The 56,017-nt window shown below is 72.8% G+C and carries 50 protein-coding genes, 2 tRNA genes and 2 pseudogenes (2 of these 54 only partly in view); 31 read left to right on the top strand and 23 right to left on the bottom strand.

Going from position 1 to position 56,017, the window contains the following annotated elements; genetic code table 11:
* From dnaK to AC0B61_RS03400, 5 genes are all read left to right on the top strand, one after another.
* Positions 1-945 carry the 3' portion of a molecular chaperone DnaK gene (gene dnaK, locus AC0B61_RS03420; protein WP_471738936.1) on the top strand. 897 nt of this gene lie to the left of the window's left edge, so only the last 945 of its 1,842 coding nucleotides appear in the window; its start codon lies beyond the left edge, outside the window; the stop codon is at positions 943-945.
* Positions 942-1,565, top strand: coding sequence for a nucleotide exchange factor GrpE (grpE, locus tag AC0B61_RS03415; protein WP_471738935.1), 624 nt, complete (start codon positions 942-944; stop codon positions 1,563-1,565). Before dnaK ends, grpE begins: the two co-directional genes overlap by 4 nt.
* Before the next feature lie 240 nt (positions 1,566-1,805).
* Positions 1,806-2,969, top strand: coding sequence for a molecular chaperone DnaJ (gene dnaJ, locus AC0B61_RS03410; RefSeq protein WP_471738934.1), 1,164 nt, complete (start codon positions 1,806-1,808; stop codon positions 2,967-2,969).
* 7 nt (positions 2,970-2,976) lie between these two features.
* Positions 2,977-3,507 carry a heat shock protein transcriptional repressor HspR gene (locus AC0B61_RS03405; protein ID WP_471738933.1) on the top strand — a complete coding sequence of 177 codons (531 nt, stop codon included), beginning with the start codon at positions 2,977-2,979 and terminating at the stop codon, positions 3,505-3,507.
* 183 nt (positions 3,508-3,690) lie between these two features.
* Entirely contained in the window at positions 3,691-4,680 is a 990-nt protein-coding gene (locus tag AC0B61_RS03400) for a hypothetical protein (RefSeq protein ID WP_471738932.1), read from the top strand.
* Between the two features lie 75 nt (positions 4,681-4,755).
* Here the strand turns inward: AC0B61_RS03400 and AC0B61_RS03395 are convergent, their stop codons facing one another.
* On the bottom strand, positions 4,756-4,914 hold the full coding sequence (locus AC0B61_RS03395; protein WP_471738931.1) for a hypothetical protein: 159 nt from the start codon (positions 4,912-4,914) through the stop codon (positions 4,756-4,758).
* 353 nt (positions 4,915-5,267) lie between these two features.
* On the opposite strand from AC0B61_RS03395, the gene AC0B61_RS03390 reads away from it, so the two are divergent.
* Positions 5,268-5,885, top strand: a complete 618-nt coding sequence (locus AC0B61_RS03390) for a TIR domain-containing protein (protein WP_051709310.1) — start codon at positions 5,268-5,270, stop codon at positions 5,883-5,885.
* A 301-nt stretch (positions 5,886-6,186) separates the two neighbouring features.
* Here the strand turns inward: AC0B61_RS03390 and AC0B61_RS03385 are convergent, their stop codons facing one another.
* Together AC0B61_RS03385 and AC0B61_RS03380 are read right to left on the bottom strand one after the other, a co-directional pair.
* Complete coding sequence (locus AC0B61_RS03385) at positions 6,187-7,179, bottom strand: LuxR C-terminal-related transcriptional regulator (RefSeq protein ID WP_471738930.1); 993 nt, start codon at positions 7,177-7,179, stop codon at positions 6,187-6,189.
* A gap of 697 nt (positions 7,180-7,876) precedes the next feature.
* Positions 7,877-8,992 (bottom strand): TDT family transporter, encoded by a 1,116-nt coding sequence (locus AC0B61_RS03380; RefSeq protein WP_471738929.1) that lies wholly within the window; start codon positions 8,990-8,992, stop codon positions 7,877-7,879.
* Positions 8,993-9,063: 71 nt separating this feature from the next.
* Between AC0B61_RS03380 and AC0B61_RS03375 the strand changes: the two genes are divergently transcribed.
* Together AC0B61_RS03375 and clpB are read left to right on the top strand one after the other, a co-directional pair.
* The gene (locus AC0B61_RS03375) at positions 9,064-10,017 is read left to right on the top strand and encodes a LysR family transcriptional regulator (RefSeq protein ID WP_471738928.1); all 954 of its coding nucleotides are present in this window, start codon (positions 9,064-9,066) and stop codon (positions 10,015-10,017) included.
* A gap of 161 nt (positions 10,018-10,178) precedes the next feature.
* Positions 10,179-12,800 (top strand): ATP-dependent chaperone ClpB, encoded by a 2,622-nt coding sequence (gene clpB, locus AC0B61_RS03370; protein ID WP_471738927.1) that lies wholly within the window; start codon positions 10,179-10,181, stop codon positions 12,798-12,800.
* 157 nt (positions 12,801-12,957) lie between these two features.
* On the opposite strand, the gene AC0B61_RS03365 is transcribed toward clpB, so the two are convergent.
* Positions 12,958-13,287, bottom strand: a complete 330-nt coding sequence (locus AC0B61_RS03365; RefSeq protein ID WP_471738926.1) for a helix-turn-helix domain-containing protein — start codon at positions 13,285-13,287, stop codon at positions 12,958-12,960.
* Positions 13,288-13,642: 355 nt separating this feature from the next.
* Here AC0B61_RS03365 and AC0B61_RS03360 point away from each other — a divergent pair, with 355 nt between their 5' ends.
* A complete protein-coding gene (locus AC0B61_RS03360) occupies positions 13,643-14,206 on the top strand; it encodes a type III secretion system chaperone family protein (protein ID WP_471738925.1) in 564 nt (187 codons plus the stop codon).
* 117 nt (positions 14,207-14,323) lie between these two features.
* On the opposite strand, the pseudogene AC0B61_RS03355 reads toward AC0B61_RS03360, so the two are convergent.
* Positions 14,324-14,485 (bottom strand): annotated as a pseudogene (locus AC0B61_RS03355) (aminotransferase); the annotation flags it as partial.
* Positions 14,486-14,518: 33 nt separating this feature from the next.
* Between AC0B61_RS03355 and AC0B61_RS03350 the strand changes: the two are divergent.
* The 5 genes and pseudogenes from AC0B61_RS03350 to AC0B61_RS03330 all read left to right on the top strand — a co-directional run.
* Positions 14,519-14,824: pseudogene (locus tag AC0B61_RS03350) on the top strand (aminotransferase class I/II-fold pyridoxal phosphate-dependent enzyme); the annotation flags it as partial.
* A gap of 225 nt (positions 14,825-15,049) precedes the next feature.
* Positions 15,050-15,451: a hypothetical protein gene (locus tag AC0B61_RS03345; protein WP_471738924.1), complete on the top strand. Its 402-nt coding sequence runs from the start codon at positions 15,050-15,052 to the stop codon at positions 15,449-15,451.
* 4 nt (positions 15,452-15,455) lie between these two features.
* Positions 15,456-17,210 carry an alpha/beta hydrolase gene (locus AC0B61_RS03340; RefSeq protein ID WP_471738923.1) on the top strand — a complete coding sequence of 585 codons (1,755 nt, stop codon included), beginning with the start codon at positions 15,456-15,458 and terminating at the stop codon, positions 17,208-17,210.
* A 17-nt stretch (positions 17,211-17,227) separates the two neighbouring features.
* Positions 17,228-17,773, top strand: coding sequence for a hypothetical protein (locus AC0B61_RS03335; RefSeq protein ID WP_471738922.1), 546 nt, complete (start codon positions 17,228-17,230; stop codon positions 17,771-17,773).
* Between the two features lie 383 nt (positions 17,774-18,156).
* On the top strand, positions 18,157-19,317 hold the full coding sequence (locus AC0B61_RS03330) for a pyridoxal phosphate-dependent aminotransferase (RefSeq protein ID WP_471738921.1): 1,161 nt from the start codon (positions 18,157-18,159) through the stop codon (positions 19,315-19,317).
* A gap of 93 nt (positions 19,318-19,410) precedes the next feature.
* Here the strand turns inward: AC0B61_RS03330 and AC0B61_RS03325 are convergent, their stop codons facing one another.
* Genes AC0B61_RS03325 through AC0B61_RS03315 form a run of 3 tightly spaced genes read right to left on the bottom strand, consistent with a single transcriptional unit; the run spans position 19,411 to position 21,795 of the window.
* Positions 19,411-20,079 (bottom strand): response regulator, encoded by a 669-nt coding sequence (locus tag AC0B61_RS03325; protein WP_471738920.1) that lies wholly within the window; start codon positions 20,077-20,079, stop codon positions 19,411-19,413.
* On the bottom strand, positions 20,076-21,242 hold the full coding sequence (locus tag AC0B61_RS03320; protein ID WP_471738919.1) for a sensor histidine kinase: 1,167 nt from the start codon (positions 21,240-21,242) through the stop codon (positions 20,076-20,078). Before AC0B61_RS03320 ends, AC0B61_RS03325 begins: the two co-directional genes overlap by 4 nt.
* A 25-nt stretch (positions 21,243-21,267) precedes the next feature.
* Positions 21,268-21,795, bottom strand: a complete 528-nt coding sequence (locus AC0B61_RS03315; protein ID WP_471738918.1) for a hypothetical protein — start codon at positions 21,793-21,795, stop codon at positions 21,268-21,270.
* 242 nt (positions 21,796-22,037) lie between these two features.
* Between AC0B61_RS03315 and AC0B61_RS03310 the strand changes: the two genes are divergently transcribed.
* The 5 genes from AC0B61_RS03310 (at position 22,038) to pyrE (ending at position 27,698) form a co-directional block, all read left to right on the top strand.
* Positions 22,038-22,817 (top strand): MBL fold metallo-hydrolase, encoded by a 780-nt coding sequence (locus AC0B61_RS03310; protein ID WP_471738917.1) that lies wholly within the window; start codon positions 22,038-22,040, stop codon positions 22,815-22,817.
* A gap of 644 nt (positions 22,818-23,461) precedes the next feature.
* Positions 23,462-23,992: a DUF2617 family protein gene (locus AC0B61_RS03305; RefSeq protein WP_471738916.1), complete on the top strand. Its 531-nt coding sequence runs from the start codon at positions 23,462-23,464 to the stop codon at positions 23,990-23,992.
* A 161-nt stretch (positions 23,993-24,153) separates the two neighbouring features.
* The gene (locus tag AC0B61_RS03300) at positions 24,154-25,851 is read left to right on the top strand and encodes a polyamine aminopropyltransferase (RefSeq protein WP_471738915.1); all 1,698 of its coding nucleotides are present in this window, start codon (positions 24,154-24,156) and stop codon (positions 25,849-25,851) included.
* Between the two features lie 193 nt (positions 25,852-26,044).
* Positions 26,045-27,118, top strand: a complete 1,074-nt coding sequence (locus AC0B61_RS03295; RefSeq protein ID WP_471738914.1) for an SRPBCC family protein — start codon at positions 26,045-26,047, stop codon at positions 27,116-27,118.
* Positions 27,119-27,161: 43 nt separating this feature from the next.
* A complete protein-coding gene (gene pyrE / locus AC0B61_RS03290) occupies positions 27,162-27,698 on the top strand; it encodes an orotate phosphoribosyltransferase (RefSeq protein ID WP_471738913.1) in 537 nt (178 codons plus the stop codon).
* 104 nt (positions 27,699-27,802) lie between these two features.
* Here pyrE and AC0B61_RS03285 read toward each other — a convergent pair whose 3' ends face one another.
* Positions 27,803-28,522, bottom strand: coding sequence for a DedA family protein (locus AC0B61_RS03285; protein ID WP_471738912.1), 720 nt, complete (start codon positions 28,520-28,522; stop codon positions 27,803-27,805).
* Between the two features lie 299 nt (positions 28,523-28,821).
* Here AC0B61_RS03285 and fbaA point away from each other — a divergent pair, with 299 nt between their 5' ends.
* Complete coding sequence (gene fbaA, locus AC0B61_RS03280) at positions 28,822-29,844, top strand: class II fructose-bisphosphate aldolase (RefSeq protein WP_471738911.1); 1,023 nt, start codon at positions 28,822-28,824, stop codon at positions 29,842-29,844.
* Positions 29,845-30,087: 243 nt separating this feature from the next.
* Positions 30,088-31,338, top strand: coding sequence for an IS30 family transposase (locus AC0B61_RS03275; RefSeq protein ID WP_471739365.1), 1,251 nt, complete (start codon positions 30,088-30,090; stop codon positions 31,336-31,338).
* Positions 31,339-31,407: 69 nt separating this feature from the next.
* On the opposite strand, the gene AC0B61_RS03270 is transcribed toward AC0B61_RS03275, so the two are convergent.
* Positions 31,408-31,827 carry a DUF3151 domain-containing protein gene (locus AC0B61_RS03270; RefSeq protein ID WP_471738910.1) on the bottom strand — a complete coding sequence of 140 codons (420 nt, stop codon included), beginning with the start codon at positions 31,825-31,827 and terminating at the stop codon, positions 31,408-31,410.
* 228 nt (positions 31,828-32,055) lie between these two features.
* Here AC0B61_RS03270 and AC0B61_RS03265 point away from each other — a divergent pair, with 228 nt between their 5' ends.
* Positions 32,056-32,859, top strand: coding sequence for a DUF3152 domain-containing protein (locus tag AC0B61_RS03265; protein ID WP_471738909.1), 804 nt, complete (start codon positions 32,056-32,058; stop codon positions 32,857-32,859).
* A gap of 38 nt (positions 32,860-32,897) precedes the next feature.
* Here the strand turns inward: AC0B61_RS03265 and AC0B61_RS03260 are convergent, their stop codons facing one another.
* The 4 genes from AC0B61_RS03260 to purS form a co-directional block, all read right to left on the bottom strand.
* On the bottom strand, positions 32,898-33,710 hold the full coding sequence (locus AC0B61_RS03260; protein ID WP_471738908.1) for a sterol carrier family protein: 813 nt from the start codon (positions 33,708-33,710) through the stop codon (positions 32,898-32,900).
* A gap of 74 nt (positions 33,711-33,784) precedes the next feature.
* Positions 33,785-36,040, bottom strand: coding sequence for a phosphoribosylformylglycinamidine synthase subunit PurL (purL, locus tag AC0B61_RS03255; RefSeq protein ID WP_471738907.1), 2,256 nt, complete (start codon positions 36,038-36,040; stop codon positions 33,785-33,787).
* A complete protein-coding gene (gene purQ, locus AC0B61_RS03250; RefSeq protein ID WP_471738906.1) occupies positions 36,040-36,741 on the bottom strand; it encodes a phosphoribosylformylglycinamidine synthase subunit PurQ in 702 nt (233 codons plus the stop codon). The genes purL and purQ overlap by 1 nt, the downstream gene beginning before the upstream one ends.
* The gene (gene purS / locus AC0B61_RS03245) at positions 36,738-36,992 is read right to left on the bottom strand and encodes a phosphoribosylformylglycinamidine synthase subunit PurS (RefSeq protein ID WP_045692676.1); all 255 of its coding nucleotides are present in this window, start codon (positions 36,990-36,992) and stop codon (positions 36,738-36,740) included. The genes purQ and purS overlap by 4 nt, the downstream gene beginning before the upstream one ends.
* A 464-nt stretch (positions 36,993-37,456) precedes the next feature.
* Here purS and AC0B61_RS03240 point away from each other — a divergent pair, with 464 nt between their 5' ends.
* The 7 genes from AC0B61_RS03240 to AC0B61_RS03210 all read left to right on the top strand — a co-directional run bounded on the left by AC0B61_RS03240 (position 37,457) and on the right by AC0B61_RS03210 (position 42,129).
* Positions 37,457-37,774 (top strand): histone-like nucleoid-structuring protein Lsr2, encoded by a 318-nt coding sequence (locus AC0B61_RS03240; RefSeq protein WP_471738905.1) that lies wholly within the window; start codon positions 37,457-37,459, stop codon positions 37,772-37,774.
* Between the two features lie 159 nt (positions 37,775-37,933).
* Positions 37,934-38,006 (top strand) — tRNA-Gly (locus tag AC0B61_RS03235).
* A gap of 39 nt (positions 38,007-38,045) precedes the next feature.
* Positions 38,046-38,118: transfer RNA gene (locus tag AC0B61_RS03230), tRNA-Gly, on the top strand.
* A gap of 155 nt (positions 38,119-38,273) precedes the next feature.
* A complete protein-coding gene (locus tag AC0B61_RS03225) occupies positions 38,274-39,278 on the top strand; it encodes an ABC transporter ATP-binding protein (RefSeq protein ID WP_471738904.1) in 1,005 nt (334 codons plus the stop codon).
* A complete protein-coding gene (locus AC0B61_RS03220; RefSeq protein WP_471738903.1) occupies positions 39,275-40,129 on the top strand; it encodes an ABC transporter permease in 855 nt (284 codons plus the stop codon). The genes AC0B61_RS03225 and AC0B61_RS03220 overlap by 4 nt, the downstream gene beginning before the upstream one ends.
* Before the next feature lie 157 nt (positions 40,130-40,286).
* Positions 40,287-41,480 carry a sensor histidine kinase gene (locus AC0B61_RS03215; protein ID WP_471738902.1) on the top strand — a complete coding sequence of 398 codons (1,194 nt, stop codon included), beginning with the start codon at positions 40,287-40,289 and terminating at the stop codon, positions 41,478-41,480.
* 28 nt (positions 41,481-41,508) lie between these two features.
* On the top strand, positions 41,509-42,129 hold the full coding sequence (locus AC0B61_RS03210) for a response regulator (protein ID WP_471738901.1): 621 nt from the start codon (positions 41,509-41,511) through the stop codon (positions 42,127-42,129).
* Positions 42,130-42,166: 37 nt separating this feature from the next.
* Here the strand turns inward: AC0B61_RS03210 and AC0B61_RS03205 are convergent, their stop codons facing one another.
* The 4 genes from AC0B61_RS03205 to purD form a co-directional block, all read right to left on the bottom strand.
* On the bottom strand, positions 42,167-43,066 hold the full coding sequence (locus AC0B61_RS03205; RefSeq protein ID WP_471738900.1) for a phosphoribosylaminoimidazolesuccinocarboxamide synthase: 900 nt from the start codon (positions 43,064-43,066) through the stop codon (positions 42,167-42,169).
* 113 nt (positions 43,067-43,179) lie between these two features.
* Positions 43,180-44,718 (bottom strand): N,N-dimethylformamidase beta subunit family domain-containing protein, encoded by a 1,539-nt coding sequence (locus tag AC0B61_RS03200; protein WP_471738899.1) that lies wholly within the window; start codon positions 44,716-44,718, stop codon positions 43,180-43,182.
* Between the two features lie 318 nt (positions 44,719-45,036).
* Positions 45,037-46,620 (bottom strand): hypothetical protein, encoded by a 1,584-nt coding sequence (locus AC0B61_RS03195; RefSeq protein WP_471738898.1) that lies wholly within the window; start codon positions 46,618-46,620, stop codon positions 45,037-45,039.
* Between the two features lie 524 nt (positions 46,621-47,144).
* Positions 47,145-48,392, bottom strand: coding sequence for a phosphoribosylamine--glycine ligase (gene purD / locus AC0B61_RS03190; RefSeq protein WP_471738897.1), 1,248 nt, complete (start codon positions 48,390-48,392; stop codon positions 47,145-47,147).
* 369 nt (positions 48,393-48,761) lie between these two features.
* Between purD and AC0B61_RS03185 the strand changes: the two genes are divergently transcribed.
* Positions 48,762-49,547 carry an SLATT domain-containing protein gene (locus AC0B61_RS03185; RefSeq protein WP_471738896.1) on the top strand — a complete coding sequence of 262 codons (786 nt, stop codon included), beginning with the start codon at positions 48,762-48,764 and terminating at the stop codon, positions 49,545-49,547.
* 100 nt (positions 49,548-49,647) lie between these two features.
* Here AC0B61_RS03185 and AC0B61_RS03180 read toward each other — a convergent pair whose 3' ends face one another.
* The 3 genes from AC0B61_RS03180 to AC0B61_RS03170 all read right to left on the bottom strand — a co-directional run bounded on the left by AC0B61_RS03180 (position 49,648) and on the right by AC0B61_RS03170 (position 52,420).
* Positions 49,648-50,295 carry a hypothetical protein gene (locus AC0B61_RS03180; RefSeq protein WP_471738895.1) on the bottom strand — a complete coding sequence of 216 codons (648 nt, stop codon included), beginning with the start codon at positions 50,293-50,295 and terminating at the stop codon, positions 49,648-49,650.
* 117 nt (positions 50,296-50,412) lie between these two features.
* A complete protein-coding gene (locus AC0B61_RS03175) occupies positions 50,413-51,462 on the bottom strand; it encodes a GntR family transcriptional regulator (RefSeq protein WP_471738894.1) in 1,050 nt (349 codons plus the stop codon).
* A gap of 160 nt (positions 51,463-51,622) precedes the next feature.
* The gene (locus tag AC0B61_RS03170) at positions 51,623-52,420 is read right to left on the bottom strand and encodes a carbon-nitrogen family hydrolase (RefSeq protein WP_471738893.1); all 798 of its coding nucleotides are present in this window, start codon (positions 52,418-52,420) and stop codon (positions 51,623-51,625) included.
* Positions 52,421-52,593: 173 nt separating this feature from the next.
* On the opposite strand from AC0B61_RS03170, the gene AC0B61_RS03165 reads away from it, so the two are divergent.
* On the top strand, positions 52,594-53,415 hold the full coding sequence (locus tag AC0B61_RS03165; RefSeq protein ID WP_471738892.1) for a maleylpyruvate isomerase family mycothiol-dependent enzyme: 822 nt from the start codon (positions 52,594-52,596) through the stop codon (positions 53,413-53,415).
* Positions 53,416-53,619: 204 nt separating this feature from the next.
* Here AC0B61_RS03165 and AC0B61_RS03160 read toward each other — a convergent pair whose 3' ends face one another.
* Together AC0B61_RS03160 and AC0B61_RS03155 are read right to left on the bottom strand one after the other, a co-directional pair.
* Positions 53,620-54,987 carry an MFS transporter gene (locus tag AC0B61_RS03160; RefSeq protein WP_471738891.1) on the bottom strand — a complete coding sequence of 456 codons (1,368 nt, stop codon included), beginning with the start codon at positions 54,985-54,987 and terminating at the stop codon, positions 53,620-53,622.
* A 153-nt stretch (positions 54,988-55,140) separates the two neighbouring features.
* Positions 55,141-56,017, bottom strand: partial view of a M64 family metallopeptidase gene (locus AC0B61_RS03155; RefSeq protein WP_471738890.1) — the 3' portion only. The gene runs 302 nt beyond the window's last position; only the last 877 of its 1,179 coding nucleotides appear in the window; the start codon falls outside the window, past its right edge — the gene reads right to left on this strand; the stop codon is at positions 55,141-55,143.

Raw genomic sequence — 56,017 nt, 5'->3', positions numbered from 1 at the left:
TCGCTCTCCGAGATCGACCACGTCGTCCTGGTCGGCGGCTCGACCCGCATGCCGGCCGTCGCCGAGCTCGTCCGCGAGCTGACCGGCGGCAAGGACGCCAACAAGGGCGTCAACCCGGACGAGGTCGTCGCCATCGGTGCCTCGCTCCAGGCCGGTGTCCTCAAGGGCGAGGTCAAGGATGTCCTGCTGCTCGACGTCACCCCGCTGTCCCTCGGCATCGAGACCAAGGGCGGCATCATGACCAAGCTGATCGAGCGCAACACCACGATCCCGACCAAGCGCTCCGAGATCTTCACCACGGCCGAGGACAACCAGCCGTCCGTGCAGATCCAGGTCTACCAGGGTGAGCGCGAGATCGCCGCGTACAACAAGAAGCTCGGGATGTTCGAGCTGACCGGCCTGCCGCCGGCGCCGCGCGGCCTGCCGCAGATCGAGGTCACCTTCGACATCGACGCCAACGGCATCATGCACGTCGGCGCGAAGGACCTCGGCACCGGCAAGGAGCAGAAGATGACCGTCACCGGCGGCTCCTCGCTGCCGAAGGACGAGGTCGACCGCATGCGCCGCGAGGCCGAGCAGTACGCGGAGGACGACCACAAGCGCCGCGAGGCCGTGGAGACCCGCAACTCCGCCGAGCAGCTCGTCTACTCGACCGAGAAGTTCATCGCCGACAACTCCGACAAGCTCCCGGCCGACGTCAAGACCGACGTCGAGACCGCCATCGGCGAGCTCAAGGAGGCCCTGAAGGGCGAGGACATCGCGGCGATCCGCGAGGCCTCGGAGAAGGTCTCCACCACCGCGCAGAAGCTCGGCCAGGCGCTGTACGCCAACGCCGACGCCGCCGGTGCCGCCGCGGCCGGCGACTCCGCCCAGGCCAAGGCCGACGACGACGTCGTCGACGCCGAGATCGTGGACGACGAGAAGCCCAAGGGTGGTGCCGCATGACGGAGAAGCCGCAGGGCGGCAAGCCCGGCGACGACGCCGGTGCCGAGGAGGCCGTGATCAAGGCCGCCGAGGAGGCCGCGGCGGCCGGTGCCGCCGAGGGCTCCCCCGACGAGCTCGCCACCGCCAAGCGCGAGCTGGCCGAGCGCACCGCCGACCTGCAGCGCCTGCAGGCCGAGTACCAGAACTACCGCAAGCGGGTCGAGCGCGACCGGCTGACGGTCCGCGAGATCGCGGTCTCCAACATCCTGGAGTCCCTGATCCCGGTCCTGGACGACATCGGCCGCGCCCGCGAGCACGGCGAGGTGACGGGCGGCTTCAAGTCCGTCGCCGAGTCCCTGGAGACGGTCGTCGCCAAGCTGGGCCTGCAGCAGTTCGGCAAGGAGGGCGAGCCCTTCGACCCGACCATGCACGAGGCGCTGATGCACAGCTACTCCTCGGACGTCACCGAGGACACCTGCGTGCAGGTCCTCCAGCCCGGCTACCGGATCGGCGAGCGGATCATCCGCCCGGCGATGGTCGCCGTCGCGGAGCCCCAGCCGGGCACCCAGACGGCCCCGGGCCCGGACGCCGACGCGAAGCCCGGCGACAAGGACGAGTCCGACGGTGACTCGGACAGCTGACGAACCGGACAGCTGACAACCTGTGACAGCTGACCACCAGTGCGCTGCGGAGTCGTACGCCGGCCAGTACGGCGGCCGGCTCCGCAGCGCACTGTCAACAGCCGTGTTCCCACCCGGTGTTGACAGCTCTGTGACGATGGACATTGGGAGGTGGCGGGGAGCCGTGAGCGAGCGCAGCGAGCGAACCATTCAGGGGCGCGTGGACCGCTCAGCGGCTGCCGGGCGCAGCGAGGTGGACGCATGAGTGGCAAGGACTACGTGGAGAAGGACTACTACAAGGTCCTCGGCGTGCCCAAGGACGTCACCGCCGCGGAGATCAAGAAGACCTACCGCAAGCTGGCGCGCGAGTTCCACCCGGACGCCAACAAGGGCGACGCGAAGGCCGAGGAGCGGTTCAAGGACATCTCCGAGGCGTACGACGTCCTCTCCGACGAGAAGCGCCGCAAGGAGTACGACGAGGCCCGCAGCCTCTTCGCCAACGGCGGCTTCCGGGCCGGCGGCGGCCCCGGCGGCACCGGCAGCTACAGCTTCGACTTCGGTGACCTGTTCAGCGGCACCCAGGGCGGCGGAGCCGGCGGCAGCGGCGGGCTCGGCGACGTCTTCGGCGGCCTCTTCAACCGCGGCACCCGGCAGGCCCAGCCCCGGCGCGGCGCCGACGTCGAGACCGAGGTGACGCTCTCCTTCGAGGAGGCGGTGGACGGCGCGACCGTCCCGCTGCGGATGACCAGCCAGGCCCCCTGCCGCACCTGCAACGGCACCGGCGCCAAAGCCGGCACCACCCCGCGGGTCTGCCCGACCTGCGTCGGTGCGGGCACCGTCAGCCGCGGCCAGGGCGCCTTCGCGCTCTCCGAGCCGTGCAAGGACTGCCGCGGCCGGGGCATGATCGTCGACGACCCGTGCGGGGACTGCCACGGCAGCGGCCGGGCCAGCTCCGCCCGCACCATGCAGGTCCGCATCCCGGCCGGCGTCCACGCAGACCAGCGCATCCGACTCAAGGGCAAGGGCGCGCAGGGCGAACGCGGCGGCCAGCCCGGCGACCTCTACGTCACCGTGCACGTCGACCCGCACCCCGTCTTCGGCCGCAAGGGCGACAACCTGACGGTCACCGTCCCGGTCACCTTCCCCGAGGCGGCGCTCGGTGCCACCATCGAGGTGCCCACGCTCGGCGGCCCGCCGGTGAAGCTCAAGCTGCCCCCGGGCAGTGCCAACGGCCTCACCATGCGCGCCCGCGGCAAGGGCGCCACCCGCAAGGACGGCACCCGCGGCGACCTCCTGGTCACCGTCGAGGTCCTTGTTCCCCAGCACGTCACCGGCGACGCGCTGGACGCCCTGGAGCAGTACCGCGAGGCCACCGCCTCCGACGATCCGCGAGCAGCCCTCTTCCGGGCGGCGAAGGGAGCGTGACGACCAGATGTCCCCGATGAATCCGATCAACCCCGACGGCCCGATCGGACCAGGCATCGGTGACGGCCTGCCCGGTGACGCCGGCCGCCGCGCCCGCCGGGCCCCCTCGGGCCCGCCGACGTACGTCCTCACCGAGGACACCCCGGTGTACGTCATCTCGGTGGCGGCCGAACTGTCCGGACTGCACCCGCAGACCCTGCGCCAGTACGACCGCCTCGGCCTGGTCTGCCCCGACCGCACCGCCGGCCGGGGCCGCCGCTACTCCGCCCGCGACATCCAGCAGTTGCGCGACGTCCAGCGGCTCTCCCAGGACGAGGGCATCAACCTGGCGGGCATCAAGCGGATCATCGAGCTGGAGAACCAGGTCACCGCCCTCCAGGCCCGCATCGCGGAACTGGCCGACTCCCTGGAAGGCGCCGCCACCGCCCTCCAGCAGCGCGAGGCCGCCGTCCACGCCTCCTACCGCCGCGACCTCGTGCCGTACCAGCCGCCCAGCCCGCAGTCCAGCGCCCTCGTCGTCTGGCGCCCCAAACGCTGACGTCAGCCGCACGGACACCGCCGCCGGCCCCCTCCTGTTCGGGGGGTGCCGGCGGTGGCGCGTTGGTGAGAGAGTGCGGTCGCATTCCCTCTCCGGAGGGCCCACCGAATCTGGCATGCTGACCTCGATTGAGCGTCAATGCTGACGGGACGCAGGTATCACGGCAACGGCAAGGAGTCGCGGATGAGTGAACGAGAGCAGCCTCTTGCCACCGGCTCGGCCGTCGTCTCGGCAGAGGCAAAGGAGCTGTATCTCGCCGTCATCCGCGGTGACGGCAAGCTGCCATCGGGGTCGAACGTCGATGAGAATGGTCCGGCGCGGGACGAGCTGGTGCGGATTGGCCTTCTCGTGCCCGACAGCGACGACCCGACCGTTTTCATAGCCGCCGACCCCGCACAGCTCTCGGCAAGTCTCAGCCATTCCTGGCAGCGTCAGGCATTGGAGTTCCTGTCCCGCGCGGTGTCCCTTCCCTCCGAACTGCAGGAGCTTGCGCGGGAATTCCACACCCCGAAGCACCACGGAGGGTCGATCGAATACGTGCAGGGGAAGGCGCTGATTCGTCAGCGGCTGGAGCAGTTCAGGGAATCCGGACTGGAGGAAGCCCTCGCGCTCCAGCCCGGCGGCCCCCGGCAACCGGACCTTCTCGCCGGCATGATCGAGCAGGACCTGGAAACGCTACGCAGTGGCACGAAGATGCGCACGATCTACCACGCCAGCACCCGGTACCACCAGCCGACCAGGGATTACGTGGCCACCCTCGCCCGAGCCGGCGGCCAGTACCGGACCCTTGACGAGCCCTACACGCGGCTCATAGTGATGAATCGACGCGTCGCGGTGATTCCGATCGCCGAGGACATGAGCCTCGCGGCCTTCATCGATGACCCGGCGGTCGTCGGATATCTCGCCGAGGAGGTGTTCGAGCGGTGCTGGAGTCGGGCCCTGGCGTTCGAGGGCACCCGCACGGTGCCGCAGCAGGTGGTTTCACGGCTGCGGCAGACGATCATCGACCAGATGCTCGAAGGCACCAGCCACCGGGTCATCGCGAGGCGCCTGGGAATCAGCGAGCGGACGCTCGCGAGACACATAGCGGAAATGCGAGACGACTACAAAGTCGACTCGCTATTCCAGCTCGGTTACGTTCTCGGTCAAAAGGCACACGAATCCGCCGACTGACCGGCACGTCCATTCCGAGCGAGGTGGCGGAATATTCAGAATTCCGGCAGGGAGCCGGGCCTCACCCGGCCGGGTTCACTGCCAGGAGATATCGTCCGCGACGCTCACAGCAGCCCGGGTGGCGATCGTGCCGTGCGAGTCGGCAGCGTCCGCGAAAGAGCCGGCGCCAAGCACAGCAGCGACAACGGCCACCGAAAGTACGACCTTGCGGACAAACCGGCGCATGTCAGTCATGCCCCCACTCTCTCTGTCGAGAATCGCCATTAGAAGCGTCGAACAGGATAACGGGTCACCCCAGTAGTGCGCGAGAGGGATGCGCTCATCCCCGGTCTACCGGCCGCGTCATCTCCCTGCCAGGCATCCAGATGACACCGGCCAACCCTGGACGCGACGGCGCCCCGCGATGGACGATCAGTTCGCTCCCGATGGTCCGGCAGGACGCCACACCTTGCCAATGTACCGTCAAATACTAAGTCGGTCCCAGCGTCATCACCGCACAGAGCAGCCACTGAGCAGCACGCACAGCAGCACACATCCAACGCATCGCCGACACTCACTCCCCCGGTCGGCCTTCCCCCGGAGTCGACATGACCGAGCCCTACCTGCGTCACCACGACAGCCAGGCCCCTGAGGGTCGGCGTGCACGTGTCTTCCTGGCCGCGCCGCTCATGCGGCTGACCGGCCCGGCCGACAGTGTGGTGACGCTCGCCAGCCGGACGCGGCTGACGACGCTTCGCACCACCCTGCTCCGCAGCGGTGCCGCCGTGTACAGCGCGCACCACAGTGACGCCTGGACCATCTCCGGCCGCGCCCCGGAGCCCCGCGTCCCCTCCGACTTCCGCGCCCTGCAGTCCGCGGACCTCGTGTTCGCCTACGTGGGAGCACCGCTCTCGGCGGGCGTCAGCCTGGAACTGGGATGGGCTTCGGCGCTGCGTAAGCCGATCGTCCTGCTCGTCGACGAGGCCATCACCCACAACCCGCTGATCGCCACCATCGAGCAGGTCGCCCCCGTCCTGCCACTGGTCTTCGACGACACCTGGTCGCAGGAGGCCCTCAACCACACGGTGGAGACCGCGCTCGACTGGGCCGGCATGGCGCTCTCCCTGCGCGAGGGCTTCTGGACCGCCCCCGGCGAGCAGTTCAACGTCCCCCGGCAGCAGCCCCCGGTCCCCGGCTACTGGCCGACCGGCGCCGCCACCGGCTGAGCAGCGCTCACCCACCGGGCCCCGTGCCCGGGCCCCCCGCACCTACCGGTCCCACGCGGAACAGCGCCATCGCGCCGTCCGGCTCACGCAGCCGGGCGGTCGGCGCGCTGCGCGGCTGTCGGAGCTGTCGGAGCTGTCGGGCGTCCGCAGCCCCCGTTCCGGCCGGGATCGCCTGACGGCGCTCGCGGGCGGCGGGCCGCCGGGGCGGACGGCGGTGAGGTAGCGGGCCCGTTCGGCCGCGCCGGGCTCATCGGCCGTCGCGGGCTCATCGGTCATCGCGGGCTCATCGGTCATCGCGGGCTCATCGGTCATCGCGGGCGCCTCGCATGAGCCAGCCGAGCTGGAAGAGCGTCTGGGCGCCGTAGCGGTCGCGGAGGCGGGAGATGTGGGCGGCGACGGTGCGTTCGCTCAGGCCCAGGCGGGTGGCCACGGCACGCTGCGTGAGGCCGCGGGCGAGCAGGCGGCCGACCCGGTCGGGGACGGTCCGGGCGGGGCCCTGGCCGACGGCGGCGGCTTCGGCGGTGTCGGCGCGCGCCCAGTCGCGTTCGAAGGTGCCGACCAGGAACGTGATGGTGGCCGGGTCGCTGATGAAGGCGGCGGTGCCGTTGTCGTCACTGGCGGAGATCACGGCGACCGAGCGGTCGAAGACGATCAGCCGCTGGAAGGGCTCGTCGAGGACGCGGATCAGGGATCCGTGCCGGGTGACTTCCTGGGCGTAGGCGAGGGCGGGCGGGTCGGCGAGGGCGACCGGCTGGTAGATGGTGCGCAGGGAGCAGCCGCGCTGCAGGAGCTGGACGTCCTGGAGGAGGGCGACCTGCAGGGTGTCGGCGGGGCGGTGGCCGGGCTGGGCGGTGAGGACCTCGGAGCGGCAGTCGGAGACCAGTTGGGAGATCCGCTGGCGGATGTGGACGTGCCCCTCGACGTGGACGGCGCCGCCGGCCCGGCCGGAGGGGCGGGGCATCGCGTCGTAGGCGCGGGTGAGGCCGTCCAGGGCGCCGGGCAGGCTCTCGGCGCGGACCAGCAACCGGGTGGCTTCGCTGCGCAGTTCGGCGCCGAGCCGGTCGCTGACCGAGCGCGGGCTGACGGCGGTGTAGCAGCGGTCCATCCGGTTGACCATCAACAGGCCGATGTCGATGAGCTGTTGGAGCGCGCCCTGGTCGATGTCCGTACCCGTGGCGCAGGGGATGCGGCCGCCTTCGGCGATGATCGCGAGGTACAGCTGCCGGGCGGCCTCGTCGGGTTCCCCGCCCACGGGCCTGGTGTGCTGCGGCGTGACCGCCGGTTCCGCCGTCACGTCGCGCTCTCCCTACCGGACGAGTCTTCCCTGGTGGTGCCCGCGCCTCCCCGCCGCGCGAGCCGCGGTGCCAGGCTGCCGGGCGAGCCGGTCTGCGGGCGGGTTCACCGTACCGGTGCCGGTAGGGCTTGGTCCTGCGGATCGGCGGTCACGGTGCCTGGTGGGACGGCGGGCCCCGGGCCCGGGTGCCGTCGCACACCGGGTTGTCCGGGGCCGCCGCCCGTACGCCAATGCCACGGCGCTTCCGTCGAGGCGGAGCAGCAACGCCTCGACGACTCCGTGCTGGGGTCCATCACCACACATGGTCCCCGGCCGGCGCTCTCCATCCCCCGTTCCACCGCCGCGGGTTGACGCGGCTGCGGTCAGTTTGAAGAGCAAGTCGCCACCATCGGGCCGCGGTTGCCCGGACGACCTGGCGTGGCTCCACCCTCACAGCGTGACGGCCGGTGAACAAGTGCCGCCCGAGTGCAGGTTCGCGCAATTGCAGACATCTGCAGGACTGGTCCGGGGCGGTGGCGTGGGCGGTGGACCGGGTTCCGGTAAAGGCCGAGGCCAGCGGGGGGTACGGGCGGCGCCCGGCGGTTCCGCCGGTCGGCCGTGCACGGTGAGTCCGCTGCTGCGCGTTCCTGCAACGGCGGCTCAGTGCGGCATTCCTGCAACGGCGCGGTTCAGTGCGGCGTTCCTGCAACAGCGCGGCTCAGCGCGCCAGCAGCCTCCCGCGCGCCAGCCCGGCCGCCGTCCCGCCCGCCGCGAGCACCCAGGCGAACGCCAGCAGCAGGAACAGTCCGGCGGCCAGCCCGGTGAAGCCCCCGAAGCCCGTGTGCCGGGCGAGGGCGGAGGTGCCGGTGACGCAGGTGCCGATCGGGAAGGTGTACGCCCACCAGGTCATCGCGAACGGCATTCCGGCCCGCCGGGCGCGCAGGTTGGCGGCGAACGCGACGGCCAGCCACAGCATGGCGACGCCGATCACCGCGACGCCGTACAGCTCGGCGAGGTCGAGCATGGCCGGTGCCAGCGCGGGCAGCACCGGGCGGGCGGCGTCGGCGAGCTGGTGGACGGCGGTGACGGACTGGCCGAGCGGGCCGAGCACCAGGAACAGCGACGGAGTGAGCGCCAGGGTGGGCAGCTTGCTGTGCAACAGCCCGGTGAACACCACCGGCAGCAGCACCAGCGTGGCCAACAGGCCGACCCCGAACAGCCCGCAGCAGGCGTACAGCATGGCCTGCCGGGGCGTCCCGGCCGGCAGGTGCGGAACCAGCGCCGGCCCGCAGGCGGAGGCGACCAGCGGGGCGACCACCGGCAGCAGCCAGGTCGGGTTGGCCTCCAGGGCGGACACCGGGTGCCGGGTGATCATCAGGTACGGGATGCCGCCGGCGACGGCCAGCGCGTACAGGGTGCCGACGCCCCACAGCACCGCGTCCACGGCGACCGCCGGGCCGGTGCCGACGACCCGCGAGCCGAGCAGCAGGGTGCCGAGGCCGACCGCCAGCATCGCCATCGGCGGGCAGCCGTAGAAGACCGCGGCGGCCGGGGTGTCCAGCAGCTGGGCGCGGGCGGCCTCGCGGTGCCGGGTGAGGTGGACCAGCCGGGCCGCGCCCAGCACCAGCAGGGCGGCCAGGCCGAGCGCCCACATCACCTCGCCGAAGCCGATCAGCCCGGGCAGCCGTACGGGCAGGACGGCGGCGCCGTTGCCCAGGATCGCGGTGCCCATCACGGCGGCGTACCAGTTGGGGCCGAGCTGGGAGAGGTCGTACCGGGAACGGCGGACGACGGCTCGGCGGGCGAGGGGGCGGAGGTCGGACACGGTGGACATGCTCCCCACCATCGGTCCGAAGGCCGGCCGCCGGTAGCGCCGACGATCCTATGGGGGCATAGCCTGGATCTATGAGCCTCTCTCCGCGCGTCCCCGAACTCGGCGCCCTGGAACTGCTGCTCGCGGTGGCCCGGCTGGGCAGCGTGGGACGGGCGGCGGCCGAGCTGGGCGTCAGCCAGCCGACCGCCAGCGCCCGGATCAAGGGCATGGAACGCCAGATCGGCGTCCCCCTGCTGGACCGCTCCCCCCGGGGCAGCACGCCGACCGAGGCCGGCCGACTGGTGGTCGAGTGGGCCCGGCAGGTGGTGGAGGCGGCCCAGGCGCTGGACGCCGGGATCGACGCGCTGCGCGAACGCCGGGACGCCAAACTGCGCGTGGTGGCCAGCCTGACCGTCGCCGAGTACCTGATGCCGGGCTGGCTGCTGGGGCTCGCCGCGGCCAGCCCGGGCACGGCGGTGACCCTGCGGACCGCGAACTCGGCGGAAGTCGCCGGCCACGTCCTGGCCGGGCACGCCGACCTCGGCTTCGTCGAGGGCCCGGCCACCCCGCCCGGGCTGGCCGGCGCGGTCGTGGCGGCGGACCGGCTGGTCGTCGTGGTCGCGCCCGGCCACCCCTGGGCACGCCGCCGCACCCCGCTGACCGGGCCCGAACTGGCCGCCACCCCGCTCGTCCTGCGCGAACCCGGCTCGGGCACCCGGGAGGTGCTGGAGATGGCGCTGCGGCCGTACGGCGGCGCGACCCAGCCCCGCCTCGAACTGGCCTCGTCCACCGCGTTGAAGGCGGCGGCGATGACCGGGGCCGGGCCGGTCTGCCTGAGCGAGCTGGCGGTGATGGAGGAACTGGCGACCCGACGGCTGGTCGAGGTGCCGCTGGCGGAGGGGCTGGACCTGCGGCGGCCGCTGCGCGCCGTGTGGCCGGCCGGGCAGCGGCCGGGCGGGCCGGCGCGGGAGCTGCTGGGACTGACCCGGCGCGCGGCCACCCCGGCGCTGAAGCCTGCGAGGCCCGCGCGTCCGCCGCGGCGTTGAGGCCGCCCGGTCGCCCCGACCGTGAGGCCTGCGCGGCCGCCCCGGGCCCGGAAAAGAAGCCCGGAAAGGGTTGAGCCGGACCGGGTTGAGCGCAGTAGACTCAACTTAGTACATGCTGAAGGCAGCAGCAGTGAAGGACGACGAGGGAGGACCCCCCAGCAGTGGACGCCAGCAAGTTCACCACCAAGACGCAGGACGCCCTGTCCGCCGCGATCCGGCAGGCGGGCACGGCCGGCAACCCGGACGTCAAGCCGGTGCACATCCTGATCGCCCTGCTGGAGCAGCCCGAGGGCATCGCCCGGCCCCTGCTGGAGGCGGTCGGGGCCGACGTCGCCCGGGTCGGTGCCGAGGCGCGCCAGCGGCTGGCCGCGCTGCCCAGCGCGATGGGCTCGACGGTCGCCGCGCCGCAGCTCGCCCGGGACACCCTGGCGGTGCTCACCGAGGCCGGCAGGCGCGCGGACGACCTGGACGACCAGTACGTCTCCACCGAGCACCTGCTGGTCGGCCTGGCCGCCGAGGGCGGGTCGGTCGGCGAACTGCTGGCGCAGCAGGGCGCGACGCCGAAGGCGCTGCTCGCCGCCTTCAAGGACGTCCGCGGCACCGGCCGGGTCACCTCGCCGGACCCGGAGGGCACCTACAAGGCGCTGGAGAAGTACGGCACCGACCTCACCCAGGCCGCCCGGGACGGCAAGCTCGACCCGGTGATCGGCCGCGACCACGAGATCCGCCGGGTGGTCCAGGTGCTCTCCCGCCGGACCAAGAACAACCCGGTGCTGATCGGCGAGCCGGGCGTCGGCAAGACGGCCGTCGTCGAGGGCCTGGCCCAGCGCATCGTGGCCGGGGACGTGCCGGAGTCCCTGCGCGGCAAGCGGCTGGTCTCGCTGGACCTCAGCGCGATGGTGGCGGGCGCCAAGTTCCGCGGCGAGTTCGAGGAGCGGCTCAAGGCCGTCCTCAACGACATCAAGGCCTCCGACGGCCAGGTCGTCACCTTCATCGACGAACTGCACACCATGGTCGGCGCGGGCGCCGGCGGCGACTCCGCGATGGACGCGGGCAACATGCTCAAGCCGATGCTGGCCCGCGGCGAGCTGCGGATGGTCGGCGCCACCACGCTGGACGAGTACCGCGAACGGATCGAGAAGGACCCGGCGCTGGAGCGCCGCTTCCAGCAGGTGCTGGTCGGCGAGCCCAGCGTCGAGGACTCGATCGCCATCCTGCGCGGCCTCAAGGGCCGGTACGAGGCCCACCACAAGGTGCAGATCTCGGACGCCGCGCTGGTCGCCGCGGCCACCCTGTCCAACCGCTACATCACCTCCCGCTTCCTGCCCGACAAGGCGATCGACCTGGTCGACGAGGCGGCCTCCCAGCTGCGGATGGAGATCGACTCCTCCCCGGTCGAGATCGACGAACTCCAGCGCTCCGTCGACCGGTTGCGGATGGAGGAACTGGCCCTGGAGAAGGAGTCGGACCCGGCCTCGGTCGACCGGCTGGCCCGGCTGCGCCGCGACCTCGCCGACCGGAACGAGCAGTTGAGCGTCCTGACGGCCCGCTGGGAGCAGGAGAAGAAGAGCCTCAACCGGGTCGGTGAGCTCAAGGAGCGGCTGGACGACCTGCACGGCGCACTCGAACGCGCCCAGCGCGACGGGGACTTCGAGCGGGCGTCCAAGCTGATGTACGCCGAGATCCCGACCGCCGAGAAGGAGCTCACCGAGGCCCAGGAGCGCGCCGCGACCGCGAACGACGAGTCCGGGGCCGCCTCCCCCTCGATGGTCAAGGAGGAGGTCGGCCCGGACGACGTGGCTGACGTGGTGGCCTCCTGGACGGGCATCCCGGCCGGCCGGCTGCTGGAGGGCGAGAGCGCCAAACTCCTGCGTATGGAAGACGAGTTGGGCACCCGCCTGATCGGCCAGGCGGAGGCCGTGCAGGCCGTCTCGGACGCGGTGCGGCGCACCCGCTCCGGCATCGCCGACCCGGACCGCCCGACCGGCTCCTTCCTCTTCCTCGGCCCGACCGGTGTCGGCAAGACCGAACTCGCCAAGGCCCTGGCCGACTTCCTGTTCGACGACGAGCGGGCGATGGTCCGGATCGACATGAGCGAGTACGGCGAGAAGCACTCGGTCTCCCGCCTGGTCGGCGCCCCGCCCGGGTACGTCGGCTACGAGGAGGGCGGCCAGCTCACCGAGGCGGTCCGCCGCCGCCCGTACAGCGTCGTGCTGCTGGACGAGGTGGAGAAGGCCCACCCGGAGGTCTTCGACGTCCTGCTCCAGGTACTCGACGACGGGCGGCTCACCGACGGCCAGGGCCGCACGGTGGACTTCCGCAACGCCATCCTGATCCTCACCTCCAACCTGGGCAGCCAGTTCCTGGTCGACCCGACCACCCCGGAGGCGGAGAAGCGGGAACTGGTGCTGGGCACCGTCCGGGCCGCGTTCAAGCCGGAGTTCCTCAACCGGCTGGACGACATCGTGGTCTTCGAGCCGCTCGGCACCGCCGAGCTGAGCCGGATCGTCGACCTGCAGGTGGCCCGCCTCGGCGAGCGGCTGAACGAGCGGCGGCTCACCCTGGAGGTCTCCGCGGCCGCCCGCGACTGGCTGGCGCTCACCGGCTACGACCCGGCGTACGGCGCCCGCCCGCTGCGCCGGCTGGTGCAGTCCGCGATCGGCGACCAGCTGGCCCGGGCGATCCTGTCCGGCGCCGTGCACGACGGGGACACCGTCCTGGTCGAGCGGGACGAGGAGGGAGACCGCCTCACCGTCCGCGGCCGGGGGCCGCTGGAGAAGTAACGCCGCGCGTCCGGCCCGCGGGCCGCTCCCTTCCGCAGGCGGAGGGGAGCGGCTCGCGGCATCTCCGGGCCGTGCGGCGTCTCCGGGCCGTACGGAGTCTCGTGGCCGTACGGCGGCTCCGGGTCATGCGGCGGCTTCGGTCATGCAGCGTCTCCGGTCATGCGGCGTCTCCGGGCTGCGCCAGGCCCCGCTCCGCCTCGCGCCACTCGGCCGTACCCCGCCGCTGCCGCCGCCGCGACCGGTCCCGCCGGCTGCGCGCCAGCCGGTGCAGCTCCGCCACCTGGGCCTCCGGCAGGTTCCAGGTCTGGGTCAGCAGGCGGAGCGTGGAGACCCGCGGGCAGGACACGCCCCGCTCCAGGTCCCGGATCGACCGCACGCTCAGCCCCGTCGCCTCGCCCAGCCGCTCCTGCGTCATCCCCCGGTCCAGCCGGATACTCCGCAGCAGCGCACCGAGCGATGCGCCGTCCCCCGTCACCGTTCCGTCCACGCCTGTTCCCCCCTCGACTCAGAACAGCTCAACTCGCCCGCCCGGTATGGGCTTTGTGCGAAGTGAGTTCCGTCGCACGCTAACCGCATCCGGCCCGTACGGCAGGCGAACCCGCGCGCCGGGCACGTGACGTGTCTCACTCACATCCCGCCGCCCGGCCCGCCCTCCGGGCCCGGGCACAGTGCGTGACCGACGTCTGCGCAGCCCCCGCCGGCACCCCCCGGACGCCCCTCGGACGAAGATCGGCGCACCCCCGGGCTCCCCTGTGAGCGAAGCCACGGATGAGGCAGGATGGGAGGTGGAAAGGGCGGCCTCTCATTGCCGGCCACCACGTGCACTGAGGAAGAGGACCCCCATGAGCATCGACCCGTCGTCCATCCCGTCGTTCGGCGTGCCCCAGGGCGGCCAGCCCGGTGGCCAGGGCGGGCAGCCGGCCGGCCCGCCGCCGATCATCGTCCCGGACCAGGGCCTGGTCGCCCAGCTGCTCGACCAGATGCAGCTCAAGCACGTCGTGGACGAGGAGGGCGACCTCACCGCCCCCTGGGAGGGCTTCCGCGTCTACTACATGTTCCGCGGCGAGCAGAAGGAGCTCTTCGCGGTGCGCGCCTTCTACGACCGCGCGTACCCGCTGGAGAAGAAGGGCGAGATCCTCGACCTGATCGACGAGTGGAACCGCGAGACCCTCTGGCCCAAGGTGTACACCCACACCCATGAGGACGGCGTGGTCCGCCTGATCGGCGAGGCCCAGATGATCGTCGGCACCGGCGTCAACCTGGACTACTTCGTGACCACCACCGCCAACTGGACCCAGGCCGCGGTCGGCTTCGAGCAGTGGATGGTCGAGCGCCTGGGCCTGCAGGACGAGATCGAGGGCGAGGACGGGGACGGCGAGGCCCCCGAGGGCACCGACGAGGCCTGATCCCGGTCTCCCCGGCCCTCTCCTGGCACCTCCCGGCACCGTCCGGTACGGCCCGCCCCGCGCTCACACCGGTGGCGGGCCGTTCTCCGTCACCGGACCTGCGGCACCCGTGGAATCGGGGCCGGGCGGGTACCGGTTGCCTTGGCCGTTCAGCACGGCGCGCGCGGCGGCCTCAGCGATCCCGCGCGGCCCGTCGGTGTCCGGGAAGCCCTGCCCCAGATTGATCGAGCCGGTGGCCGTGGCCGGGGCAGACATCTCGGCGAAGACCGTCGCACCCATCCCGGCCAGTCGGCGGTTCAGCAGTGGCCTGGTTCCCCGTCCTTCCGTTCCGACCTGGACGAGCTGCGTGCCCTGATCACCCCGCGCACCCGCCTGCTGCTGATCAACACCCCGCACAACCCGACCGGCACCGTCCTCACCGCCGACGAGCTCGCCGGCATCGCGGAACTCGCCGTCGAGCACGACCTGCTGGTGATCACCGACGAGGTCTACGAACACCTGGTCTTCGGCGCCACCCACCGCCCGATCGCCACCCTGCCCGGCATGCGCGACCGCACCGTGACCATCTCCTCCGCCGGCAAGACCTTCTCGTTCACCGGCTGGAAGGTCGGCTGGGTCAAACCTTGCTCGCCTACCTCTTCAGTGGCGAACTGACGGCGAATGCGAGGGCCTTACCAAGACGCCAGGTCAGCCGTCGAGCAACCACTGAGTCTCGGAAGCGCATGCCAGCGCACGGGTCCACCGATTGCAGCCAAGAGCAACTGATTACTATCCGACAGTAATCATTTCTGGGGGGAACGCAGGCGACGGGCAACACCCTGCGGCTGACTACAGGGGGGACACATGGCGGATCCTGATCTGGCCTTGGAGTTCAAGGTCAATCCGGCCGAGCTGGACGGCTGCGGACAGAGCGCACAACACATCGGCGGTCTCATACCGGGCGAGACCTCAAAGATCACCGAGCCGTGCAACCAAGCCGCCGGCGGTCTGAAGGGCTGGCTCACCGCCACCGCCATACAGAACTGCGGGACGAACTGGAAGACGCTGCTGGACAAGCTAGGTGGCGACATGGGCGACGTCGGTACCAAGCTCGCCGCATCGGCCACCTACTACCGCCAGGTCGAGAAGGACATCCACACGAGCATGAAGAACCCGGCTGCCCCAATCCCGGACGAGCCGGACCCCTTCGGCACGACCGTCGTCCCGGGCCCCGTGAAGCCCTCCAGCGCGAAGGCGGCCGAGTAGCCCAATGGACATCAAGACCCTTCACGACGCCGACATCATCGGCATCACCACCGCGAAGAACGCCTTCGACACCCTGGCCACCGCTTTCGGTCAGCACAAGGACAACTGGCAGAGCGAGGTCATCAACAGGCTGAACCGCTCCCAGTGGACGGGCACCGCCGCCGGCCACGCTCAGACCCGGATCCAGCTCCTGGAGAACGAGCTCCAGGCCGCCCAACAGGAGATCGGACTGGTCAGCAAGGCCCTGCAGGACGCCTACGACGGCTTCGCCGCCGCCCAGTCACACCTGATCAGCGCCCTCGACGACGCCAAGACCCACAAACTGACCGTGGCCGCAGACGGCGGGATCACCTGGGACAAGGACCCGAACTCCGCGAACTTCGCCGGCACCGACGCCGAGAACCAGGCCAAGCAGATCCAGGCCCGGATCACCGCCGCACTCAACGAGGCCGACCACGCGGACAAGGCCATCAGCGCGCGGCTCGGCCACCTGGCCACCAACGCGAGCAACGGCACCGCCCTGGACTCCGCCACCACGAAGGCCGACACGGACGCCGCGAACGCCCTCCAGCAGATCCCCGCCGCCGGCACCGACCCGAAGAACGTCAAGGACTGGTGGAACAGCCTGACCGATGCTCAGCAGCAGCGGTTGATCCTCAACCACCCGGACCAGCTCGGCAACCTCGACGGCATCCCCGCCGCCGCCCGCGACCAGGCCAACCGGACCAACCTCAAGAACCTGATCCAGGACCGTAAGCGCCAGATCGCCGACCTCGGCCCCGAGCCGGATCTGTACCTGGGGTCCATCAAGGGCGAGCCCGCCACGAATCCCGAGCACGAGAAGTGGAAGGCGAAGCGCGACGCCCTGCAGGAGAAGCTCGACGGTTTCCAGTCCATTCAGGACCGGCTCGACGGCAAGAAGGACGGTGGTCTGGGCGGGCCGAACTCCGACCCGCCGCTGCTGTTGCTGGGGATCGGTGATCAGGGGCAGGGCCGTGCGATCGTGTCCTGGGGTGACCCGGACAAGGCGCGCAACGTCTCGTCGCTGGTGCCCGGGCTGAACAGCACCATGGCGGGCGTCGGAGGCGGCGACGCCATGACGGCGAAGCGCATCTACGATTCCGCGGTGAGCAGCGCGACGACTAACGGTGACACACCGAGCGTCGCGTCCGTGTTCTGGCTGGGGTACGACGCCCCGCAGTTGGACGGCCCCTCGGTGCTCACCGAGGACCGGGCGGTCGCGGGCGGGGCTGACTACAACAAGTTCCTCGCCGGGCTCCGAGCCACCCATGAGGGGGAGCCGGCGCATGTGACCGCTCAGGGGCACAGTTACGGATCCTTGGTGGTCGGACAGGCGACGCAGCACCCAGGCGGGTTGGCCGCTGACGACATCGTCCTGGTCGGCAGCCCTGGTACCGGGGTGGACAAGGCGTCGCAACTCGGGGTCGGCGCTGATCACGTGTACGTCGGCGCCGCCAAGAACGACCCCGTGGCCAACGCGCCGAGCCCCGGGATGCTCGGCGGCTTGGGCGAATTGATCTATGAGGAGATCAATCACCCGGGCAAGCAGGGCTGGTTCGGCACGGACCCGGCCAGCGGGGACTTCGGCGGGCAGCGCTTCTCGGTGGCGGACGGGACCACCACCGACTCCCACGACAACTACTTCGGGAAGCACGGCGCGGGCGGCGACTCGCTCCCCAACGTCGGGAAGATCGTGAGCGGCCACGGGAACACGATCACCCGGCAGGACCCGCGGTGAGGGCCACGGTACGGCGCATGACCGTGCCAGGGGTGCTGCTGGCCCTCCTGGTCGGCTGGTTCGTCTGGCCGGAGCCCGAGAAGGAACCCACCGTGCCGGTCGAGCAGGCACAGCACCGGATCGAGGGCGAACTCGCCGATGTCGGTGGGGTCTTCCACCCGGGGCTCCAGTGGGTCGAGACGAGGTTCGAGAGCAACCCCGACCTGACCGGGTTCTGCGGAACGTCCGGGTGCAGGAAGACGGGTCGCACGGAGATGATCGCCAAACAAGCGGCCCAGGTCCGGATCGCCCCCAAGCACCGTCAGGAGCCGCTCGACCTCGTCCAGGCGCTCTGGACGGGAAAGGGCTACCCGGTCGAGCGCAACAAGGGCGCGGTGGAAGTGAGGGGCTCGGGGTTCACCCTTTGGTTCGCCGTGGGTGTGAACGGTTGTGCCGAGATCCGAGCCACCCTGACCGATGTCACCGACACCACCGATACCAACGGCAACGGCGGGTTCATCCATGGACCGCTGAACTACGCCGCCCAGTGCGCGACGGTCGACGACCCGTACTGGTCGAGCTGACGCACGAGTCGGGCCGGGGCGGCGGGCGCGCATGCTTGTCCGCCGCCCGCCAGAAGACAGCCCCCATGACGAGCTGTGAGGAGCCGATGATGAGCGCGAGGCCGCTGCTGAACCGCCGACTGGCCGGGATGGGCATGACGATCTTCGCCGAGATGTCCGCCCTCGCGGTCACCACCGACTCGATCAACCTCGGCCAGGGCCTCCCCTCCCCTGGTCATGGCACGAGGACCGCACGGCAATCTCTCTGCCGACCTGCTAATCAATCCGGATCCCGATCAACACAGCGGGAAGGCACCCAGAACGGTGTAGCTGGGCAGTTGGGCTTGTCGCTGCTGACTCCCACCCCGAGGATTGGCCCTGACTACGAGCCGTAAGGAGCTGGGATGAGCGCGAGGCCGCTGCTGAACCGCAGGCTGGCGGGTATGGGGACGACTATCTTCGCCGAGATGTCGGCGCTGGCCACGGCGACCGGTTCGATCAACCTCGGGCAGGGCTTCCCCGATACCGACGGTCCCGAGGAGGTCCGGGAGGCAGCGATCGGCGCACTGCGCGAAGGCCGAGGCAACCAGTACCCGCCCGGCCCCGGCGTCCCCGAGCTGCGGCAAGCGATCGCCGAGCACCAGCAGCGGTTCTACGGGCTGACGTACGACCCCGATGCCGAGGTGCTGGTCACCGCGGGCGCCACCGAGGCCATCGCCGCCGCCCTGCTCGCCCTGCTGGAACCCGGCGACGAGGTGATCGCCCTCGAACCCTTCTACGACTCCTACGCCGCCTGCATCGCCATGGCCGGCGCCACCCGGATCCCGCTCACCCTGCGGGCCCCGTCCTTCCGCCCCGACCTGGACGAGCTGCGTGCCCTGATCACCCCGCGCACCCGGCTGCTGCTGATCAACACCCCGCACAACCCGACCGGCACCGTCCTCACCGCCGACGAGCTCGCCGGCATCGCGGAACTCGCCGTCGAGCACGACCTGCTGGTGATCACCGACGAGGTCTACGAACACCTGGTCTTCGACGCCACCCACCGCCCGATCGCCGCCCTGCCCGGCATGCGCGACCGCACCGTGACCATCTCCTCGGCCGGCAAGACCTTCTCGTTCACCGGCTGGAAGGTCGGCTGGGTCACCGCGAGCCCAGCCCTGGTAGCGGCCGTGCGCACCGCGAAGCAGTACCTGACGTACGTCAGCGCCGGCCCGTTCCAGTACGCCGTCGCCGAGGCGCTGCGGCTGCCCGACGACTACTTCGACGCCTTCCGGGCCGATCTGCTGCGCAAGCGCGACCTGCTCGCCGACGGGCTCTCCGCCGCCGGGTTCGGGGTCTTCACCCCCGAGGGCACCTACTTCATCACCACCGACATCACCCCGCTGGGCGAGAAGGACGGCATCGAGTTCTGCCGGGCCCTGCCCGAGCGCTGCGGCGTCGTCGCGATCCCCAACGCCGTGTTCTACGACAACACCGACGCCGGCCGCAGCCTGGTCCGCTTCACGTTCTGCAAGAAGGACGAGGTCCTCGCCGAGGCGGTGTCGAGGCTGCAGCGGCTCTGAGCGCCGCACGGGCGCGGACACCGGCGGGAGCGGCCGGACCCGAATCCGGGTAGCCCCAGCGGGGGCGGCTGGTCCGGGGGCCGGGCAGCGGGGTCAGGCGCCTGCGGCGACCAGGCCGGACTCGTAGGAGAAGACCACGGCCTGGGCCCGGTCCCGCAGGCCGAGCTTGGTCAGGATGCGGCTGACGTGGGTCTTGACCGTCTGCTCGGCGAGCACGAGGTCCGCGGCGATCTCGCTGTTCGAGAGGCCGCGGGCGATCAGCCGGAGGACGTCCGTCTCGCGGGGGGTGAGCTCGGTCAGCCGGCGGGCGGCGCCGGTGCCCTGGGGGACGGGCCGGCGGTGGGCGAAGTCCTCGATCAGGCGCCGGGTGATCGAGGGGGCGAGCAGGGCGTCGCCGGCCGCGACGACCCGCACGGCCTGGATCAGTTCGTCGGCCGTCGCGTCCTTCAGCAGGAAGCCGCTCGCGCCGGCCCGCAGCGCCTCGTAGACGTAGTCGTCCAGGTCGAAGGTGGTGAGCATGAGCACCCTGGGCCGTTGGCTGCGGCCTTCCAGCAGCCGGCGGGTCGCCTCCAGGCCGTCCATCACCGGCATCCGCACGTCCATCAGGACCAGATCGGGGTCGAGGCGGGCCGCGGCCTCCAGCGCGGCCGCGCCGTCGGCGGCCTCGCCGACCACCGCCAGGCCCGGCTGGGCGTCGAGCAGTGCACCGAATCCCTGACGGACCATCGCCTGGTCGTCGACGATCAGAATGCTGGTGGTCATCGTTCCTCTGACAGCGGCAGGTCGGCGGTCACGGTGAACCCGTGCTCGGGTGTGCCCTCGGCGGAGAACGTCCCTCCCAGCAGGGCGGCCCGTTCCCGCATGCCCATCAGACCATGGCCCGGCCCGACGGCCGACGGCAGGGCGGCGGACGACCCGGTGCCCCCGGGACCGTTCCGGACGACTATCAGGAGCCGTGCCGCTGACCGCTCCACCCGGACGGTCACCGGTGCGCCGTGCGCGTGCCGGCGCGCGTTCGACAGCGACTCCTGGACGATCCGGTAGGCGCAGACGCCGACCGCGGCCGGAACGGACCCGAGGTCGCCGACCACCTCCAGCGTGGCCGACGGCCCGGCATCGCCGACGAGACCGGCGAGTTGGCCGAGCTCCGGCTGCGGCATCCGCTCGGCGGCCGCGTCCGCGCGCAGCAGGCCCAGCAGTCGCCGCATGTCCACCAGGGCTTCGCGGGCGGCGGCGCTGACGGCCCGGAACTCCTCACGGGCCTCCGCCGAGGTGTCCGTCAGCCGGTAGGGCGCGGTCTCGGCCCGAACGGCGATCAGCGACATGTGGTGGGCCACGACGTCGTGCAACTCCCGCCCGATCCGGGACCGTTCCTCCAGCAGGGCCCGCCGGGTCCGCTCGGTTTCGCTGATCCGCTCCTGCTCGACCAGCCGGGCGCGGGTCCGCGTCCGGTCGCGGAGCACCTCGGCGCCGACCAGCGCGAGCACGGTGGCGACGGCGACCGGCAGCAGGTTCGACCAGCCGCCGCGCCCGGGCAGCGCGGCCAGCAGGACGGTGGTGCCGGCGACGACCACCGTCCCCATCCCGGCCGACAACCGCCGCTCCACCCGGCTGCCGGCCAGCACCAGCACGACCACCTGGGCGGCCAGACTGGTCACGGGCCACGGCCACGGCTCGGCACCGGAGACCGGCCGGGCCACCAACGAGGTCAGCAGGACCGCGGCGAGCGACACCCCCCACGCCAGTACCGGGCGGCTGCGGCACCACAGCAGCGGCACCACCCGGGCCACGCTCAGGGCCATCGCCGGCGCGGCCCCCAGCCCGTAGTGCTGGACCAGGTCCAGCCATCCCAGCGGCACGAGGGCGACGACCGCGGTCGGCAGTGCGGCGGCCCGCAGCCGCTGGATCGTCTGTTCGGTGCTCATCGGCGGCCAGCCTAGGGCAGCCACCTCAGGCTCCTTCGCCGGTGCCGAGCAGCCGGACGGCCAGTCGCCGCTGGGCGACGACGAGCACCCGGAACATCGGCAGCAGGAGCGCCAGCGTGAGCAGCCCGACGCCGAAGTGCGCGGCCCACGCGCCGACGAGCGTCGGGCCGCCCCAGGCCTGGCTCACGTCCCGCCCCCACACCGCCAGCGGGTAGCAGACCCCGCGGATCAGGAAGTCGGCCCACAGCGCTCCGGTGAGCAGACCGGCGAGCAGCTGGAGCGGCAGGGCGAGCACGCCGTGACCAACGACGCGCACCGGCCGACCGCCGGCCGGCTCGGCGATCCGCGCGTCCAACAGCCGTACGGCGAGCCCGCGCTGGAGCCGGTACGCGAGGCGCGACCCGCCGAGCAGTGCGAGCGGCATGGCCACTAGGCCGACCGGCAGAGCCGCGACGGCGTACGCCGAGCTGCGCCAGTCATAGCTGGATCTTAGCCAACCCGACTTTTTAATAAGGGAGTTGGGAATCAGGGCGGAGGAGGCGGCGAGTGCCATGCGGGGTTTCTCCCTGGGAGGGCGAGCAATTGGTTCGAGATTAGGTTTCGGCCGCCCGCACCCACGACCCTCCATGGAGCCAACCTCGACCCCCTACCGGGGTAGCGGGCCTGCGGCACCGGGCCGGACCCGGTGGGGCGGGCGTCCGGGAAGCCGCCCTCCGAGGGGGAACAGCGGGGGCCGTGGCAGTCTTGGGCATCGACGTAGCGATCTTCGCGCGTTTGTTTGAGGGGGCGTCGCAGATGACTCAGGTGACTCAGGTATCCATCCAGTACGTAGGCGGGCCGACCGCGCTGATCGAGCTCGGCGGGCTGCGCCTGCTGACCGATCCGACGTTCGACGGCCCCGGGGAGTATCCGATCGGCTCCCGGGTCCTCACCAAGACCGCCGGCCCGGCGGTGTCCGCCGAGGACGTCGGCCCGGTGGACGCCGTCCTGCTCTCGCACGACCAGCACCCCGACAACCTCGACAGCGCCGGCCGCGCGTACCTCACCGGCGCACCGCTGGTGCTCTCGACCTCCGCCGCCCGGGACCGGCTCGGCGGACCGGTCCGGGCCCTGGCCGACGGGGAGCACGTCGACCTGCCGCGGCCGGACGGCGGGACGCTGCGGGTGACGGCCGTGCCCGCACAGCACGGCCCGGACGGCAGCGAACACCTCGTCGGGGCGGTCACCGGCTTCGTCCTCACCGGCGCGGGCCTGCCCACGGTCTACGTCAGCGGCGACAACGCCTCGCTGGACGTGGTGCGGGCGATCGCCGCCCGGGTCGGCCCGGTCGACGTCGCGGTGCTGTTCGCCGGGGCCGCCAGCACGCCGCTGATCCCCGGCGCGCACCTGACGCTGACCAGCGACCTGGCCGCCGCGGCCGCCCGCATCCTCGGGGCCCGCCACGTCGTACCGCTCCACTTCGAGCACTGGGGGCACTTCACCGAGGGCCCGGACACGCTGCCGGCCGCCTTCGCGCGGGCCGGCCTGCAGGAGACGCTGCACCTGCCGTCGCCGGGGGAGCGGCTCACGGTCTGAGGACTGTGCGGGCCGAGGGCGCTGACGGGGCACCGGGCCGACGGGGGCCAAGGCATCGGGGCACCCCGTAGCCTGGTCCGCGTCGCTTTCTGCAAAGGGACGGACGGCCGCCAGGAGGCCGTGATTCGGCTACGGCTCCCCAGAGGGGCCGCGCGCCCCCTTTCACGCCCTCCAAATAGCAGCGCACCTGACCCGGCAGCAGATCCGAGGCATCATCAACTTGCTTGATCGGTTTGGCCATTTGCCGGTCGAGCGGCGAATACGGACCGTCCTTCCGGACCACCCAGACCGCCCTTCGCACCCCGTGTGCGGAGGGCGGCGGCGCGTGATGCATCCGGACGGCGCACCACCAGCGCGCACGGCGCACAACCCGGTGGTAGGGGCGCGCGCTGTGCAGAGTCGCACACCGGGTCGATCAGAGCCGGGGAGCGAGTGTGCTCGAAACGGTGAATGCTTGACAAAGTTGGGTAAATCACCGGCGGACCCGGCGTATTCGTGCTTCTCTGCTGCTGAATCTCCAGCCGGAATCCTTCCTTCCACGGTCGGCCGCGCCCAGGGCCGCACAGCCACGAACAGCCTCGCCTTCGCAGGCCTACTCGCTGCTGCTCGGCGGGCGCGCACGGAGCTGAAACGCGGAGCCGAGCATGCTCACCACACTGCAGACCTCCTACACGGACACCCGCGCCGGTGACCTCGCCTGGTGCCTCGGCGGCGACCCGCTGCCCGCTCTGGCGGTCCGCGACCTGAGACTCGACGGAGGCGGCCGTCCGGGCACGCCCGGCAGCCTCCAGCTGCGGCTGCTCGGCGCCTCGCACCAGGTGGTGATCGACGCCGGCCCCGGCCAGTGCCTGGAGACCGTCGCCTGCCTCCCCGGCCGCCGCACCCCGCTGCCGGCCCGGGTGGCCAAGCAGGTCTGCGACTGGGAGTACGAGTTCGCCGCCCGGATCGAGGCGCTGCCGCCGCACGACTTCGCGGCCCGCGCCCAGGAGCTGCTGGCCCTGGTCGAAGGGCACCCGCGGGGCCTCGCCGGGGTCTTCCCGGGCGATCCGAGCGCCTTCACCGCGCTGGTCACCCAGGGCGGCGCGGACCGGCTGCTCTGGCGGACGTGGCACGCCTACCCGCAGGAGGGGCAGCTGGTGTGCACCCGCTCCTCGCTCGTGCTGCCGGGAGCATGACCGCCGACAGCGCCGGACGGAACGACCGATCCGGACATACGTCGCCAAGCGCAAGCGCAACCCTACGAATCGCACGCAGGAACGATTCGTCAATCCGACGTCGTCCGCTGTCCGTCGGATGGACGCAGCCATCCGTCCCGCACGTCCCCTAGCGTTTGTTCGTGATCAACCATCCGGCCGGTCCGCCCGTACGCCCACGCGTGGACCTCGACGACGGCACCCCGCCCCGGCCCGGGCACAGCCTCGCCCCCCTGCCCACCCGCCGTCGGTCCCGGCTGCGCTCCCGCCCCCGGCTCGCCCGCCTGACCGTCCTGCTGGCCGCGTTCGTCTGCGCGGCCTGCGGACTGGTCTACGAGCTCGAACTGGTCGCCCTCGGCGACTACCTCCTCGGGGACACGGTCACCCAGACCTCCGTCGTACTCTCCGTCATGGTGTTCGCGATGGGCCTCGGCTCCCTGCTCGCCAAACGGCTCACCCGCCGACCCGCCACCGCCTTCGCCCTCGTCGAATGCGCCCTCGCGCTCACCGGCGGGCTCTCCGTCCTCGCCCTCTACTCCTGCTGGGCCTGGCTCGGCCGCTACCAGGCCGCGATGGTCGGCCTCACCTGCCTGATCGGCACCCTGATCGGCGCCGAGATCCCCCTGCTGATGACCCTCATCCAGCGGATCCGCCGCGAGGACGCCGGCCGCGCCGCAGCCGACCTGTTCGCCGCCGACTACATCGGCGCGCTGATCGGCGGCCTCGCCTTCCCGTTCCTGCTCCTGCCCGCACTCGGCCCCGGCGACGGCGCGCTCCTCACCGGAGCCGTCAACGCCGTCGCCGGGGCCGCCGTGGTCCTCTGGCTCTTCCGGGAGGAACCCGCCCCACGGATACGACGGCTGCTCTGGGGCGCCTGCCTGCTCGTCCTCGCCGTGCTCGCGGCCGCCGCAGCCGGCACCGACGCCGTCGAACGCGCCGCCCGGCACGCCCTGTACGGCGACCAGGTCCGCCACGCCACCCGCAGCCGCCACCAGGAGATCGTGCTCACCGGCCCCGCCGAAGGCCCCCTCCGGCTCTACCTCGACGGACGGCTCGCCGTCTGCGGACCCGACGAGTACCGGGGCAGCGAAGGCCTGGTCCACCCGGCCATGGCCGCCGGCCCGGACACCCGCGTCCTGCTACTCGGCGGCGGCGACGGGCTCGCCCTGCGGGAGGTCCTGCGGCACCGGGGCGTCCGCACCGTCCGGCTGGTCGACGCCGACCCCGCCCTCCCCCGCCTCGCCCGCACCGACCCCGGGCTCGCCGCCCTCGACGGCCACTCCCTCGACGACCCCCGGGTCCGCACCACCACCGCCGACCCGATGGCCTGGCTGCGCGGCGCGGATGCCGGCACGGTCGCCGGCGCCGGCACGGACGCGGACCCGGGCGCCGGCACGGGAGCCTCCGGCGGCGACGGGCCGTTCGACGTGGTGCTCGCCGACCTCCCCGCACCGGCCGACGGCGGGCCGGTCAAGTACCACTCCCAGGAGTTCTACGGCCTCGCCGCCCGGCTGCTCTCCCCCGGCGGCCGGCTCGCCGTCCGGGCCGGGAGCGACCCGGACGGCCTCTGGCAGATCGAATCCGGCCTGCGGACCGCCGGGCTGCAGACCACCCCGTACGCCGTCCCGGGCAGCGCCACCGCCAGCTGCCGCCCCGGCCCGCCGGACACCGCCCAGAACTTCCTCCTCGCCGCCGCCACCCGCCCCCCGCTCACCCTCGCCCCCGACGCTCCCCCACCCCGTGCCCTCACCCCCGACACCCTCCGCACCTCCACCGCCCGCCTCAGCTCGATCCGCCCCGCCCGCCCCCCGGCCGCCCTCACCCTCCTCGGCCCCCGCTGAGAGCAGGCACCGCGGCACCACCACGGCACGTCGCCGACTCGGCACGGCGCAGCAGCGAGCAGGCGGGCACGCAGGACGGTGGCGCCGTCGGCGCAGGGGCCGTGGCGCGCGGTGACGGGGGCGTGGGTGGGGCCGGAAAGTCGGGTGGTGGTGGGTGGGGACCGGGCGGGTTCGGGTCGGTAGGCTCCGTGGCATGGAGCATGAGGTTGTCGTCCCGATGTCCGCCGAGCTGGTGCGGCAGGCCTTGCAGGATCCGGCGCTGCTGGCGCGGAGTGTGCCGGGGCTGAGCACGGAGCCGGCTGCGGTCGGGGGCGGGCCGGCCGAGGAGATCGGCGGGCGGCTGAAGCTGCGGATCGGCGGCTCCACGATCACGTACAAGGGTGTGCTGTCGCTGATCGAGGGCCGGGAGGGCGTGCTGACCGTGCTCGCCGAGGGCCAGGAGGTCCGGGGCAGCGGTGAGGCGACCGCCACCGTCCGGGTCCGCGTCGCGGACGGCGCGGAGGACGGCACCGCCGCCCTGCGCTTCACGGGTGACCTGAGCGCCACCGGTCGGCTCACCGAGTTCGACGGGGAGGCCCTGGAGGCCACCGGCCGTCGGCTCCTGGACCGGTTCGGCGCGGCCCTGGTGGCCCCGGAGGGCGCGGAACACCCGGGCCAGGACGACGAGTCCGAGACGGCCACCGAGGCCGCCACCGACGACGCCGAGGCGGAGACCGGGGCCGGCGCCGGGGTGTTCTTCATCGAGGACCGCCAGGACCAGCCCGGTGACGACCTGGACGACGACCTCTCCGAGCTGATCGCCTTCTCGGACGCCGACGCCGAGCGCTTCGGCCTGCCCATCGGATCCGCCGAGGACGACGGCGAGGACGAGGACCAGGCCGAGGGCGAAGACCGGGACGAGGACGACGTGGACGACGTGGACGAGGCGGAGGCGAGGGCCGAGGCGCGGGACGCCGTCGCCGAGGAGATCCCCGCCGAGTCGCTCTTCGGGTACGAGGAGGAGCCCGCGCTCACCGGCCCGGTGCGCCGCAGCATCGTCGGCCGGTCCGCCGAGGAGGTGGACCACGCCCCGCCGCGCGGCCCGTACGCCCCGGCGCTGCCCGCCCGCAGCGCGCGGGCCCGGGCGGCGTCCCGCTGGGGCGGCGAGGCGGGCGGGATCGTGGTGCCGGGTGCCGGTGGCCGCAGCGCGGTGCCGTGGGTGATCGGCGGCTCGGTGGCCCTGCTGGGCGGCGCCGTGGTGCTGGTCAGGGCGCTGCGCCGGCGCTAGCCGGGAGCGCCGGCCGGGCGGTCAGGCCCTAGACTGAACGCTCATGAGCAACGACCGCGACGCCCTGCTGGCACAGATCAAGGACAAGGCCGTCGTACACGGCAAGGTCACCCTTTCCTCCGGCAAGGAGGCCGACTACTACGTCGACCTGCGCCGGATCACGCTGGACGGCGAGGCCGCCCCGCTGGTCGGCCGGGTGATGCTGGACGCGACCGCGCACCTGGAGTACGACGCCGTCGGCGGTCTGACCCTGGGCGCCGACCCGGTGGCCGCCTCGATGCTGCACGCCGCCGCGGCGCGCGGGCAGAAGCTGGACGCCTTCGTGGTCCGCAAGACCGGCAAGGCGCACGGCCTGCAGCGCCGGATCGAGGGCCCGGAGGTGAAGGGCCGCCGGGTGCTGGCCGTCGAGGACACCTCCACGACGGGTGGCTCGGTGCTGACCGCCGTCGAGGCGCTGCGTGAGGCGGGTGCCGAGGTGGTCGGCGTCGCGGTGATCGTGGAGCGCGGCGGCGCGGGTGCCGTCGAGGCGCAGGGCCTGGAGTACGTGACCGCGTACACCCTGGACGACCTGGGCCTCTGAGCCCAGGCGCCGCCCGGCACCGCCGGACCAGGACGAACGCGAAGGGCCGGGTCCGTTTCACGTGAAACACGTTGAACGGACCCGGCCCTTCGCCGTGCTCGCGCTCAGCCCCGCCGGTGCCGGCCGCTGGCGGCCGACGCCGCGGGCTCGTCCACGTTCTCGGCGCCGCCGGCCTTCCGCTTCTTCCGCTCGCGCATGACCTCGAACAGGATCGGCGAGATCGACAGCAGCACGATCAGCAGCACCGCCGGGATCAGGTACTTGTCGATCACCGGCGCGAGCGCGTCGCCGAAGAAGTAGCCGATCAGCAGCATGGACTCGGTCCACAGCACGCCGCCGATCACGTTCCAGACGAAGAAGGTCCGGGCGGGCATCTCCAGGGTGCCGGCGACCGGGTTCAGGAACGTGCGGATGATCGGCATGAAGCGGGCCAGCACCACGGCCTTGCCCGAGCCGAACTTGTTGAAGTACTCCTCCGCCTTCACCACGTACTCGCGGCGGAAGATCTTCGAGTCCGGCTTGTCGAACATCTTCGGTCCGACCTTGGCGCCGATCAGGTGCCCCAACTGCGCCCCGGCGACCGCCGCGATCGGGCAGCCGACGAGCAGGACGGCGATCGGCAGCTTGGCGCCGTCGCCGAGCACCGAGGAGGCGGCGTTCGAGGCGGCGACCCCCGCGAGGATCAGTAGCGAGTCGCCCGGGAAGAAGAAGCCGACCAGCAGGCCGGTCTCCGCGAAGATGATCGCGATCAGCCCGATGGCGCCGAGGGACGAGATCAGGGATTTGGCGTCGAGCAGGTTGACGGCCAGCTGGTTGTAGTCCACGGGCGCAGGATAGCGGGCGTACCTTGCGAACGGCTTCCGGCCGAGCGCTCCAGCACGGTGTTCCGACTGGCGGGCTCCTGCTGACCTGCGGGCACGAGTCTGGGAAGATGACACCGGCGTCCGGTCCGCGGTGGGCCCACCACCCTCATGGCCGTACCGCGGAGGCCGCCTCGAACCTTGGTGCCGGAGAGCCACACCGCAGCGCCGCGCGTCGGCGGGCCGGCACGGAGTCGTCACGAAGGCGTACACAGCGTCGGACAGCACCGTCCGTACGCCGCAACCCGACAGGAGCGGATCGCATGCCCATCGCAACTCCCGAGGTCTACAACGAGATGCTGGACCGGGCCAAGGCGGGCAAGTTCGCCTACCCGGCCATCAACGTCACCTCGTCGCAGACCCTGCATGCCGCGCTGCGTGGTTTCGCCGAGGCCGAGAGCGACGGGATCATCCAGATCTCGACCGGTGGCGCGGAGTTCCTGGGCGGCCAGCACAACAAGGACATGGTGACCGGCGCGGTCGCGCTCGCCGAGTTCGCGCACATCGTCGCCGCCAAGTACGACGTCACCGTCGCGCTGCACACCGACCACTGCCCGAAGGACAAGCTGGACGGCTACGTCCGCCCGCTGCTGGCGGTCTCCGCCGAGCGCGTGGCCAAGGGCCTGAACCCGCTGTTCCAGTCGCACATGTGGGACGGTTCGGCCGAGACCCTCGCCGACAACCTGGCCATCGCCCAGGAGCTGCTGGCCCAGGCCGCCGCCGCCAAGATCATCCTCGAGGTCGAGATCACCCCGACCGGCGGCGAGGAGGACGGCGTCACCCACGAGATCAACGACGAGCTGTACACCACCGTCAACGACGCCGTGCGCACCGCCGAGGCGCTGGGCCTGGGCGAGAAGGGCCGCTACCTGCTGGCCGCCTCGTTCGGCAACGTGCACGGCGTGTACAAGCCGGGCAACGTCGTGCTGAAGCCGGAGCTGCTGCGCGAGCTGCAGGACGCGATCGGCAAGCAGTACGGCAGGACCGACCCGTTCGACTTCGTCTTCCACGGCGGCTCGGGCTCGAGCGCCGAGGAGATCGCCACCGCGCTGGAGAACGGCGTCGTGAAGATGAACCTGGACACCGACACCCAGTACGCCTTCACCCGCCCGGTGGCCGGCCACATGTTCGCCAACTACGACGGTGTGCTGAAGGTCGACGGCGAGGTCGGCAAGAAGAACACCTACGACCCCCGCACCTGGGGCAAGCTCGCCGAGGCCGGCATGGCCGCGCGCGTGGTCGAGGCCGCCCAGCAGCTGCGCTCCGCGGGCAAGCGCCTGAAGTGAGCCGGGTGGCCGCGTGAGAACGCGGCTCCCGCGTGACACGCGCGTGCCCCCGGCGGTCCTGGCGGGTTCTATTGATCCCCGCAACACCCTGGAGTTCAGGGAGTTGCGGGGATCGTGGATTTCGAGGTGCTGAAGGCGAGGTTCTTCGAGGCGCTGGACAAGGAGAACGGCAGCGTCACCGGGGCGGCCTTGACTGTCGGGGTGAACAGGCACACGGCGGCCGGGTGGGCTCGTAAGGCCGGCATCCGTGGTCGCGGCAAGCCCGGCAAGGGCGGGCATCCGGGACGGGCGGAGTACGAGCGCCTTCGGGCGGCCGGGGTCCGGCGCCGCGAGGCCGCGGCCCAGGTCGGCGTCCACCCGCGCACGGCCCAGGACTGGGACCGGGGCATCCGGCAGATTGGCCACTCACGCCTGTACGCGGACGGCCGTCGGATCGACTATACGACTGGTGTGATCACCATCGTTGCGTCGGCGGAGCCGTCCCTGGCCGCCGTCGAGGCCGAGCTGCACCCCCGGTTCCTCACCGTGGCCGAGCGGGAGCTGATCGCCGACATGCGGCGCGAGGGCCGCTCACTGCGCGCGATCGGCCGGGCGCTGGGCCGGCCGGCCTCCACCATCAAGCGCGAGATCGACGCCCGCTCGGTCAACGGCACCTACCGGCCGCACCAGGCCCAGCGGGCATGGGCCAAGAGCCGCTCGCGCCCCAAGGAGTCCAAGCTCGCCCAGGACGGACCGCTGCGCGACTTCGTCGCGGACCGGCTCCAGGAACGCTGGTCACCCGAACAGATCTGCAACGCTCTCCCCATCAAGTTCCCCAACGACGAAGGCATGCGGGTGAGTCCGGAGACGATCTACCAAGCGGTCTACGTCCAGGCCCGCGGCGGACTGCGCCGCGAAGTCGCACTGGCACTGCGCACCGGGCGTACCCGCCGCAAGCCACACCGCGGCCCGGACCAGCGCACCCGCCGGTTCGTCGACGAGATGGTGATGATCTCTGAGCGTCCTGCCGAGGTGGAGGACCGGGCGGTGCCCGGCCACTGGGAGGGCGATCTGATCGTCGGCCCCCGCAGCGAGAGCGCGATCGTCACCCTGGTCGAACGCTCCACCCGCTACGTCATGCTCGGGCATCTGCCCGGCGGGCACACCGCCGAGGAGGTCCGCGACGTGCTGGTGCCGCTGATCCAGACCCTGCCCGAGCACCTGCGCGGCTCGCTGACCTGGGACCAGGGCTGCGAGATGGCCGCGCACAAGCAGTTCACCGTGGCCACGGGAGTGCCTGTCTACTTCTGCGATCCGCACTCCCCTTGGCAGCGCGGGTCGAACGAGAACACCAACGGCCTGCTGCGGCAGTACTTCCCCAAGGGCACCGACCTCTCCGTCCACAGTCCCGAGGACCTCGAACACGTCGCCCAGCAACTCAACGGCCGCCCACGCAAAACGCTCGGCTGGAGAACTCCAGCCGAGCGTCTGCGTGATCTACTGACAACCGCATAGGCCATCAGGTGTTGCGAGGACTCCTAGAGACCGCCTCCTCCCGCCGGGGGCACGTGCACGTCCGGGTGCCTACTGCTTGAGCTCGGCGTACGCCTCCGCGCTGCTGTCCTTCAGGAACTGCCAGCAGCGGCCCTCCTCCTCGGTCTCCTTGATCGCGCCGGCAGCCCGGGCGAGCGCCGCCAGGCAGCGCAGGAAGCCGCGGTTGCCGCGGTGCTCCCACGGCACCGGGCCGTGGCCCTTCCAGCCGCTGCGGCGCAGCGCGTCGAGGCCCCGGTGGTAGCCGGTGCGGGCGTAGGCGTACGACTCGACGTACCGGCCGGCCGCGTAGGAGTCGTCGGCCAGCATGGCCCAGGCGAGGCAGAAGGTCGGGAACTCGGCCGCCACCTGGGTGGGTGAGGCCGACTCCTCCGCCAGCATTCGGTAGGGCCGCTCCTCCTCGGGCAGGAGGGTCGGTTCGGGACCGTCGAGAAGATTCCTGTGGATCGCCATGCCCTGAAGTCTGCCACTCGAGGCGCAGGGGTCAACCGCCGCACCGTGCTCGGCGATCACGGCGGCGGTCTTGCGTGCCGGCCTGCATACCGGGTACGTGGACATTCACCCGTTCGCCATGCCAGGGTGACGGTCGTGCCAGCAGCCCGACCCGCCAGCAGGCGAGCCGCCCCGTCCCGAAACGGCGGCCGCAGACGCCGCCGGCCGCGTCGGAGGATCGGTCCTGGCATGCTCACGGCATTGGTGGCGGCCGTCCTGGTGCTCGGCGCCACGGCCGTGGTGCTGAGCCGCCCCCCGGGCGCCCCGGCCGCCGCCCCGACCACCCAGGGACGGATCGCCCCGCCGGCCGACGGGGCCCCGACGACCCCACCGCCGACGGCGCCCCCGGCCGTCACCCCGACGGCCACGCCGCCCCCGCCTCCTCCTCCGCCGCCACCGGCGCCCGCCCCCACCGGGCCCGACGCCGGCCCCGCCAAGGGCGCGGGCACCTTCACCATCGCCCCGGCCACCGCCAAGGCCGTCGGACGCGGCACCGTGCGCCGATACCGGGTCGAGGTCGAGGACGGCATCGGCATCGACGCCCCGGCCGCCGCCGCACAGATCCACGGCATCCTCGGCGACCCGCGTGGCTGGACCAACGACCGCAGGAACGGCTTCCAGCTGGTCGCGACCGGCTCCTACGACTTCACCGTGAAGATCGCCTCCCCCGCCACCGTCGACAGGATCTGCGGCGCCTCCGGCCTGGACACCCACGGCGAGGTCAACTGCAACGTCGGCGACCAGGTGCTCGTCAACTCCAAGCGCTGGAACACCGGTTCACCGCAGTTCAGCGGCCCGGTCGAGGAGTACCGGGCACTCATCGTCAACCACGAGGTCGGCCACCGGATCGGCCACGGGCACGAGAGCTGCCCGGGCCCCGGCAAGCCCGCGCCCGCGATGATGCAGCAGATCTACGGGCTCAAGGGCTGCACGCCCAACGCCTGGCCGTACTCGGCCGACGGCACCTACCTGAGCGGGCCCTCCGTCCCCTGAGCCCGGCCGCGGTAGCCCGTCCCCTGAACCCGGCCGGCTCAGCCGAGCACCGGCAGGTGGGCCCGCAGGTCGCTCCGCTCCCCGGAGGCGGACACCGCGGCCGCCTCCACCGCCGCCGCCCAGTCGAGCCGCCCGGTGGCCAGCCGGATCCAGGTCAGCGGGTCGGTCTCGACCACGTTGGGCGGGGTGCCGCGGGTGTGCCTGGGCCCCTCGACGGCCTGCACCACGGCGTACGGGGGGATCCGTAGCTCGACCGCGCCGCCGGGGGCGCGGTCGGCGAAGGCGTCGGCCAGCAGCCGGGCGACGGCGGCGACGGCCTGGCGGTCGTGCGGGAAGGCGTCCCGGCCGAGCGCGGCGGCCAGGTCGTCGGCGTGCACGACCGTCTCCACCAGCCGGGTCACCAGCGTGTCGGCGAGCGCCATCGAGCCGAGCCGGATCTCGAACCGCCGCGCCGGGTCAGCGGCTTCGGGCTTCGCCAGGAGTCCGGTGAGCGCGTCCGCGGCCCGCCCGAAGGCCGTCGCCACCGAGGCCGCGTCCCCGTCGAACTCCGCTCCGGCCCGCTCCCTGGCCTGCTCGTCCAGCAGCGGCGCGACGGTGCCGACCGCGGCCACCCAGCCCAGCAGCCCCAGCGGCGGCCGCCCCTCCAGCGGGTCGTCCAAGTGCGCCGGCACGAAGTCGAGTTGGACGGCGAGGTGGGCGAGCAGCTCACGGACCCGCCACTGCCCGAGCCGGGTCGGCAGGTCCAGCTGCTCGGTGGTGAGCGCGTCCACGGCGGCGCGCAGCGCCCCGGTCTGGGCGGCCAGCGCGGCGCGGACCTTCTGCGGTTGGTACGTACGGGGCTTGGCGGGCATGGGCCCCAACATACGCCGAGGGGCGGACGGCCCTCCCGAACCGGGAGAACCGTCCGCCCCTCAGGTGCTGCAGGTCAGGCCAGCAGGGCCTCGATGACGCCGGTGTGGGCGTCCTTCAGCTCGGCCAGCGAGACACTGAACTGCCCCTGGACGTCGAGGGACTCGCCGTCCACGACACCGATCCGGGTGGCCGGCAGGCCGCGCGCGGTGCACATGTCGTTGAATCGGAGCTCCTCGCTGCGCGGCACCGCCACGACGGCGCGGCCGGCCGACTCCGAGAACAGGAGGACGAACGGGTCCGTGCCCTCGGGCACGATGATCCGCGCGCCGTGGCCGCCCTTGAGGCAGCTCTCCACGAGCGCCTGGCCGAGGCCGCCGTCGGAGAGGTCGTGCGCCGCGTCGATCATGCCGTCGCGCGAGGCGGCGATCAGGATCTCGCCGAGCAGCCGCTCGCGCTCCAGGTCCACCGTGGGCGGCAGGCCGCCGAGGTGGTCGTGGACGGCCTGGGACCAGGCCGAGCCGCCGAGTTCGTCCGCCGTGTCGCCGAGCAGGTAGAGCAGCTGCCCCTCCTCCGCGAAGCCGCTCGGGGTGCGCCGGGTGACGTCGTCGATGACGCCGAGCACCGCGACCACCGGGGTCGGGTGGATGGCGACCTCGCCGGTCTGGTTGTAGAGCGAGACGTTGCCGCCGGTGACCGGGGTGCCGAGCACCAGGCAGGCGTCGGCCAGGCCGCGGGTCGCCTCGGCGAACTGCCACATCACGTCCGGGTCCTCGGGGGAGCCGAAGTTGAGGCAGTCGGAGACGGCGAGCGGCTTGGCACCGCCGGCCGCGACGTTGCGGTACGCCTCGGCCAGGGCCAGCTGGGCGCCGGTGTACGGGTCCAGCTTGGCGAAACGGCCGTTGCCGTCGGTGGCGACCGAGACGCCGAGGTTGGTCTCCTCGTCGATCCGGATCATGCCCGAGTCCTCGCCGACCGAGAGCACGGTGTTGCCGAGCACGTAGCGGTCGTACTGGTCGGTGATCCAGGACTTGGACGCCTGGTTGGGGTGGCCGGCGACCTTCAGCAGGTCGGCCTTGAGGCCCTCGCCGGTGGTCGGGCGGGCCAGCCGCTCGGCGGTCGGGGCGTCGGCCTGCAGCGCGTCCTGCCAGCTCGGCCGGGCGTACGGGCGCTGGTAGGTCGGGCCCTCGTGGGCGACGGTGCGCGGCGGCACGTCCACGACCAGCTCGCCGTGCCAGAAGATCTCCAGGCGCTCGCCGTCGGTCACCTCACCGATGACGTTGGCGATGACGTCCCACTTCTCGCAGATCTCCAGGAAGCGGTCGACCTTGTCGGGCTCGACGATGGCGCACATGCGCTCCTGCGACTCGCTCATGAGGATCTCCTCCGGCGAGAGCGTGTGGTCGCGCAGGTGCACGGTGTCGAGCTCGATCCGCATGCCGCCGGAGCCGGCCGAGGCCAGCTCGCTGGTGGCGCAGGACAGGCCGGCACCGCCGAGGTCCTGGATGCCCTTGACGAGCTTCTCGCGGAAGATCTCCAGGGTGCACTCGATCAGGAGCTTCTCCTGGAACGGGTCGCCGACCTGGACCGCCGGGCGCTTGGCCGGCTTGGTGTCGTCGAAGGTCTCGGAGGCCAGCACCGAGACGCCGCCGATGCCGTCGCCGCCGGTGCGGGCGCCGTACAGGATGACCTTGTTGCCGGCGCCGGAGGCCTGCGCGAGGTGGATGTCCTCGTGCTTCATGACGCCCACGCACAGCGCGTTGACCAGCGGGTTGCCCTGGTAGCAGGAGTCGAAGACGACCTCGCCGCCGATGTTCGGCAGGCCCAGGCAGTTGCCGTAGCCGCCGATGCCCGCGACGATCCCGGGCAGCACGCGCCGGGTGTCCGGGTGGTCGGCCGCGCCGAAGCGCAGCGGGTCCATCACGGCGACCGGGCGGGCGCCCATCGCCAGGATGTCGCGCACGATGCCGCCGATGCCGGTGGCCGCGCCCTGGTAGGGCTCGATGTACGACGGGTGGTTGTGCGACTCGACCTTGAAGGTGACCGCGTAGCCCTGGCCGACGTCGACCACGCCGGCGTTCTCGCCGATGCCGACGAGCATCGCGTCCGAATCGGGCTTCTTGTCGCCGAACTGCTTCAGGTGGACCTTGCTGCTCTTGTACGAACAGTGCTCCGACCACATGACCGAGTACATCGCGAGTTCGGCGCCGGTCGGGCGGCGGCCGAGAATCTCCCGGATGCGCGTGTACTCGTCCTCCTTGAGGCCGAGTTCGGCCCAGGGCTGGGCCGCGTCCGGGGTCTGCTCGGCGTTCTTGACGGTGTCGAGGCTCATCAGGCGTTCACCAGCTGCTTCAGGACGGAAGTGAAGAAGCCCAGGCCCTCGGTGGTCGGACCGGTGAGCGACTCCACGGCGTGCTCCGGGTGCGGCATCAGGCCGACGACATTGCCGGCGGCGTTGGTGATGCCGGCGATGTCGCGGTACGAACCGTTCGGGTTGCCGTACCCGTCGGCGGCGGCGCCGTCGACCAGGTAACGGGCGACGACCCGGCCCTGCGCCTCCAGCTCGTCCAGGACGTGCTCGTCCGCGACGAAGCGCCCCTCGCCGTTCTTCAGCGGGACGACGATTTCCTGGCCCGCGGAGTAATCCCGGGTCCAGGCGGTGCCGGTGTTCTCGATCCGCAGCTTCTGGTCGCGGCAGATGAAGTGCAGCGAGTCGTTGCGGGTGAGCGCGCCGGGCAGCAGGTGGGATTCGCACAGCACCTGGAAGCCGTTGCAGATACCGAGGACCGGCATTCCGAGCTTCGCCTGCTCGATGACGGTGTCCATCACCGGCGAGAAGCGGGAGATCGCACCGCAGCGCAGATAGTCCCCGTAACTGAATCCGCCCGGCAGGACGACGGCGTCGACCTGGTGGAGATCCTTGTCACGGTGCCAGAGGGCGACCGGCTCGGCGCCGGCGAGGCGGACCGCCCGCTGGGCGTCGCGGTCGTCGAGGGAGCCGGGAAAAGTGACGACGCCGACGCGGGTGGTCACTTCGCCGCCTCCTCGACCCGGACGGTGAAGTCCTCGATCACGGTGTTGGCGAGAAAGGTCTCGGCGGCTTCGCGGATACGGGCGAGCGCCGCGTCGTCGACCGGGCCCTCCACTTCCAGCTCGAAACGCTTGCCCTGGCGGACGTCGGCGATCCCGGTGAATCCGAGACGGGGCAGTGCGCGCTGCACCGCCTGGCCCTGGGGGTCGAGGATCTCCGGCTTGAGCATGACGTCGACTACGACGCGTGCCACTGGCACTCCCGGTGGTGTCTTCGGTGAGGCGGGGGAACTCCAGACTACCGGTGCTTTCGGGGAGGATTGCTGGCCGGGGATAGCGACGCGCGTAGACCCAGGCCCCTTACGGCACAAGGGATCCGAGCCCGCCACGCCGTCGGGGACGGCCCGTTTCCCGGGATTCGACGTCCGGAACGGCCGCCCCCGGAGAACACCCGAATACGGCACTTGGGGACAGAACCGCCCGTCCCGCTCATCGGTATCCCACGGTCCGCGAAGAGACGTGAATATACGGAAAAGAATGCCGGACTCTTCGATTTCGACCCCCTTCGGGTGCAGAATAGGGCCACCTGTCGCGGCAAGTGCTGCGTATCAGGCGGACCACCGGGTCCGCCCGTATGCGCTTGCGCGAGTTGGTGCACATCAGGCCCCGGGCGTACCCCCGCGGACCGGTGGCCGAATTGCCGAGAGGATTGACACCCATGGCTCAGCGTGTAGTTGTCACGCTCTCCGACGACCTGGACGGCGGCTCCGCCGCGGAAACCGTCCACTTCGGCGTCGACGGGAAGTCGTACGAGATCGACCTGTCCGTGGACAACGCGGAAAAGCTGCGGGAGGCCCTCGCTCCGTTCGTCGCCGCCGGCCGCCGCCAGAGCCGCACCGGAAAGTCCTTCCGCCGCACCGCCCTCACCCCGGACCCGGCCGCCGTCCGCGCCTGGGCCCTGTCCCGCGGCATGGAACTGCCGGCCCGCGGCCGCATCCCCAAGCGCGTGTACGAGAGTTTCGCCGACGAGAACTGACCCCGGCCCCGGGACACCGCTCCCCGGTCGCCCCGCCGCCCGGCCCGAAAGGCCTGGGCCGAAAGGGTGGGGCGACCACCCCGAACGATGCTGTAGAGTATTCCTCGTCGCCGCAACGGAGAGATCCGCAGAGGCGGCCGGTGCCCCACCGGGCACCGTGCGGACGTGGCTCAGTTGGTAGAGCATCACCTTGCCAAGGTGAGGGTCGCGAGTTCGAATCTCGTCGTCCGCTCGCAGTGCGCGAGCACAGCACAACTCAATAGTTTGACCTGCGGACGTGGCTCAGTTGGTAGAGCATCACCTTGCCAAGGTGAGGGTCGCGAGTTCGAATCTCGTCGTCCGCTCAGATACGAAGGGCCCCCTCGAATGAGGGGGCCCTTCGGCATTCCCGCCGCACGGCGCTCCCATGACATTTGTCATCGCCGACCCGTGGATCCCCACCGTCGGCCGATGACGGCACGCACTGCCCGCGCGGCCCGGGCGGCGGAAGGCTCGAGGCATGGAAACGAGCCAGCCCGTCCCGCCCAGCGACAGCGTGATCGAGGTCACCGACCTGCACCGCCACTACGGCAGCGGTGCCACCGGCTACCACGCCGTCCGCGGCGTCGACCTGACCGTCGGCCGCGGTGAGCTGTTCGCCCTGCTCGGCACCAACGGGGCCGGCAAGACCTCCACCATGGAGCTCATCGAGGGCCTGGCCGCCCCCACCGGCGGCACCGTCCGGGTGCTCGGCCACGACCCCCACCAGGAGCGCGCCGCCGTCCGCCCGCGGATCGGCGTCATGCTCCAGGAGGGCGGCTTCCCCGGCGAACTCACCGTCGCCGAGACCGGCCGCGGCTGGGCCGGGATGACCAGCGGCGCCCGCCCGGTGGACGAGGCCCTGGAGCTGGTCGGCCTCGGCCACCGCCGCGACGTCCGGGTCAAGCAGCTGTCCGGCGGCGAACGGCGCCGGCTCGACCTCGCGATGGCCCTGCTCGGCCGCCCCGAGGTGCTCTTCCTGGACGAGCCCAGCACCGGCCTCGACCCGGAGGCGCGCGCCGCCGTCTGGCGGCTGGTCCGCGAACTGCGCGCCCAGGGCACCACCGTGCTGCTCACCACGCACTACCTGGAGGAGGCCGAGGAACTCGCCGACCGGCTGGCCATCATGCACGGCGGCCGGGTCGTCACCACCGGCACCGTCGCCGAGGTGATCGCCGGCCGGCCCTCCCGGATCAGCTTCGAACTCCCCGAGTACACCGGGACCGCGCTGCCGGTCCTCGCCGGGGCCGAGATCACCGTCGACGGCCGCAAGGTCACCGTGCAGACCGGCGGCCTCCAGCACACCCTCTTCGACCTGCTCGGCTGGGCCCAGCAGCACGGGATCACGCTCGGCGCCCTGGACGCCCGCAGCGCCTCGCTGGAGGAGGCCTTCCTCGCCATCGCCTCCGAGGCCGCCCACCAGGCCCCGCCCCGGTCGCCCGCCGCCCGTCCCACCCGCCGCCGCCTGATCGGATCCGCCCGATGACCACCGCCACCACCGCCGCCACCACCGGAACGACCGCCGGCGCCACCACGGGCCCGCAGAGCACCGCCGCCCGCCGCCTGCGCTCCCTCGGCCGTACCGAGGCCACCCTGCTGCTGCGCAACCGCTCCGCCCTGTTCACCGCCCTGTTGCTGCCGCTGCTGCTGATCGCCGGCCGGCGCAACATGCTCAAGCAGCAGGCCGCGTCCCACCCCGGACTGGACGTCGACACGCTGCTGATCACCGGCACCATCGGCGGCATCCTGGCGTTCGTCGTCTACTACAACCTGACCGCGGCGTACGTCGCCCGCCGCAACGAGCTGGTGCTCAAGCGGCTGCGCACCGGCGAGGCCCGGGACGTCGAGATCCTGGCCGGCACGGCCGTGCCCTCGGTGAGCCTCGCCCTGCTGATGTGCGCCGTGGTCGCCGTCGGTGCCGCCTTCCTCCTCAAGCTCGGCACGCCGGTGAACCCGCTGCTGCTGGCCGTCGGACTGGTCCTGAGCATCGCCACCTTCATCGCGCTGGCCGCCGTCACCAGCGCCTTCACCAAGACCGTCGAGACCGCCGGTATCACCACCCTCCCGCTGCTGCTGGTCTCCCAGTTCGGCTCCGGCCTGCTCATCCCGCTGGAGGTCATGCCCTCCGGGCTGGCCGACTTCTGCCGGCTGCTGCCCACCACCCCGGCCTTCCAGCTGATCCGGATCGGCTGGACCGGCACCGACGGCTCGGCCGCCGCCACCGGCTTCGCCGGCACCTGGTCCACCGCCGCCCCGCACCTGGTCACGGGCGCCGTCTGGCTCGGCCTGGCGGCCTGGGGCGCGGTGCGCTACTTCCGCTGGGAGCCGCGCCGCTGACGCGCAGGCGGCACCGGCGCGGCACTTCAGGGGCACCTCAGCGGACTCCGAGGGGCAGCACCCCGTTCGACCTCTGCTAAGAAGGCAGCGACACGATCATGATCGAACGGGGGGCAGTGCGATGGACGTCCGGGGGCCGTTCCGCCGGTGGAAGGGCTTGGGCAAGCCCAAGCGGGCCGAGCTCTACTTCCGCTGGTCGCTCTACCTGGTGGCGTGGTTCATGATGCCGGTGAACCTGCTGGTCAGCGCCTCCGCCGCGAAACCGCCGCACTCGGCGACCACCGTCCAGGTCGCCCTGGTCCTCTCGCTCGCCTCCACCCTGGTGACCCTGCGGGCGTACCGGACCTCGCTCGACCACTACCTGCGGCGCCCCAGTGAGTACCAGCGCTGGCTGACCGTCAACGCCGCGCTCACGGTGGCTGGATCCTGGGTGCTCCTGCTGCTCGGCCCGTCCTCCGCCGACCCGACGGTCCCCGGCAGTCCGCCGTTCACCACGGTGATCGCCGCCGCCCTCCTGGGCGCGGCCGCCGGCCCGATGAGTGTGGGCCTGCCACTGCGCCGGGCCTGCCTCGCCGCACTCGGCCTGCTGCTGCTGGTCACCCCCGCGATCCTGCTGACCGGGGTCGACCCCGCCACCACCGCCGGGATGACGGTCGGGACGGCGTTCGGCATGACCCTCCTCATGGGCAGCTGCCGCAGCTTCGCCTGGGTGACCGCCGTCGTCTGGGAGCTCGACGCCGCCCGCGAGGCGCAGTCCCGGCTGGCCGTCGCCGAGGAGCGGCTGCGCTTCTCCCGCGACCTGCACGACGTGATGGGCCGCAACCTCACCACCATCGCGCTCAAGAGCGAACTCGCCGTCCAGTTCGCCCGCCGCGGTCGCCCGGAGGCCGCCGACCAGATGGCCGAGGTGCAGCGGATCGCCCAGGAGTCGCAGCGCGAGGTCCGGGACGTCATCCGCGGCTACCGCACCGCCGACCTGCACGCCGAGGCGATCGGCGCCCGCGCGGTGCTCCGCAGCGCCGACGTCGCCTGCGAGATCGACCTCGGCGAGGACGCCGACTGGCTGCCGCCCCCGGTCCAGTCGGTGCTCGGCTGGGTGATCCGCGAGGCCACCACCAACGTGCTGCGGCACAGCGAGGCCGCCCACTGCCTGATCCGGCTGCGCCGCGAGGACGGCCGGGCCGTGCTGGAGCTGGAGAATGACGGGGTGCCCGCCGTCCCGCTCCCCTCGCCGGGCGGCGGCACCGGACTGCGCGGCCTGCGCGAACGGCTGGCCGCCCACCACGGCGAGCTGACCGTCCCCGAGGCCGCACCGGGCACCTTCCGGGTGCTCGCCGCCGTCCCGTTCTGACCCGCACCCACCGACGGAGGACCGCCCGATGAACGACCCCGCCCCCGTGCGCGTCCTGCTCGCCGACGACGAGCACCTGATCCGGGGCGCGCTGGCCGCGCTGCTCTCCCTGGAGGACGACATCACCGTGGTGGCCGAGGCCGGCTCCGGCCCGGAGGCGTCGGCGATGGCGCAGGCCCACCGCCCGGACATCGCGGTGCTGGACCTGCAGATGCCCGGCAAGGACGGCATCGAGGTGGCCGCGGAACTGCGCCGGCTGCTGCCGGACTGCCGCTGCATGATCGTCACCGGCCACGGCCGCCCCGGCTACCTGAAGCGGGCGCTGGAGGTCGGGGTGCGCGGCTTCCTGCCGAAGACCGTCTCGGCGGCCGACCTGGCCGGCATCATCCGGACCGTCCGGGCCGGCGGCCGCTACGTGGATCCCGAGCTGGCCGCGGACGCGATCAGCGCGGGCGAGACCCCGCTCACCCCGCGCGAGACGGACGTCCTGGAGCTGGCCGCCGACGGCACCCCGATCACCGAGATCGCCGAACGGGCGGCGCTGTCCCCCGGCACCGTCCGCAACTACCTGTCCTCGGCCGCCGGCAAGCTGGGCGCGGAGAACCGGCACGCGGCGGTCCGGATCGCCCGCGAGCACGGCTGGATCTAGGTGTCCGGTCCCAGCCGGACCCGCGGGCGGTCGGGCGTCAGGCCCAGGTGGTGCCGGTCAGCCGCTCGTAGACCTCGATGTACTTGGCCCGGGTCTGCTCGACGACCTCGGCCGGCAGCGCCGGCGGCGGCTGCTCGCTGTGGCGGTCCCAGCCGGAGGCCGGGGAGACCAGCCAGTCGCGGATCAGCTGCTTGTCGAAGGACGCCTGCGAGCGGCCCGGCTGCCACTGGTCGGCGGGCCAGTAGCGGGAGGAGTCCGGGGTGAGCACCTCGTCGCCGATCACCAGCTCGCCGTCCAGCAGGCCGAACTCGAACTTGGTGTCGGCCAGGATGATGCCGCGCTCGCGGGCGATGTCGCGGGCCCGGGCGTAGACGTCCAGGGTGGTGCGGCGCAGCAGGGCGGCCGGCTCGGCCCCGATCCGGCGGGCGGTCTCCTCGTAGGAGACGTTCTCGTCGTGCTCGCCGACCTCGGCCTTGAGCGCCGGGGTGTAGATCGGGGCGGGCAGCTCGGAGCTGTTCTCCAGGCCCTCCGGCAGGGCGATGCCGCAGACCGTGCGGCTCTCCTGGTACTCGGCCAGGCCGGAGCCGGCCAGGTAGCCGCGGGCGACCGCCTCGACCGGGATCATCTCCAGGCTCCTGCAGACCAGCGTGCGGCCCTTCCAGTCGGCCGGGGCGCCGGCCGGGACCTCGGTGGAGATCACGTGGTTGGGCACGATGTCGGCGATCCGCTCGAACCACCACAGCGACAGCTGGGTGAGGATGCGGCCCTTGTCGGGGATCTCGTTCGGCAGCACCCAGTCGTGGGCGGACGTCCGGTCGCTGGCCACCATGACCAGCTCGCCCGTCCCGGTGCGGTACAGGTCGCGCACCTTGCCGGTGTGCAGGTGGACCAGGCCGGGCACCTGGACCGGCTCGGGCTTGGTGACAAATCCGCTCAAGGTGTTCAGTCCTCAGGGGTCGTTCGCGCGCGTGGGGCACCGCGAAAGGGGAGGTCACTGCCCCCGCAGTCTTTCACGCCCGCCCGCGCCCGCCGCCGGTGGAGGCCGCCCGGTCAGTTCTTGCAGAGCCGGTCCAGCAGGTTGGCGGTGGCCCGCTGGATCCGCTCGTCGGTCAGACCGGGGCGGCCCAGCGCCGGCGACCACGCGAAGGTGCCGGCCGCGAAGACGTACGCGCCGCTGGGCGCCCGGTACAGCGAGGTCTCCTGGTAGCGGGTGCGGCCGGCCAGGTCCCGGTACGGCGAGTGCGCCAGCAGCACCCGCTCGGTGTGCTCGGGCAGCGACACCTTCGGGTAGTACCGGTCGGCCTCGCCGGCGACCAGCCCGGGCAGTTCGTCGCCCTCCTGCAGGCCGGTGCCGTCCCAGAGCCAGTGCGCGGTGTGCCGGGCGACCAGCGGGACGGGCGCGGCGACCCGGCCCGAGTACTGCACGCCGAGCAGGTGCTGCTCGGGCTCCCCGGCGTCCCGCCACAGCGCGCTGGCCGCGCCGGGCGCGCCCGCGGCCGGGCTGCCGGGCCGGACCTTCTGGCGCTTGCGGCAGTTGAGCAGCCGGTTCGGCTCCCCGGAGGCGGCCGCGGTCAGCTCGACCCGCCAGTACATGGTGTTGGCGGACAGGAACACCAGCGAGGTGCCGCCGTCCCGGGCCCGCTCGGCGGCGCGGCGCATCGGCGCGGACCAGTACTCGTCGTGGCCGGGGAAGACCAGCGCCCGGTGCCGGGACGGGTCGACCAGGCCGGCGTGCAGATCGGTGGCCGTGGCGTAGGAGAGGTCGTAGCCGTAGCGCTCGGCCCAGCGGATGAAGTCGTACGCGTGGCCGACGTGCAGCGGCAGGCCGGCGGTGGCGTGCGGACGGTCGAAGGAGACGGTGACGGCCGCCTCCGGCTCGCCGACCAGGCCGCCCAGGCCGTCCCAGGCGTGGTAGAGGCTGGCGCCGGTGCGCCCGTCCTCGGGGAACAGGTTGTACGCCTGCCAGGTCACGTCGGGGAGCACCAGGAGCAGTTCGGCGGCGTGGCCCTGCTCGTCGAAGTCCCGCACGGTGAACGGGATGTGGCTGCGGTGCAGCAGGTCCGCGGTGGTCAGCACCGCGACGTAGGAGCCGGGCTTCCAGTGCACCGGGACCTGCAGCCGCCAGGAGTGCCACCAGTGGTGGCAGGAGACCGTCCGGTCGACCACCAGCGGGGCGGGTTGGGCGAGGCCGGCGATCAGCGGGCTGTCGGTCATGTGGCGGGCGTTGTCGCCGCCGTAGTGACCGATCCGGAACACGCTCACGGTGAACTCGCGGGGCGGGTTGACGGTGACCCGGAAGTCCACCGAGCCGCCGGGGCGGATCACTCCGGCCGAGGCGAAGCCCTTGATCTGCTGGTCCACGTCGTTGGCGCCCTGCGGGGTGCCGACCGACGGCTTGGGCCGGGCGCCGGCGGTCAGCGGCTGCTGGCCGGGCGCGTCCACCGAGACGTACCAGGGGACGGTGCCCTCCGCCCCGGCCAGGTACTGGTCCGGGCTGCGCAGCCAGGGCAGCGGGCCCTGGCCGAAGGGGTCGGAAACGCTGTAGGCGTGTGTTCCGGACTCCCAGCGGCGGTTGAGTTCCGTCCCCACGCGCCCTCCAGGTGCACTTCCGCCCGGTTGGCACGTGCCCCCCGGATGTGCGTGCGGTCTAATACACCACAGAGTGCTGGCACTCCGTCACCCTCCGGTGCCAATTGGGGCGGCGAATCTTGCGCGCCGTCCGCGGAGGGCCTCCGGCCTGCGAAGACGACCGGCGGCCGATTCGTTCGGGGGCGCGTGCGGAAGTCCCGAGCGCCCTCCCGGGGCGCCAGAGGCCCCGGTGCGGTCAGGGGCGCCGGAGGCGCTGGAGTCGCCGGAGGCGCACCGGGGAGCCGGCAGGGGCATCAGGCTTCAGGGGCTTCGGAGGCTTCACAGGCGGACGGGTTTCTCGAGGCGGACGTCGGCGGCGTCCAGCCAGGCGCGCAGCGGGCCGTCCTGGCCCAGCTCGACGGCCTGGGCGACCGGGCCGGCGAGGTCGGTCCGGCGGACCCCGCGGAGCAGCAGCACCGGGCCGTCCAGCCAGTCCAGGCCGGGGGCGCCGCCCGCGGTGTCGACGGCCGCGCAGCAGACCATCGCGGTGACGTGGTCGACCAGAAGGTCGCGGCCGCTGCGGTCGGGTTCGAGCAGCGGGGCCGGGGCGGTGGTGCGGGCGAGCTGGGCCGCGAGCGCGGCGGCCAGCTGCTCGCCGTCGCCCTCGGCGAGCCGGACCAGCAGCCGGGTCAGGGTCGGGGAGCCGGGGCGGGCCTGCGGGGCGAGCAGGTCCAGGGCGGACTGCAGGGCGGCGGCGCCCGCCCGCCAGCCGGCGTCCACCGCGTCGGCCGGGTAGTCGGTCCACTCCAGCTCGTGCCAGGCACCGGCCGCCGGGCGGCCGAAGAACAGCTCGGCGGCGAGCCGGGAGACCGCCCTGTCCACGGTGCCGGGCTCCTCCAGCAGGTCGCAGGCGGGGCGGTCGGCGAGCCGGCTGCCGTAGCCGTCGGCCAGCCGGTCTCGGCGGGACAGCTCGGTGAGGGCGGCGACCACGCCGGCATTGAGGTGGGCGGGGTGGCGGCCGAGCCGCCAGGCGGGCAGCGCCACCCGGGTGAGCAGCCGGTCCCAGCCGGCGTAGGCGAGGCCGACCTGCTCCTGGGCGGCGATCCGCAGCCCGTAATCGACCGTCCTGGCCTGCTCGGAGGCCCAGCTCGCGACCGAGCGCTCCAGCTCGGCGGAGTGGCCGCGGCAGGCGCCGAGCAGCCGGCGGGTGATCCGCCGGGTGACCCGGTCGGCGAGCGCGCCCGGACCGCGCCGGGACGGCCGGGGCGGGGCGGCCAGGGTGGCGCCGCCGAGGCCGGGGGCCGTGCCCTGCCCGGAGTCCAGACAGGCGTCCAGGCTGCGCAGGAAGCGGCGGGCGGCGGCGATCTCCGGGTCGGCGGAGGCGGCGGTGCCGGCCACCACGGGGGCGAGCAGGGCGCGCAGCTCACCGGCCCGCATCCACCAGAGGAACGGCGAGCCGATCACCAGCACCGGGGCCGGCGCCGCTGCCTGCGGTCGCAGCGGGTGCGGCCGGTGCGGCGGCGGGACGTCCTCCAGCCAGCTGTCGCAGTCCGGGGTGAGGGCGATCGCGGAGGGCGCGGGGACGTCCAGCCGCTCGGCCAGTTCACCGATCAGCCGGTAGAGCTCGGGGGCCTCGGCGCGGTCCAGCGGGACGGCGGGGGTACGGGGCGGCTCGGCCCGGCGCAGGGCGCGGGCCGTCAGCCCGGCCACCAGCAGGGTCAGCGCGGCGGCCGCGCAGACCGCCCAGCGGGCCGCGTCCCAGCCGGTCGCGTCGGCGGCTCCGGGCGCGCCGATCCGGCCGGTGAACCGGCCCGCGAGCAGGACCACCGCCACGGCGGCGGGCAGGACGGCGGCGGCCCGGGCGAGGCCTCGGACCCGCAGGACCGCCTGGGCGTGAGCGCGCGCGGTGTCGACAGCAGCCATACGGTGCGGCACCCCCTTCGGAGCCCTCGGGCGCCCGGCTACGGGCCCTGAGCCGACTCGAAACGATCAGTTCCGACCGGGAAGCGGAGGAGTCCGATCCCGGTAGTGCATGCTGCGTGGCGCTACTGCCATTTTCGACGCCCGGGTCCGGGTGGTCGTTCCGGATCGCCCCGGTTTCCACTCGTCCCGGTGACGCCGCCCGAATTCCGGACGCCCGCGACCGGTGCGGTGCGAAGCACCCCGGCGACCGATCGGCCGGACGCCGTCCAGCATCCCCCCGCGGCAGCGCCGCTACCCGGCGGCGCCCCGGCGCGAAAGCCCCGCACGCTGCGATCCAGCGCACCATAAGGCCGAGCGCCCGGTTACGTCAGCCGGATGCGGGTGCTATCACCCGATGGGCTGGAATCCGTCGGCTGAACGGTACGTCCGGCACCGGGGCCGCCCCAGCCCCGAAACGCCGAGGGCGCTGCGCCCATGGGGGTTGGTCCCCACGGCCCGCAACGCCCTCCTGGCGGTGAACTGCCCTACGCGGTGGCCGCCTTCAGCGCGATGTCGGTGCGGTGCAGACCGCCCTTGAGGCTGATCCGGTCCACGGCGGCGTAGGCGCGCCCGCGCGCCTGCGCCAGGTCGGCGCCGGTCGCGGTGACCGACAGGACCCGGCCGCCGGCGCTCAGCACCTGCCCGTCCTCGCCGACCTTCGTCCCGGCGTGCAGCACGAACGCGGTGCCGTCCGCCTCGGCCTCGGCCAGGCCCTCGATCGGGTCACCGGTGCGCGGCGCGGCCGGGTAGCCCTCCGAGGCGACGACCACGGTGACGGCCGCGCCCTCGTCCCAGCGCAGCGGCTCCAGCTGGTCCAGGGTGCCGGTGGCGGCGGCCAGCAGCACGCCTGCCAGCGGGGTGCGCAGCCGGGCCAGGACGACCTGGGTCTCCGGGTCGCCGAAGCGGGCGTTGAACTCGATCACCCGGGTGCCGCGCGAGGTCAGCGCCAGGCCCGCGTACAGCAGGCCGGAGAACTCGGTGCCGCGGCGGCGCAGCTCGTCCACCGTCGGCTGCAGGACGGTCTCCAGGACCTCCTCGACCAGCCCGGCGGGCGCCCACGGCAGCGGGGAGTAGGCCCCCATGCCGCCGGTGTTGGGGCCCTCGTCGCCGTCCAGCGCGCGCTTGAAGTCCTGCGCGGGCTGCAGCGGGACGACGGTGGTGCCGTCGGTGATCGCGAACAGCGAGACCTCGGGGCCGTCCAGGTACTCCTCGATGACCACCCGGTCACAGGAGGCGGCGTGGGCCAGCGCGGCGTCGCGGTCGGAGGTGACCACGACGCCCTTGCCGGCCGCCAGCCCGTCGTCCTTGACCACGTACGGGGCGCCGAAGGCGTCCAGCGCCTCGGCCGCCTCGGCGGCGGTGGTGCAGACGTAGGAGCGGGCGGTGGGGACGCCGGCGCCGGCCATCACGTCCTTGGCGAAGGCTTTCGAGCCCTCCAGCTGCGCGGCCGCGCCGGACGGCCCGAACACCGGGATGCCGGCCGCGCGCACGGCGTCGGCGACGCCGGCGACCAGCGGGGCCTCCGGGCCGACCACGACCAGACGGGCGCCGAGCCGCTCGGCCAGCGCGGTGACCTGCGCGCCGTCCAGTTGGTCGACCGGGTGGACCGTCGCCACCTGTGCGATCCCGGCATTGCCCGGGGCACAGTGCAACTCGGTCACGGAGGGATCTTGGGACAGGGAGCGGCACAGGGCGTGTTCGCGGGCGCCGCCGCCGATGACGAGGACCTTCACGCCTGGAAGCGTAGTCGGTGGCCTGTTCCGGCCGCTCTCCGGTCCCGTCGGATCCTCCAGGAGAAGAGCTCCGTACGCCGACGACGCCGGAGGATCCTCCAAGTCCGGGGGGTGTACGGAGGGCGCCGGGTGCCCGGGTCACGACCGCGGGCCCCCGGGCCCTCGCTCGGACGGGTGAAATCTCGCCGACCCCCGCAACCCGCTCACCTCGGGTTCCGATGGCCGAAACCCGTAACGATCAACCGGGAAGCTTCCCCACGGTCAGCCATTTGGCGGTAAGAAGTGCTGTTGGACGAACACCGGCAGACTCCACGTCAGCCGATGCGCCGCCAGACCCAGCCGCCCCGCCCGCCACAGGGAGCCCCACAGGTGAGCCAGCCGGAAATGCAGCCCGAGGAGAGTGCCTGGGGCAAGGAGGTCGGCGAGGAGGACCCTCCCGCCGCCGCCGTGGTCCGGCGGGACGCCACCCGCCACCACACCGACCTGAGCACCCGCCAGTTCCCCCTCGGGGACTGGGGCGAGCCCGCCGAGCGGCTGGAGGAGCTCTACCGCTGGTCCGAGGAGCGGGCGGTCGAGGCCATCGAGTGGTATCGCCGGGACCGGATCTGGAAGCGCCGCTGGGCCCGCCTGCTGCGGTTCGGCACGGCCGGCTTCGCCGTGGGCGGGGTGACCGCCCCGCTGGTCGACCTGACCGGTAGCTTCGCGCACGGCACCGGCTGGGGCTACGTCAGCCTGGCACTCGCCGCCGCCTGCCACGGCGCCGACCGGGCCTTCGGCCTCACCTCCGGCTGGATGCGGGACGTCTCGACCGGCCAGGCCCTGCAACGCCGCCTGGAGGCCTTCCAGTTCGACTGGGCGTCGGAGTGCGTGCGCGAGGTGCTCGGCCCGACCGAGGGCACCGCGGGCGAGGCCGCCGAGCGCTGCTTGGGCGTGCTGCGCCGGTTCTGCGAGGACATCTCCGACATGGTCCGCACCGAGACCGCGGAGTGGATGCTGGAGTTCCGCGCCTCGATGACCCAGCTGCCCACCCAGGCCCCCGGGAGCTGGGGCGGGCGCTCCGAGTCGGGCGTGGGCGCCCAGGTGCGGGTGCTGCCGCCGCCGGGCACCCGGCCCACGATGCCGCGCCAGCGGCCGCCGGAGGGGCCGCTGCGGTGATCCGGGCCCGGTGGTGAACCCTGGCCCGCCGGTGAACCCGGCGGCCCGGTGAACCTGGCCGCCCGGCGGCCCCGGGCTCAGGCCCGGGCCCCGTCCGAGCTCAGGCGAAGACGATCATCGAGCCCTGGGTGACGCTCCGGACCGCCGCCGCGTACAGGCCCGACCAGGCGTGCCGCTCCCGGGCGAACGGGTGCACGTCGTCGATCGGCGGCCCGAAGGGCTGCTCCAGGCCGGTCGGGCCGAGCGGCCTGGTCGGGTCCGGCGGGTTGAGCGGGTCGATGCCCAGCGACGGTGCCACGGCCTGCAGTTCGCGCAGCAGCCCGTGGCTGGAGCCGAGCGGGCCGCCGGAGGCGAGCAGCGTGTCGTCCACCAGCGGCACCTGGAACTCGATCGGCACGTACGCGCCCGCGTGGTCGAAGTGCCAGACCAGGTGCGACTGTTCGGCGCTGCTCTCGAACATCTCCAGCAGCTGCTCGTAGTCGCCGCCGAGCGCGTCGACCGGGGTGATGTCCAGGCCGGTGAGGCCCAGCAGGTAGGCGCGACGCAGGAAGTGCAGCGAGTCGTAGTCGAAGGCGGCTATCGGCTCGACCGCGCCGCTGATGCCCGGGACGTACTCGTAGACCGGCACCTCGGGCAGCCCGTACGAGGCCAACACCGCGTTGTAGAGGGCTAGATCGTCCCGGAAGGGGTTGTCGGGGCTGTGGCTCAGCACGTCCACCAGCGGGACGAGCCAGAGGTCGCAGGCCATGGCCGGCAGTTCCTCTCCGGGCGGCGGGGATCGCCCGCCGGGGCGGGGCGACGACGGGGGCGGGGTCGGTACCCGGGCGGCCCGTTCAGCGGGCGCCCGGTTCGACGCCCGCCCACCCTACCGGCCCGGGGCGGCGTGCGGGTCGGGCCGTCCCCGTGGAGCCTCGGGGGGCGGTTCGGGCAGCCGTCGGCCGAACCTCCCGTACGACAGCGAGCGGCGCTGCGGCACCAGCCCGAGGCCCAGGCCCAGCTCACGGCCGAGCTCCCGGCCGACCTCGTCGCCCCGCCGGGCGCGCTCACCGCGGGCCGCTCCGGGCCCGGGGGCGGACTCCGACAGGTACTGGGACGCGGGCTCGGGCAGCTGCTCGGGCAGCTGCTCGGGCGCGGGCTCCGGGGCCGGCGGCTCGACCGGGACGGGCGGCCGCTCCGCCCCGGTGGTCTCGGTGAGCAGGCCCAGCACGGCCACCGACTCCAGCGGCTGCCCGGCCAGCCCGGCCAGCAGCCGGGCGGTGTACAGGTCGTACTCGCAGATGATCCGGTACGCGCCGGCCAGGTCGCGCGCCTCGATCGCCCCGACCAGGTCCAGGTGGCGGTCCCAGCAGACCCCGGCCAGGCTGGGCAGCTCCCGCAGGTAGGGGGCGGCGAACATCCAGGACTGCACCCGCAGCCAGTCCAGGTAGTCGGCGACCCGGCGGTTGCCGAGCAGCCCGGCTACCTCCTGCCAGAACCGGCGGTCGCAGCCCACCATCACGTCCAGGTTCCCGGCCCGGGCGGCGCGGACGGCCGCATCGGCCCGGCGGTGCAGCGAGGGCAGCCGGCTGAGGTCGGGCAGGGCCCGCCCGGTGGAGAACTGCCGGTGGAAGCTGTCGGTGAGCAGCACCCGGGACTCGAAGATCTCCAGGAAGTCGTCCCAGCACAGCTCGGGCACCGTGAAGCCGCGGTGGTGCTCGGTGCGCAGCAGCCCCTGCGCACCGAGGTCGACCAGGGCCTCGCGGGCCGGGGTCGCGGAGACGCCGTACAGCTCGGCGATCTCCTTGACGGTGAAGTTGCGGCCGGCCGCCAGCCGGCCGGCCATCATCTCCTCGCGCAGCGCGCCGGCGATCTGTTCGCGCAGGCTGTTGCGGTGGATGACGGGGCGGGGGGTGTCGCCTGCACCGTCGCCAGGCATGGGCGCGACCTCCTCGGGCGGGCCGACCGGGCCGGCCCTCGACGGACCGGCGGGAACACGACGAGTGCTCATCTTCTCAAACCCGCCCGCGCCAGGTACGAACCAACCCTCCCGAAGCGCCGCACGCCTGACCGGGCGCCTCGCCGCACGCCCCGCCGGGTCAGCGCTGGACCGGCGCCGGGATCCCCAGCAGGCGGTCCCGCAGCACCGGGAATTCCTCGCGCGCCTTGGCCACCTCGGCCGGATCGAACTCGACGGTCAGCACCTGCTCCTCCGCACCCGCCTCGGCCAGCACCCGGCCCCACGGGTCCACCACGACGCTGTGCCCGGCCTGCTCCACCCCGGCGTGCGTCCCGGCGGTGTTGCAGGCCAGCACGAACGCCTGCTCCTCCACCGCCCGCGCCCGGGCCAGCAGCGTCCAGTGCTCCCGCCGCCTGGCCGGCCAGGCGGCGGGAACCACCAGCAGCTGTGCCCCGGCGTCCAGCAGCGCCCGGAACAGCTCCGGGAAGCGCAGGTCGTAGCAGGTCGCGAGGCCCAGCGTGGCGAAGTCGGTGGGCGCGGTGACGATCTCCTGGCCGGCGCCCATCACCACCGCCTCGCCGCTGTCGAAGCCGAAGCGGTGGATCTTGCGGTAGGTGTGCACCAGCTCGCCGTCCGGCGAGAACAGCAACGAGGTGTTGTAGATCGGACCGTCCGGATCCCGTTCGACGATCGAACCGGCGTGCAGCCACACCCCGGCGGCCCGGGCGGCGGCGGCCATCGTGTCCGAGGTGGGCCCGTCCAGCGTCTCCGCGCCGTCCGACCACAGGTCGTACGCGAAGCCGCCGAGCGGCCACAGCTCCGGCAGCACCACCAGGTCCGCGCCCTGCTGGGCCCGCACCAGCGCCGCCGCCCTGGCCCGCCGCTCGGCGGGCGGCTCCGCGTCGGAGACCGCGAGTTGGATCAATGAAGCGCGCACAGTACCACCGTCCACGGCAAGAGACCTACGATCGTCACCCGAAAGCGCTGCCCAGCTGTCTCCCGGCAGCGTAACGTGCGGTTAGCGTGTGCGCCCGGAAGCCGGACCAACCCGACCGGCCGTGACGGCGGGGCACAGACGGCAAGGAAGCTGACGGAGGGCCGGAGATTCCCGTGACGGACAACCAGACCGTGCAGGCTTACACCGAGGCGTGGACCCAGAGCATCGAGTCCATATCGGAGCTGGTCGCCCCCCTGCCCGAAGGCTCCTGGAACCGGGCCACCGAGTGCCCCGGCTGGTCCGTCCGGGACGTCGTCTCGCACGTCATCGCGGTCGAGTCCGAACTCCTCGGCGACCCGCGCCCGATCCACTCCCTGCCACGTGATCTTCGCCACGTGGACACCGAGTTCGCCCGCTACGTCGAACTGCCCGTCGACAAGCGCCGCTGCCACACCGCGCCGGAGATGACCGGCGAGCTGGAGTACACGATCATCCGCCGCACCCGCGCGCTGCGGAACGCCAAGCAGACGCCCGAGGAGCCGGTGCGCTGGCCCGCCGGCCCGCTCGCCCGGGACGTCCCGTACCACGAGCTGCTGCGGATGCGGGCCTTCGACGTCTGGGTGCACGAGCAGGACCTGCGCCGGGCCCTGGACACCCCCGGCAACCTGGACGCCCCGGGCGCCCTGATCACCCGGGACCTCCTGCTGGAGCTGCTGCCCAAGGCCGTCGCCAACAAGGCCGGCGCCCCGGCCGGTACGGCCCTGGTGCTGGACGTCACCGGGCCGGTGGAGTTCCTGCGCACCGTCCGGGTGGACGCCGCCGGCCACTGCACCGTGGACGAGTCGATCAGCCTGGCCCCCGACGTCCAGCTCACCATGGACTGGGAGACCTACCTCCGACTCGCCTGCGGCCGCGGCCGGCCCGGCCCGGTGGCCGTCGAGGGCGACAAGGAACTGGCCGAGCGGGTACTGGCCAACTTCTCGGTCACCATCTGATCCCCGGCGCCACCTGATCCCCGGCGCCCGCGACCCGGCGTGCACGAACGACCGCACGCCGGGTCGCGGTAACCCAAACCTGAACGGCCCGGCTTTTCGGGACGCCGCCGCAGATGGCGGCGTTCCTGCGGGAGTACGGCCGCTGATGCCGTCGCCAACCCTCACTTCTAGTGAGGGTTAGCGTGTCTTCGCAGGTCAGGAACCCTACGACTCCGAGGCCATAACCCTCCGCCGCAGCCGCAGGATCATCACCGTTCCCACCGCCAGCGGGAGGTACTGCCAGCAGAACGCCCAGCGGAAGGCGGTGGCCGAGTACGCTCCGGCACCGTCCGGGGAGAGTGCGTCGAGCAGGACGCCGATGCCGAACAGGGTGATCATCGTGCCGATGAACCCGCCCATGTTGACGATCCCGGAGGCGGTGCCGAGCCGTTCCGCCGGGTTGTGGGAGCGCGCGTAGTCCAGGCCGACCAGCGAGGCGGGGCCGTTGCTGCCCATCACCAGGATGATCCCGACCAGCAGCCACATCGGCGGGTGGCCGCCGGGCCAGGCCAGGACCAGCGCCCAGCCGAGCGCGGTGGCCGCGACGACGGTGAGCACGATCGACATCCGGGCCCGGGCGGTTCGGGAGAGCAGTCGGCCGAACAGGAACCCGAAGCTCATGTTGCTGAGCACCAGCAGGGTCAGCAGCCCGCCCGCCCCGGCCCTGGACATGCCCTGGGCTTCGACCAGGTAGGGCAGGCCCCAGAGCAGGCCGAAGGCGTTGCCGGGGAACTGGGTGGTGAAGTGGATCCAGAGCCCGAGCCGGGTGCCGGGCTCCTGCCAGCAGGCGAGCACCTGCCGGCCGACCTTCGGCCGTTGCCGGTGCTCCACCGGCACGACCGGGGCCTGCTGTACCGGCGACTCCTTGAGGAAGAGCGCGACCAGGGCGAACACCGCCACGCCGAGCAGGGCGATCGCGGTGAAGGTGGGCGTCCAGCCTTCGCTGTGCAGCGCCTGGGCGAGCACCACGGTGGTGACCAGGTTGCCGCCCATCCCGGCGAGGCCGGTCAGCTGGGCGACGAACGGGTTCCGGGCGGCCGGGAACCAGCGGGCGGCGATCCGCAGCACGCTGATGAAGGTCATCGCGTCGCCGCAGCCGAGCACCGCCCGGGAGGCCAGCGCGGGGGCGAAGGAGGAGCTGAAGGCGAAGGCCAGCTGTCCGGCGCTCAGCAGCACCACGCCGAGCAGCAGCACCCGGCGCGGCCCGAAGCGGTCGACCAGCAGGCCGACCGGTATCTGCATGGCCGCGTAGACCAGCACCTGGAGGATGGAGAAGGTGGAGAGTGCCGAGGCGCCGATGCCGAAGCGGTCGGCGGCGTCCAGGCCGGCCACCCCGAGGCTGGTGCGGTGGATGACGGCCAGGACGTAGACGCTGACGCCGACGGACCAGGCCAGCCAGGCCGCGCGGCCACCGGGCGGAGCGGCCACGGGAGCGGGCCCGAGAGCCGGAACGGACGCGGGGACGGGCCCGGCGGCGGGTCGGGGAGCGGAAGCGGACGGGGGCACGGCTGAACGGGCGGGCTCCACGGTCATAGTGCGACCAGATTAGTCATCCCATGATGGGAGGCCCAAGGTGGGGTTCGGTCGTCCCGGCGCGAACCCGCGCCCCCTCGGCCCTGCGGATCCGCCGGTGTGCTCCCCCGGTCTCAGCCGGTCTCAGCCGGTCTCAGCCGGTCTCAGCCGGTCTCAGCCGGTCAGCGTCCAGGACACCGACCGGGTCATCCAGCGGTCCCGGAACGCCTCGTCCCGCACCCAGTCGGTGGTGTCCCGGACGGTCGCCGTCACGGTGGCCGTCCGGCCCGGGGCCAGGTTGAGCGCCGCGGTGTCCAGCCAGGTGCCGTCGGCGGACTGCGGCGTCACCGGGGCGCCGTCCACCTTCCACTCCACCTTCAGCTGCCGCGGGCCGGTCAGCGGCAGCGGCCGGACGTCGAGCCGGGGCCGCCCGGCCACCTCGCCGGGCGCGGGCAGCGGGGCGTCGGTCGGGCGGATCTTGCGGTACAGCTCCTTGACGATCGCCTCGCGCGAGGGCAGGTTGTACGCGCTGCCCAGGGTGCGCATGACCGAGTCCTGGGTGGGCCGGTAGAGGCCGTTGGCGCTGCGGTACGCCCCGACGGTCCCGGCGCCGTCCGGGGACTCGGCGCCCAGCCATCGCCACCACTTGGTCTGCTTCTTGCGCATGTCGTCGGCGTTGAGGGCGGAGAGGTTCGGGTAGTCGGCGTCGTCCGGGGCGCTGTCGTACTCGTCGCCGAGGTCGCCCACGGTGTGGCCGATCTCGTGCTGGATGATCCGCCCGGCGTCGGGGCTGCCGCCCGCCAGGGTGGTCACCCCGGTGCCGCCGGCGCCGCCGTACTCCGTGGAGTTGGCCAGCGCGATCAGGTACTGCGGCCCGGCGCCGTCCCCCGCGTAGCGGGCGGTGGCGGCTTCGTCGGCGCAGAGCAGCCGGGCGGTGCCCTCGCACCAGAAGTGCATGCCGAGCGGGGTGGCCGGGTTGCGGCCGCGGCTCTCGGTCTCGGCTATCCCGGAGACCGGGGAGACCACGTCGACCCGCCGTATGTTGAAGAAG

It is taken from the genome of Kitasatospora sp. NPDC023385 (assembly GCF_055664045.1).
Note: the sequence above shows the minus strand (reverse complement) of the source record. Positions and strands in the feature narration are given on the sequence as shown.

What these genes read in the sequence shown, in the direction of transcription:
- grpE (WP_471738935.1), top strand. Translation starts at nt 942, where the DNA reads ATGACGGAGAAGCCGCAGGGCGGCAAGCCCGGCGACGACGCCGGTGCC.
- dnaJ (WP_471738934.1), top strand. Translation starts at nt 1,806, where the DNA reads ATGAGTGGCAAGGACTACGTGGAGAAGGACTACTACAAGGTCCTCGGC.
- AC0B61_RS03405 (WP_471738933.1), top strand. Translation starts at nt 2,977, where the DNA reads ATGTCCCCGATGAATCCGATCAACCCCGACGGCCCGATCGGACCAGGC.
- AC0B61_RS03400 (WP_471738932.1), top strand. Translation starts at nt 3,691, where the DNA reads ATGAGTGAACGAGAGCAGCCTCTTGCCACCGGCTCGGCCGTCGTCTCG.
- AC0B61_RS03395 (WP_471738931.1), bottom strand. Translation starts at nt 4,914, where the DNA reads ATGACTGACATGCGCCGGTTTGTCCGCAAGGTCGTACTTTCGGTGGCC.
- AC0B61_RS03390 (WP_051709310.1), top strand. Translation starts at nt 5,268, where the DNA reads ATGACCGAGCCCTACCTGCGTCACCACGACAGCCAGGCCCCTGAGGGT.
- AC0B61_RS03380 (WP_471738929.1), bottom strand. Translation starts at nt 8,992, where the DNA reads ATGTCCACCGTGTCCGACCTCCGCCCCCTCGCCCGCCGAGCCGTCGTC.
- AC0B61_RS03375 (WP_471738928.1), top strand. Translation starts at nt 9,064, where the DNA reads ATGAGCCTCTCTCCGCGCGTCCCCGAACTCGGCGCCCTGGAACTGCTG.
- AC0B61_RS03360 (WP_471738925.1), top strand. Translation starts at nt 13,643, where the DNA reads ATGAGCATCGACCCGTCGTCCATCCCGTCGTTCGGCGTGCCCCAGGGC.
- AC0B61_RS03345 (WP_471738924.1), top strand. Translation starts at nt 15,050, where the DNA reads ATGGCGGATCCTGATCTGGCCTTGGAGTTCAAGGTCAATCCGGCCGAG.
- AC0B61_RS03340 (WP_471738923.1), top strand. Translation starts at nt 15,456, where the DNA reads ATGGACATCAAGACCCTTCACGACGCCGACATCATCGGCATCACCACC.
- AC0B61_RS03335 (WP_471738922.1), top strand. Translation starts at nt 17,228, where the DNA reads ATGACCGTGCCAGGGGTGCTGCTGGCCCTCCTGGTCGGCTGGTTCGTC.
- AC0B61_RS03330 (WP_471738921.1), top strand. Translation starts at nt 18,157, where the DNA reads ATGAGCGCGAGGCCGCTGCTGAACCGCAGGCTGGCGGGTATGGGGACG.
- AC0B61_RS03325 (WP_471738920.1), bottom strand. Translation starts at nt 20,079, where the DNA reads ATGACCACCAGCATTCTGATCGTCGACGACCAGGCGATGGTCCGTCAG.
- AC0B61_RS03320 (WP_471738919.1), bottom strand. Translation starts at nt 21,242, where the DNA reads ATGAGCACCGAACAGACGATCCAGCGGCTGCGGGCCGCCGCACTGCCG.
- AC0B61_RS03315 (WP_471738918.1), bottom strand. Translation starts at nt 21,795, where the DNA reads ATGGCACTCGCCGCCTCCTCCGCCCTGATTCCCAACTCCCTTATTAAA.
- AC0B61_RS03310 (WP_471738917.1), top strand. Translation starts at nt 22,038, where the DNA reads ATGACTCAGGTGACTCAGGTATCCATCCAGTACGTAGGCGGGCCGACC.
- AC0B61_RS03305 (WP_471738916.1), top strand. Translation starts at nt 23,462, where the DNA reads ATGCTCACCACACTGCAGACCTCCTACACGGACACCCGCGCCGGTGAC.
- AC0B61_RS03295 (WP_471738914.1), top strand. Translation starts at nt 26,045, where the DNA reads ATGGAGCATGAGGTTGTCGTCCCGATGTCCGCCGAGCTGGTGCGGCAG.
- pyrE (WP_471738913.1), top strand. Translation starts at nt 27,162, where the DNA reads ATGAGCAACGACCGCGACGCCCTGCTGGCACAGATCAAGGACAAGGCC.
- fbaA (WP_471738911.1), top strand. Translation starts at nt 28,822, where the DNA reads ATGCCCATCGCAACTCCCGAGGTCTACAACGAGATGCTGGACCGGGCC.
- AC0B61_RS03270 (WP_471738910.1), bottom strand. Translation starts at nt 31,827, where the DNA reads ATGGCGATCCACAGGAATCTTCTCGACGGTCCCGAACCGACCCTCCTG.
- AC0B61_RS03265 (WP_471738909.1), top strand. Translation starts at nt 32,056, where the DNA reads ATGCTCACGGCATTGGTGGCGGCCGTCCTGGTGCTCGGCGCCACGGCC.
- AC0B61_RS03260 (WP_471738908.1), bottom strand. Translation starts at nt 33,710, where the DNA reads ATGCCCGCCAAGCCCCGTACGTACCAACCGCAGAAGGTCCGCGCCGCG.
- purL (WP_471738907.1), bottom strand. Translation starts at nt 36,040, where the DNA reads ATGAGCCTCGACACCGTCAAGAACGCCGAGCAGACCCCGGACGCGGCC.
- AC0B61_RS03240 (WP_471738905.1), top strand. Translation starts at nt 37,457, where the DNA reads ATGGCTCAGCGTGTAGTTGTCACGCTCTCCGACGACCTGGACGGCGGC.
- AC0B61_RS03225 (WP_471738904.1), top strand. Translation starts at nt 38,274, where the DNA reads ATGGAAACGAGCCAGCCCGTCCCGCCCAGCGACAGCGTGATCGAGGTC.
- AC0B61_RS03220 (WP_471738903.1), top strand. Translation starts at nt 39,275, where the DNA reads ATGACCACCGCCACCACCGCCGCCACCACCGGAACGACCGCCGGCGCC.
- AC0B61_RS03210 (WP_471738901.1), top strand. Translation starts at nt 41,509, where the DNA reads ATGAACGACCCCGCCCCCGTGCGCGTCCTGCTCGCCGACGACGAGCAC.
- AC0B61_RS03195 (WP_471738898.1), bottom strand. Translation starts at nt 46,620, where the DNA reads ATGGCTGCTGTCGACACCGCGCGCGCTCACGCCCAGGCGGTCCTGCGG.
- AC0B61_RS03180 (WP_471738895.1), bottom strand. Translation starts at nt 50,295, where the DNA reads ATGGCCTGCGACCTCTGGCTCGTCCCGCTGGTGGACGTGCTGAGCCAC.
- AC0B61_RS03175 (WP_471738894.1), bottom strand. Translation starts at nt 51,462, where the DNA reads ATGCCTGGCGACGGTGCAGGCGACACCCCCCGCCCCGTCATCCACCGC.
- AC0B61_RS03160 (WP_471738891.1), bottom strand. Translation starts at nt 54,987, where the DNA reads ATGACCGTGGAGCCCGCCCGTTCAGCCGTGCCCCCGTCCGCTTCCGCT.